The organism is Vibrio sp. Vb1554 (assembly GCF_033344235.1).
In genome coordinates this window covers 135,564-193,234 of the sequence record NZ_JAWPOJ010000007.1, presented here as the reverse complement: position 1 = coordinate 193,234, position 57,671 = coordinate 135,564, and the positions used below count along the sequence as shown (strand labels likewise).

The 57,671-nt window shown below is 43.4% G+C and carries 49 protein-coding genes, 1 tRNA gene and 1 pseudogene (1 of these 51 only partly in view); 21 read left to right on the top strand and 30 right to left on the bottom strand.

From position 1 onward, the window contains the following. A protein-coding gene (locus R8N28_RS08670; RefSeq protein WP_262635304.1) for an NADPH-dependent 2,4-dienoyl-CoA reductase crosses the window boundary here: on the top strand, positions 1 to 1,361 show its 3' portion. It extends 652 nt beyond the left edge of the window; the window shows 1,361 of its 2,013 coding nt (coding positions 653-2,013); its start codon lies off the left edge, out of view; the stop codon is at positions 1,359 to 1,361. A gap of 59 nt (positions 1,362 to 1,420) precedes the next feature. Here the strand turns inward: R8N28_RS08670 and R8N28_RS08665 are convergent, their stop codons facing one another. After that, positions 1,421 to 2,737, bottom strand: a complete 1,317-nt coding sequence (locus R8N28_RS08665) for an MFS transporter (protein WP_053304183.1) — start codon at positions 2,735 to 2,737, stop codon at positions 1,421 to 1,423. Between the two features lie 173 nt (positions 2,738 to 2,910). Between R8N28_RS08665 and R8N28_RS08660 the strand changes: the two genes are divergently transcribed. Next, positions 2,911 to 3,459, top strand: coding sequence for an NAD(P)H nitroreductase (locus R8N28_RS08660; RefSeq protein ID WP_005380711.1), 549 nt, complete (start codon positions 2,911 to 2,913; stop codon positions 3,457 to 3,459). Positions 3,460 to 3,562: 103 nt separating this feature from the next. Then, the gene (locus R8N28_RS08655) at positions 3,563 to 5,530 is read left to right on the top strand and encodes a DNA topoisomerase III (protein ID WP_053304184.1); all 1,968 of its coding nucleotides are present in this window, start codon (positions 3,563 to 3,565) and stop codon (positions 5,528 to 5,530) included. Positions 5,531 to 5,574: 44 nt separating this feature from the next. On the opposite strand, the gene R8N28_RS08650 is transcribed toward R8N28_RS08655, so the two are convergent. Both R8N28_RS08650 and R8N28_RS08645 read right to left on the bottom strand, forming a co-directional pair. After that, on the bottom strand, positions 5,575 to 5,781 hold the full coding sequence (locus R8N28_RS08650; RefSeq protein WP_005380717.1) for a hypothetical protein: 207 nt from the start codon (positions 5,779 to 5,781) through the stop codon (positions 5,575 to 5,577). Between the two features lie 183 nt (positions 5,782 to 5,964). Then, the gene (locus R8N28_RS08645) at positions 5,965 to 6,654 is read right to left on the bottom strand and encodes an SDR family oxidoreductase (protein ID WP_005384911.1); all 690 of its coding nucleotides are present in this window, start codon (positions 6,652 to 6,654) and stop codon (positions 5,965 to 5,967) included. Positions 6,655 to 6,925: 271 nt separating this feature from the next. Between R8N28_RS08645 and R8N28_RS08640 the strand changes: the two genes are divergently transcribed. Further along, complete coding sequence (locus R8N28_RS08640; protein WP_053304185.1) at positions 6,926 to 7,849, top strand: histone deacetylase; 924 nt, start codon at positions 6,926 to 6,928, stop codon at positions 7,847 to 7,849. A 194-nt stretch (positions 7,850 to 8,043) separates the two neighbouring features. Here R8N28_RS08640 and R8N28_RS08635 read toward each other — a convergent pair. From R8N28_RS08635 to R8N28_RS08625, 3 genes are all read right to left on the bottom strand, one after another. After that, a tRNA-Ser gene (locus R8N28_RS08635) sits at positions 8,044 to 8,134 on the bottom strand. Between the two features lie 155 nt (positions 8,135 to 8,289). Then, positions 8,290 to 10,098, bottom strand: a complete 1,809-nt coding sequence (locus R8N28_RS08630; RefSeq protein ID WP_065274726.1) for a DUF3413 domain-containing protein — start codon at positions 10,096 to 10,098, stop codon at positions 8,290 to 8,292. 22 nt (positions 10,099 to 10,120) lie between these two features. Then, positions 10,121 to 10,348, bottom strand: a complete 228-nt coding sequence (locus R8N28_RS08625) for a YejL family protein (protein WP_005380722.1) — start codon at positions 10,346 to 10,348, stop codon at positions 10,121 to 10,123. An 85-nt stretch (positions 10,349 to 10,433) separates the two neighbouring features. Here R8N28_RS08625 and yejK point away from each other — a divergent pair, with 85 nt between their 5' ends. The 3 genes from yejK to R8N28_RS08610 all read left to right on the top strand — a co-directional run bounded on the left by yejK (position 10,434) and on the right by R8N28_RS08610 (position 14,111). Next, entirely contained in the window at positions 10,434 to 11,432 is a 999-nt protein-coding gene (gene yejK, locus R8N28_RS08620) for a nucleoid-associated protein YejK (RefSeq protein WP_005380723.1), read from the top strand. An 82-nt stretch (positions 11,433 to 11,514) separates the two neighbouring features. Next, the gene (locus tag R8N28_RS08615) at positions 11,515 to 12,843 is read left to right on the top strand and encodes an Hpt domain-containing protein (RefSeq protein ID WP_082240159.1); all 1,329 of its coding nucleotides are present in this window, start codon (positions 11,515 to 11,517) and stop codon (positions 12,841 to 12,843) included. 104 nt (positions 12,844 to 12,947) lie between these two features. After that, complete coding sequence (locus R8N28_RS08610) at positions 12,948 to 14,111, top strand: chemotaxis protein (protein WP_065274725.1); 1,164 nt, start codon at positions 12,948 to 12,950, stop codon at positions 14,109 to 14,111. A 90-nt stretch (positions 14,112 to 14,201) separates the two neighbouring features. Here the strand turns inward: R8N28_RS08610 and nhaC are convergent, their stop codons facing one another. After that, positions 14,202 to 15,635 carry a Na+/H+ antiporter NhaC gene (gene nhaC, locus R8N28_RS08605; RefSeq protein WP_005380726.1) on the bottom strand — a complete coding sequence of 478 codons (1,434 nt, stop codon included), beginning with the start codon at positions 15,633 to 15,635 and terminating at the stop codon, positions 14,202 to 14,204. A 431-nt stretch (positions 15,636 to 16,066) separates the two neighbouring features. Between nhaC and asd the strand changes: the two genes are divergently transcribed. After that, on the top strand, positions 16,067 to 17,182 hold the full coding sequence (gene asd, locus R8N28_RS08600; protein WP_005380727.1) for an aspartate-semialdehyde dehydrogenase: 1,116 nt from the start codon (positions 16,067 to 16,069) through the stop codon (positions 17,180 to 17,182). Positions 17,183 to 17,239: 57 nt separating this feature from the next. Here the strand turns inward: asd and R8N28_RS08595 are convergent, their stop codons facing one another. After that, complete coding sequence (locus R8N28_RS08595) at positions 17,240 to 18,103, bottom strand: ion transporter (protein ID WP_005380728.1); 864 nt, start codon at positions 18,101 to 18,103, stop codon at positions 17,240 to 17,242. Between the two features lie 35 nt (positions 18,104 to 18,138). Continuing rightward, complete coding sequence (locus R8N28_RS08590; RefSeq protein WP_065274724.1) at positions 18,139 to 18,777, bottom strand: YchE family NAAT transporter; 639 nt, start codon at positions 18,775 to 18,777, stop codon at positions 18,139 to 18,141. A gap of 650 nt (positions 18,778 to 19,427) precedes the next feature. Between R8N28_RS08590 and adhE the strand changes: the two genes are divergently transcribed. Further along, positions 19,428 to 22,130: a bifunctional acetaldehyde-CoA/alcohol dehydrogenase gene (gene adhE, locus R8N28_RS08585; RefSeq protein WP_005380731.1), complete on the top strand. Its 2,703-nt coding sequence runs from the start codon at positions 19,428 to 19,430 to the stop codon at positions 22,128 to 22,130. A 144-nt stretch (positions 22,131 to 22,274) separates the two neighbouring features. Here adhE and R8N28_RS08580 read toward each other — a convergent pair whose 3' ends face one another. The 3 genes from R8N28_RS08580 to sodB all read right to left on the bottom strand — a co-directional run bounded on the left by R8N28_RS08580 (position 22,275) and on the right by sodB (position 24,395). Beyond that, positions 22,275 to 23,018: an SDR family oxidoreductase gene (locus tag R8N28_RS08580; RefSeq protein WP_065274723.1), complete on the bottom strand. Its 744-nt coding sequence runs from the start codon at positions 23,016 to 23,018 to the stop codon at positions 22,275 to 22,277. 134 nt (positions 23,019 to 23,152) lie between these two features. Further along, positions 23,153 to 23,656 (bottom strand): VC2046/SO_2500 family protein, encoded by a 504-nt coding sequence (locus R8N28_RS08575; RefSeq protein WP_033907342.1) that lies wholly within the window; start codon positions 23,654 to 23,656, stop codon positions 23,153 to 23,155. Between the two features lie 154 nt (positions 23,657 to 23,810). After that, entirely contained in the window at positions 23,811 to 24,395 is a 585-nt protein-coding gene (sodB, locus tag R8N28_RS08570; protein WP_005396533.1) for a superoxide dismutase [Fe], read from the bottom strand. Positions 24,396 to 24,679: 284 nt separating this feature from the next. Here sodB and R8N28_RS08565 point away from each other — a divergent pair, with 284 nt between their 5' ends. The 4 genes from R8N28_RS08565 (at position 24,680) to R8N28_RS08550 (ending at position 27,540) form a co-directional block, all read left to right on the top strand. Then, on the top strand, positions 24,680 to 25,012 hold the full coding sequence (locus R8N28_RS08565) for a Grx4 family monothiol glutaredoxin (RefSeq protein WP_065274722.1): 333 nt from the start codon (positions 24,680 to 24,682) through the stop codon (positions 25,010 to 25,012). 417 nt (positions 25,013 to 25,429) lie between these two features. Next, on the top strand, positions 25,430 to 26,005 hold the full coding sequence (locus tag R8N28_RS08560) for a hypothetical protein (protein ID WP_065274721.1): 576 nt from the start codon (positions 25,430 to 25,432) through the stop codon (positions 26,003 to 26,005). Between the two features lie 193 nt (positions 26,006 to 26,198). Then, positions 26,199 to 26,774 (top strand): hypothetical protein, encoded by a 576-nt coding sequence (locus R8N28_RS08555; RefSeq protein WP_065274720.1) that lies wholly within the window; start codon positions 26,199 to 26,201, stop codon positions 26,772 to 26,774. Positions 26,775 to 26,910: 136 nt separating this feature from the next. Further along, the gene (locus R8N28_RS08550; RefSeq protein ID WP_064354203.1) at positions 26,911 to 27,540 is read left to right on the top strand and encodes a DsbA family protein; all 630 of its coding nucleotides are present in this window, start codon (positions 26,911 to 26,913) and stop codon (positions 27,538 to 27,540) included. 77 nt (positions 27,541 to 27,617) lie between these two features. Here the strand turns inward: R8N28_RS08550 and R8N28_RS08545 are convergent, their stop codons facing one another. Continuing rightward, on the bottom strand, positions 27,618 to 28,943 hold the full coding sequence (locus R8N28_RS08545; protein WP_017821192.1) for a Na+/H+ antiporter family protein: 1,326 nt from the start codon (positions 28,941 to 28,943) through the stop codon (positions 27,618 to 27,620). Between the two features lie 28 nt (positions 28,944 to 28,971). Further along, the gene (gene rnt, locus R8N28_RS08540) at positions 28,972 to 29,616 is read right to left on the bottom strand and encodes a ribonuclease T (RefSeq protein WP_005384888.1); all 645 of its coding nucleotides are present in this window, start codon (positions 29,614 to 29,616) and stop codon (positions 28,972 to 28,974) included. A gap of 341 nt (positions 29,617 to 29,957) precedes the next feature. On the opposite strand from rnt, the gene motY reads away from it, so the two are divergent. Continuing rightward, a complete protein-coding gene (gene motY, locus R8N28_RS08535; protein WP_005384887.1) occupies positions 29,958 to 30,839 on the top strand; it encodes a flagellar protein MotY in 882 nt (293 codons plus the stop codon). Positions 30,840 to 30,959: 120 nt separating this feature from the next. On the opposite strand, the gene R8N28_RS08530 is transcribed toward motY, so the two are convergent. The 3 genes from R8N28_RS08530 to R8N28_RS08520 all read right to left on the bottom strand — a co-directional run bounded on the left by R8N28_RS08530 (position 30,960) and on the right by R8N28_RS08520 (position 33,877). Then, positions 30,960 to 31,394 (bottom strand): DUF2753 domain-containing protein, encoded by a 435-nt coding sequence (locus R8N28_RS08530; protein WP_005384886.1) that lies wholly within the window; start codon positions 31,392 to 31,394, stop codon positions 30,960 to 30,962. 150 nt (positions 31,395 to 31,544) lie between these two features. Beyond that, a complete protein-coding gene (gloA, locus tag R8N28_RS08525; protein WP_017635317.1) occupies positions 31,545 to 31,961 on the bottom strand; it encodes a lactoylglutathione lyase in 417 nt (138 codons plus the stop codon). Positions 31,962 to 32,764: 803 nt separating this feature from the next. Next, positions 32,765 to 33,877: a hypothetical protein gene (locus R8N28_RS08520; protein WP_065765594.1), complete on the bottom strand. Its 1,113-nt coding sequence runs from the start codon at positions 33,875 to 33,877 to the stop codon at positions 32,765 to 32,767. Positions 33,878 to 34,102: 225 nt separating this feature from the next. Between R8N28_RS08520 and R8N28_RS08515 the strand changes: the two genes are divergently transcribed. From R8N28_RS08515 to R8N28_RS08485, 7 genes are all read left to right on the top strand, one after another. Continuing rightward, complete coding sequence (locus R8N28_RS08515) at positions 34,103 to 35,329, top strand: chromosome partitioning protein ParB (RefSeq protein WP_054395110.1); 1,227 nt, start codon at positions 34,103 to 34,105, stop codon at positions 35,327 to 35,329. Between the two features lie 288 nt (positions 35,330 to 35,617). After that, complete coding sequence (locus R8N28_RS08510; protein WP_169616053.1) at positions 35,618 to 37,135, top strand: type I restriction-modification system subunit M; 1,518 nt, start codon at positions 35,618 to 35,620, stop codon at positions 37,133 to 37,135. Beyond that, positions 37,125 to 38,360: a restriction endonuclease subunit S gene (locus R8N28_RS08505; protein ID WP_169616056.1), complete on the top strand. Its 1,236-nt coding sequence runs from the start codon at positions 37,125 to 37,127 to the stop codon at positions 38,358 to 38,360. The genes R8N28_RS08510 and R8N28_RS08505 overlap by 11 nt, the downstream gene beginning before the upstream one ends. Beyond that, complete coding sequence (locus R8N28_RS08500; RefSeq protein ID WP_169616058.1) at positions 38,360 to 39,235, top strand: GIY-YIG nuclease family protein; 876 nt, start codon at positions 38,360 to 38,362, stop codon at positions 39,233 to 39,235. Before R8N28_RS08505 ends, R8N28_RS08500 begins: the two co-directional genes overlap by 1 nt. 24 nt (positions 39,236 to 39,259) lie before the next feature. After that, positions 39,260 to 40,597, top strand: a complete 1,338-nt coding sequence (locus R8N28_RS08495; protein WP_169616060.1) for a P-loop NTPase fold protein — start codon at positions 39,260 to 39,262, stop codon at positions 40,595 to 40,597. A gap of 13 nt (positions 40,598 to 40,610) precedes the next feature. Further along, the gene (locus R8N28_RS08490; RefSeq protein WP_262635307.1) at positions 40,611 to 43,877 is read left to right on the top strand and encodes a type I restriction endonuclease subunit R; all 3,267 of its coding nucleotides are present in this window, start codon (positions 40,611 to 40,613) and stop codon (positions 43,875 to 43,877) included. Continuing rightward, positions 43,877 to 44,653 carry a M48 family metallopeptidase gene (locus tag R8N28_RS08485; RefSeq protein ID WP_262635308.1) on the top strand — a complete coding sequence of 259 codons (777 nt, stop codon included), beginning with the start codon at positions 43,877 to 43,879 and terminating at the stop codon, positions 44,651 to 44,653. The genes R8N28_RS08490 and R8N28_RS08485 overlap by 1 nt, the downstream gene beginning before the upstream one ends. A 347-nt stretch (positions 44,654 to 45,000) precedes the next feature. On the opposite strand, the gene R8N28_RS08480 is transcribed toward R8N28_RS08485, so the two are convergent. The 13 genes and pseudogenes from R8N28_RS08480 to R8N28_RS08420 form a co-directional block, all read right to left on the bottom strand. Further along, positions 45,001 to 45,534 carry a tyrosine-type recombinase/integrase gene (locus R8N28_RS08480; protein WP_065765587.1) on the bottom strand — a complete coding sequence of 178 codons (534 nt, stop codon included), beginning with the start codon at positions 45,532 to 45,534 and terminating at the stop codon, positions 45,001 to 45,003. A gap of 503 nt (positions 45,535 to 46,037) precedes the next feature. Next, positions 46,038 to 47,753, bottom strand: a complete 1,716-nt coding sequence (locus tag R8N28_RS08475) for an AAA family ATPase (protein WP_318183344.1) — start codon at positions 47,751 to 47,753, stop codon at positions 46,038 to 46,040. A gap of 8 nt (positions 47,754 to 47,761) precedes the next feature. Then, a complete protein-coding gene (locus tag R8N28_RS08470; protein ID WP_262635310.1) occupies positions 47,762 to 48,202 on the bottom strand; it encodes a hypothetical protein in 441 nt (146 codons plus the stop codon). After that, entirely contained in the window at positions 48,199 to 48,636 is a 438-nt protein-coding gene (locus R8N28_RS08465) for a VPA1267 family protein (protein ID WP_262635311.1), read from the bottom strand. Before R8N28_RS08465 ends, R8N28_RS08470 begins: the two co-directional genes overlap by 4 nt. 24 nt (positions 48,637 to 48,660) lie before the next feature. After that, on the bottom strand, positions 48,661 to 49,083 hold the full coding sequence (locus tag R8N28_RS08460; RefSeq protein WP_262635312.1) for a hypothetical protein: 423 nt from the start codon (positions 49,081 to 49,083) through the stop codon (positions 48,661 to 48,663). A gap of 9 nt (positions 49,084 to 49,092) precedes the next feature. Then, a complete protein-coding gene (locus tag R8N28_RS08455; RefSeq protein ID WP_065765583.1) occupies positions 49,093 to 51,411 on the bottom strand; it encodes a hypothetical protein in 2,319 nt (772 codons plus the stop codon). Beyond that, positions 51,408 to 53,054 carry a hypothetical protein gene (locus R8N28_RS08450; protein WP_262635313.1) on the bottom strand — a complete coding sequence of 549 codons (1,647 nt, stop codon included), beginning with the start codon at positions 53,052 to 53,054 and terminating at the stop codon, positions 51,408 to 51,410. Before R8N28_RS08450 ends, R8N28_RS08455 begins: the two co-directional genes overlap by 4 nt. Continuing rightward, positions 53,051 to 54,136, bottom strand: coding sequence for a site-specific integrase (locus R8N28_RS08445; protein WP_202817038.1), 1,086 nt, complete (start codon positions 54,134 to 54,136; stop codon positions 53,051 to 53,053). Before R8N28_RS08445 ends, R8N28_RS08450 begins: the two co-directional genes overlap by 4 nt. 351 nt (positions 54,137 to 54,487) lie before the next feature. Continuing rightward, positions 54,488 to 55,123, bottom strand: a complete 636-nt coding sequence (gene nth, locus R8N28_RS08440) for an endonuclease III (RefSeq protein WP_053306628.1) — start codon at positions 55,121 to 55,123, stop codon at positions 54,488 to 54,490. Positions 55,124 to 55,187: 64 nt separating this feature from the next. Then, positions 55,188 to 55,880, bottom strand: coding sequence for an electron transport complex subunit E (locus tag R8N28_RS08435; RefSeq protein WP_005380745.1), 693 nt, complete (start codon positions 55,878 to 55,880; stop codon positions 55,188 to 55,190). Beyond that, a complete protein-coding gene (gene rsxG / locus R8N28_RS08430) occupies positions 55,880 to 56,512 on the bottom strand; it encodes an electron transport complex subunit RsxG (RefSeq protein WP_047103464.1) in 633 nt (210 codons plus the stop codon). The genes R8N28_RS08435 and rsxG overlap by 1 nt, the downstream gene beginning before the upstream one ends. A gap of 7 nt (positions 56,513 to 56,519) precedes the next feature. Then, complete coding sequence (rsxD, locus tag R8N28_RS08425) at positions 56,520 to 57,566, bottom strand: electron transport complex subunit RsxD (protein WP_033907336.1); 1,047 nt, start codon at positions 57,564 to 57,566, stop codon at positions 56,520 to 56,522. Then, positions 57,566 to 57,671: pseudogene (locus R8N28_RS08420) on the bottom strand (electron transporter RnfC); the annotation flags it as partial. The pseudogene R8N28_RS08420 and the gene rsxD, both read right to left, overlap by 1 nt.

Below are 57,671 nucleotides of genomic sequence, written 5' to 3'. Positions count from 1 at the left end.
TTTCTATGCTGGATCTTGTCGAGCAGGGCAGCACTTTTGAAGACGTTATCGAATTGGCAAAAGCACTTGAAGAGGCTGGCGTCACGATTATTAATACGGGTATCGGTTGGCATGAGGCTCGAATTCCGACCATTGCGACTCAAGTACCACGCGGTGCGTTTACATGGGTTACGGAAAAAGTTAAACCTCACGTTTCGGTTCCTATTATCACTTGCAACCGTATAAATACGCCAGATGAAGCAGAACGCATTTTATCTTCCGGTCATGCCGACATGGTTTCGATGGCGCGCCCATTCTTGGCCGATCCTTACTTTGTTGCTAAAGCCGAACAGGAAAAAGCGCAGCTTATTAATACGTGTATTGGTTGTAATCAGGCGTGTCTAGATAACGTGTTTAAAGGTAAGCGCGCCAGTTGCTTAGTGAACCCTCTAGCGTGCTATGAAACCGAAATTGTTGTTGAACCAGCCTTTAAAAAGAAAAATATTGCAGTTGTTGGTGCTGGACCTGCGGGCTTGGCTTGTGCGACCACACTGGCTGAACGTGGCCATAAGGTTGATTTGTTCGAAAAGAACGACCGCATCGGTGGTCAGTTCCGTCTTGCGATGCAGATCCCTGGTAAGGAAGAGTTTCGAGAGACGATACGATATTTCGCTAACCGTATTGATGAAACAGGCGTGAATCTGCACTTATCGACGGAAGCGAACTATGACTTACTCACAGAATACGATGAGATAGTGATGGCATCGGGTGTTGAGCCACGTAAAGTCAATATTGATGGAATTGATAACCCAGAGAAAGTCGTCGACTATCAAACTCTCATTCGAGACAAAACGCCAGTCGGTGAGAAAGTGGCTATCGTTGGTGCTGGTGGCATTGGCGTAGATGTCGCGACCATGCTCACAGAGCCAGTTGGACAAACGTTGGATGACTGGTTGCATGAATGGGGAATCGACAAGGAGATGTCTCAGCCGGGTGGTTTATACCCTTACCCTGATGCGGTCAGCGATAAAGAAGTCTGGGTGCTTCAGCGTCGTAAAGGTCGTGTAGGTAAAGGTCCGGGTAAAACAACAGGTTGGATCCATAAACGTACCCTTGAAAAACGTGGCGTACATTTAGTCGGTGGCGTGTCTTACGATAAAATTGATGATCAAGGTTTGCACATTCATGTAGATGGAAAAGAACAATTATTGAACGCGGACAAAGTCGTCATTTGTGCGGGGCAAGAGTCTGTTCGTCCATTTGAAGATAAATGGTCTGAACTTGGAGAGAAAATTCATATCATTGGCGGAGCTGACCATGCGGGTGAACTTGATGCTGTGCGTGCGATTCGTCAAGGCGTTAAATTGGCGGTAAAACTCTAGTCTTTCAAGGTGTGTTTACTATGAAAGCTGCGCTTTGAGCGCAGCTTTTTTGTATAGAACTAGTCACTGATATCTGGCAGTTGTTTGGCCATTACCACGCCAGCAAAAGTAATAAAAGAGAACACTAACACCACAGCTGAAAGGCTCAAGAAGTTCGACATAACACCAAGAGAGCTCATTAGAAGCAGCATTATCCCAACCACTGTGTTACTCACGGCTACATAGCTCGTCCGTTTGTCACCTTCTGCGATATCAACTAAATAGGTTTTTCGTCCGACTCGTATTCCGTCGTGGGCAATACAAACACAAAAGTAAAGCAGAGGAATCACGAATAGGAAGCTTTGGCTAGCGGTGACCCATGTATCGTAAACAAATAACACAACACCAAGTAGCGCGCTCATCATTGCGCCTATGACCATCACACTGCGGCTAGAGCGATCGGACATTCTTCCCCAGAAAGGACCTGACACAAAGGAGGCTAAGCCACTCGCAAACATAAAGAGAGCTAGCACCCAGAGCTGTCCACCCAGAGATTGCTGTGCCAGCACAACGTAGTACGGTGCACTCAGCGCAGAACATAAAAATAGTGTCCGCGTGATAACGAATCGACGAAAGGTCACGTCTGTCTTAAGTAACGCGAGTTGTTTAAATGCTTCGAGGACGCCATTTCGACCACCGTCTACCTCACCGGCATACTCATTAATTCGCGCATAGACTAATGCCGCGATGAGCCATATGACGCCCGCTAAGCCTAAACTCAGACCGTAAAAGCGCTCTGTCGGCTCTACGTCCCATAACCAGGCTAGTGCCAGAAGGCTAGCGAAAAGCAGCGTAACCAGGCCAGCAGCGCTTGAAGACCAGCCGTTGACTTGACCTCGTTGGTTTTTAGGGATGGTTTTGCCCAATACATCTTTTGATGCGACGGAATTTAAACCGCGTGAGAGGCTGAAGATCACAAGACATGCAATCACACCATAACCCGCAGCTGCTCCTGTTAGAGTTAATGCGACCAATCCGATTGCAAATATGGAAAGAGCCTGCAAGATGCTGCCAATTACCCAGACCCATTTTCTTACTGGAATGCGTCGGATGTAGTGCGCGATGCTAAGTTGTGGGATAAGGGAGCCTGACTCACGAATAGGAACCAGCCAACCAATTAAGTAAACCGGAGCCCCGAGACTTTGTAGTATCCACGGCAACGTGACTTTAGGATTGATTAACGCATCGCCGACTTTCGTTAAAAACTGAGCGAGAATGATTTTAAGAAAGTTGCCGGGAACTTGATTACAAGCTGATTCAGGAATCGCCTTACAGGCACGGGCATCTTCGTCATTAACGATCTTTTCGTAAATGCTGTTTTGTTTGTCCTTGTTCATCAACCTGCCTATGTTCAACTTATTCATTTCGCGAATAAATTAACATTAAACCCAGATTGATGTTAAGTGAAGCACGTTATCAAGCCCACAGAAAACCGGTTGTTATTCGCAGGAGCAGATTGTGCTAAAGTGGCGTAAACAAAATAACAACGATATTCAATAAGGATTCTTTCATGGACGCTCTCGATCTTTTGCTCAATCGCCGATCTATCGCGAAGTTATCCGCGCCTGCTCCAGAAGGTAAAGCACTTGAGAACATCATTCGTGCTGGCCTTCGTGCGCCTGACCATGCGGGATTAACCCCTTGGCGTTTCGTTATCGCACAGGGCGATGGTTTGAAAAAACTGTCAGATATATTGGTAAAAGCGGCAGAAGCTGAAAATAGTGATGAAGCGGTGGTCGAAAAGGTAAAGAATGCCCCATTTCGCGCACCAATGGTGATCACTGTTATTGCTAAAGTAACAGAACATGAGAAAGTACCAGCACTAGAGCAACACTTATCTGCGGGATGCGCTGTACAAGCGATGCAAATGGCAGCCGTAGCGCAAGGCTTTCAAGGGTTTTGGCGCTCAGGTAAGTGGATGTTCCATCCAGAAGTTCATCAAGCATTTGGTTTAGAAGGTGACGATGAGATTGTTGGTTTCTTGTACTTAGGCACGCCTGGTTGTACACCGATGAAAGTTCCTGAGCGTGACCTTTCTCAGTTTGTTGAATTTCTATAACTGAAAACTCGAATATACTGACTGTTTATTTATACAGTTTTTCTTGATTTATTAGGGCTACATTCGATAATGTGGCCCTAATTATATTTATTTCCAAAACGTTATGTCTCGTCTGTTTATTGCTGAAAAACCAAGTTTAGGCCGTGCGATTGCCGCTGCACTGCCAAACCCTCAAAAGAAAGATCAAGGATTCATCCGCTGTGGGAACGGGGATATCGTTACTTGGTGTATCGGCCACTTACTCGAACAGGTCGAACCCGACGCTTACGATGAGCGTTACAAAAAGTGGAATATGGCAGATTTACCAATTGTTCCGCAGCAATGGCAGCTCAGACCGAGGAAAAGTGCAAGTAAGCAATTAACAGTGATTCGTAAATTGCTCAAAGAAGCTAAAGAAGTCATTCATGCAGGAGACCCAGATCGAGAGGGTCAGCTGTTAGTTGATGAAGTTCTGGACTATTGCAAGTTATCTAAAACCAAGAAGGAATCCACACAGCGTTTGCTGATTTCCGACTTGAACTTACCTGCGGTGAAACGCGCACTCAGTTCTATGCGCAGTAATCGCGAGTTTATCCCACTTTCAGTTTCTGCATTGGCTCGCTCTCGGGCTGATTGGTTGTATGGCATGAACATGTCTCGTGCTTATACCTTGCTTGGTCAAAAAGCAGGGTATCAAGGTGTTCTCTCGGTAGGGCGAGTGCAAACGCCAGTTCTTGGCTTAGTGGTGCGTCGTGATGAGGAAATCGAAAACTTTGTCCCGAAGGACTATTTTACCCTACATGCTCTGATCCCATATCAAGATGCCAATGGTACTTTTGATATTCGTGCTCGTTGGAAGCCAAGTGAGGCATGCAAGCCTTGGCAGGATGAAGAAGGGCGAGTGTTAAACCGTAAGTTAGTGGAAAACGTTGCAAACCGTATTGCAAATCAACCCGCGAAAGTGACGGAGTCGGAACAAAAGCAAACCAAGCAATCAGCACCATTACCTTATTCATTATCTGCTTTACAGATCGATGCAGCGAAGCGCTATGGTATGAGTGCGCAACAAGTACTAGATACTTGTCAGGCATTGTATGAAAAGCACAAGCTGATCACTTACCCGCGTTCAGATTGTCGCTATTTACCGATGGAACACTACTCACAAGCAGGGACGGTGACAACTGCTATTGCGAATAACGCAAAAGAGTTGCAAGTTGCCGTTCAGGGAGCAGACTTAACATTAAAGTCCAAAGCCTGGAACGATAAAAAAGTGGATGCGCACCATGCGATTATCCCTACACCGAAGCAAGCTAATGTGAATGCGCTTTCCGGCAATGAGATGAAAGTGTATCAATTGATTGCGCGCCAGTACCTCATGCAGTTCTATCCGGCGGCGGTTTACGCAGAAGCGAAATTGGTTTTCGATATCGCTGGTGGTACGTTTGTCGCGAAAGGTCGTCAGTTAGTTTCGCCGGGTTGGAAAGCGCTAATGGGCAAAACTGACAAGGAAGATGAAGGTATTGATGCCGTGCCACCGCTACCCGAAGGCACCGTGTTAACTTGTCGTGAAGGGGAAATAAAAGACCGAAAAACCGAGCCACCAAAGCATTTTACCGAGGCATCGCTGTTGCAAGCGATGACCGGGATCGCCCGTTATGTTGCGGATAAAGAACTGAAAAAAATCCTTCGTGACACTGATGGGCTAGGCACGGAAGCGACTCGCGCTGGTATTTTGGACACGCTGTTCAAACGCCAACTGCTTACGCGTCAAGGTAAGTCAATTCTCAGTTCTCCTGCGGGAAGAGGTCTCATTCATGCCTTGCCAGAAGATTCAACATACCCTGATATGACGGCTCATTGGGAGCACCAGTTACAAGGTATGGCAGAGAGAAATCAAGCATATCAGCCGTTCATGCAAGCACTGGAACAACGCATTGATAGCTTGATGGCACAAGTAAAAGCAGGCCCTATCCCTGATTCATTACGTCATCTACCCAAGGTGGAACGTCCTGCGTTTAAACGTAAAAAGCGCAGTTATTCAAAGAATAGTGGCGCGACTAAATCTCGTGCAACCAAAGGTAAGCAGGCATAGGACAAGCGCGGCGTAATTAAACTCCGCGCATGCTTGAAAATAGATTACTCGAACAGATCACCGTGGTTTTGGATCGCGCCTCTTACTTCACCTTGAGTTAACACGCGTTTGTCCAGTACCTCTTTCACCTGGTTGCCCAAGTCAACTAATGTATCTCGATTCGCTTGAGTTTGGCGTTTACCAGCACTTCTCAAGCAGTAATTTAGTTCGTGCTCTTCGCTAAAATTAACCAAATCCCTATCTGCTGCCATCGTGCTTTCTCCTTATTTGTTCTACTTTTTCCTAAGTCTGGATTGGATGTAGATAAATTCAAGTTAGATTGCGCGAATTATGCTGGTGGATCACTGATGAACATTATGTTTGCCAACCAAGTCACGATTATGAAGCCTGGCTTTGATGGTATTTGGTTTAGTGATGGTTGTGTCTTAATGCTGCTACCAAGGTAACTCAGTACCATCGTAGTTAATAAATCGACCTGAAAGTTGCGGTGTACTCAGCTCTATCACGTTCGCGAGGCCCTGTGCGGAGGTTTGCGTATCTATCAATGCATTTGGTCCGCCCATTGCCGTTTTTACCCAACCAGGGTGAAGCGCTAAAACGGTAAATCCTTCAGGTGTTAAATCATTACTTAAGCTTTTCACAACCGAGTTAAGCGCCGCTTTCGATGAGCGATAAATATAGCCGCCGCCGGACGTATTTTCGGTCATACTGCCGACTTTTGATGAGATACAAGCAATCTTTTTCATCTTGCCTTGTTGTAAGCGAGGGTAACAGTACTCAACCAGTTTTAACGGAGCAATGGTGTTTACTTCGAAGACTTTACGCCATGCTTCTACGTCAGTATTTCCAAAGCCATATCCCTTGGGGCCGTAATATCCTGCATTATTGATGAGTAAGTCGATGGCAGGGAGTTTATCGGCAAGCTTAGCGACTTGTTCGTAGTGCGTGACATCCAGTTCGTGCAAAACTAGATTGCTGAATTGTGAGGCTAGAGTTTGTAGTTCTGAACTGTTCTCTAAGGAACGGCTAGTAGCATGTACTTGGTGGCCTTGCTTCAGGTACAGCTCAGTTAAGCTAAGGCCAATGCCGCGATTTGCTCCGGTAATAAAGACGGTTTGACTCATACAAACACCTATGTTTTTTTGATTTCAGTTGAAAGTCATTGTGTTAGCTAAGCACAATAAAATCAACCAACCACCACGCACCAACAACGAGAGATGAAAATAGGGACAGAGCACAAAGAGAGCCAAACAGTGCGCCGAGAATAGCAAAGAAAGTAGAATTCATATGTATATTAAATTTAATTGATATTGAAAATCATTATCAATTAAATTGCATTTTATTCAACCCTTGAAGTTGATACTATTTCGTTACCATTGTTATTAAGAATTTCTCATGCTGCCATTTATCTACCACCCGATTTATTCTCAACTTGAGTTGCCAGAGGGGCATCGTTACCCAATTATGAAATACCAGTACCTCTATGAATCGGTATTGGTGCATATAGAGAAAGATAACTGGAAAGAGCACGCGCAGTTTTTCCAGCCCGAAGCATTAACTGTTGGGGAAGTAAAACGTGTTCATGACGAGGAATACGTCGAGTTACTTGTTAGTGGAAACATGCCAGCTGCGAAGATGCGCCGAATAGGTTTTCCTTGGAGTGAGTCTCTCATCACCAGGACGCTAACTTCAGCAGCGGGCACGGCTCTGACCGCAAAAAAGGCACTTGAGTACGGTGTGGCCATTCATTTGAGTGGTGGGTATCACCACGCACACAAAGAGTTTGGCAGTGGTTTTTGTTTATTTAATGACTTAGTGATCGCGGCCAGGCAAGCGCTCGAGGTCGAGCATGTCGATAAAGTATTGATCATTGATAGTGATGTTCACCATGGGGATGGAACAGCAACTTTATGTGACGATGAGCCAGATATCATCACGCTTTCTTTCCACTGTGATAAAAACTTTCCAGCGAGGAAGCCTCAGTCTGACCTAGATGTGCCTTTGGTGCGAGGAACAGGTGATGAGGATTTTTTAATGGCGTTTAAAGAAGTGGTCGATATGGCACTTAATCTTCATCGCCCTGATTTGGTTATCTACGATGCTGGTGTCGATATACATCAAGACGATGAGCTTGGATATTTTGATGTTTCGACGCAAGGGATTTTAGAACGTGATAGATTTTTGATGCAAACAGTGAAATCTCGAGGTATCCCTGTCGCAGCTGTCGTTGGAGGTGGATATCGAACGAATCATGCTGACCTCGTCCCAATCCATTTGCAGCTTATCAATGCCGCTAAAGAAGTCTTTATTGATGAGTAGATACAACTAGACGTAAATATCAAATTGATTCAACACTGGAACGAACGAAAAGGGCATTAATTTTTTGTGGGTTCTTTCTGAGTGTGGCGGAGTGCTTAGTTGCGTTCAAGAAGTGGTAAGTGATTTGTACAAATCTTTTTAAGTCTGGAGATGCGAAAAAGCCCGCTAATTTCTTAGCGGGCTTTTTCTAAAAGTGGCGGAGAGATAGGGATTTGAACCCTAGATACGCTATTAACGTATGCCGGTTTTCAAGACCGGTGCTTTCAACCACTCAGCCATCTCTCCGTTGTTGAGGCGAATAATATAAGGCTTTGAAAATGTTGTAAACCCCTAGTTGAACTGATTGGATGTTTACTGCGCAAATTTGTGGTTTGTGTTGTTTAAATAAACAAAAAACTCCCCCAAAAGGGGAGTTTGAATAGTATATGGATTGCTAGGTATTAATCGTTTTTAGAGTAAAAACGCTGTAACTCAGTTAAACCTTGCATCAAAACTGGCAACTTCGGTGCATCATCTCGAAGTCGTTTGTAGTTTTTGTCATACAGCTTGTAGTTGCCAAACTTATCGATCACTGTGGTTTGCGAGCTAGTAATTAAGGCAAGCTCGCGAGTATCGCCCGCCAAGATCCAGCGACGACGGCTTTCATCGAATAGGTTGCGACCACTACTGTAATCATATGGGTTGGAAGATACGCCGAGCATATCTTGCAACAGTGTAACCGAGAGGTCCAAGTGGCTTGTGCTGTGATTAAACTCGCCAGCCAGCATTCCAGGCCAATGGATCACCATCGGAACTTGTAATTGATAACGGCTGTAGTTGCTGTTTGCTCCCCAGCTGTTCGTATTGGTTTCGTTAAATTCACTACCGTGATTAGAAGTGATGATTACGATGGTGTTTGTCAGTTGTCCCGTCGTTTCTAGTTCATCAATAATACCGGCGATAGTTCTATCCGCCGACTTCACTGCATATTCATAAGCATTTTTGAATCGCTCACTTGCGGGCATTTCTTCGTCATTATTTGAAGGAATCGATTCAAAATTATCAACGGTGGTGACTTCGATGTAACTAAACCATGGCTGACTTGCTTTCTCTGCTAACCATGTATTCCAGTTTGCGATAGATTGTTTATCGGTATGAGCTTGCGTGCCATCTAGGTCTTCCGCTAAGTTCAAGTCGCGGAAAATAATTTCTGAGTAGAGATCATCTTCAAACCCACTGCCACTGAATAAACCAAAGTTGTAGCCCTGATCTTTCAGTACATCGAGCAATACTGGGGAAGCACCTTGCGCCTTGATGCTTGATGCATAACTGGTCGGTAAGCCATAGAACAAACCAAAGGCCCCGTATGTATCATTACTTGAGCTGTAATGATTACGGAAGTTCTGATTGTTTTCAGCAAACTCATAGAGGTTAGGCATCTCTTCTTGGTTAAGCGCATCCGCTCGTAAATTGTTTATGCTGATCATCAACACATTGAGCTTATTAACTCGGCGGTTAAACTCAAGCTTTTCAAGAGGGTAGTTGACTAACTCTACGTTGCCTTCGTTTTCTGCTAAACGTTTTAGGTATTCCTCACGGTCAAGTAGACCATGTTTTTCCATAAAACTCTTCGCCGTCATCGGGTAAGACAAAGGGAAGTTTGAACGCTGGCTAGTAATTGGGTTGTAAAAATACGCATCTGCCCAAATGTAAACCAAATGGCTGGTCATAAAGCTGAGGAAAAAGACGGCCGCGAGAGGGCGTCCTACGTGCTTATGAGATAGTTTGCGCTGTTTTCGCCATACCCATTCGGATAGTGCGAGTTGAATAAGGAAGATCAGCGGCATCACAACAAATAAATGTTGTAGGCCAGTGCTGAGCGCACTTTTGTCTTCGCTGAATAGTAACTCCCAGACAACGGGAGTTAAGTGCAAATTGATCGACTGATACGCTTGGGTATCAATTAATAATATGGTTTGCCCAACGGTTGCGAAAATCACTGCCACCAAACGGAACAACTTCCGCGATGGCAGGATAAACGTCAACGGGAATAGAACAAGCAAGTAAAGTGCGAAAACTAGAAAGCCAAAGTGACCAACCCAAGAAACCGCCAGATAAAACTGACCAAGTAACGTCTCGGGCCAAGGAGACTGAACAATGTAGCGTGTGCCTATCAACATCGACGCAACGATATTGAAGAATGCAAACCAGTGACCCCAACCAACTAGTCGAGATACACGTTCGCCGTATGAGTTTCCGCTGTCTACCATGTATGTGTTCTATTGTCCGTGATTAGTGTGTTTTTGGTGTTTCTAAAGAAGACATCAGCGCCTGAGCAAATTTTTCAGCAATCGCTTTGCGTTGTGAAGCAGCAACACGTTGATTTAAGACATTGGTTGCGATATTTCCGGCAATCATTAGCGTCAACTCAGGAGAAGCAGCGTGTTTTTCAAGAACTGTTGCTACTTCAGCAAGAATTTTTTCTACTTGCTCGTCAGTATATTTAGATGTAATCGGCATAAAGACTCTAATAATGATAGTAAAAGCGGCTTATGATAACCTACAATGCCCATCAACTAAAACCTTGTAGCAAGATAAAATCACTATGAGTCTTCATCTTTCAAACGTTATTCTGCATCAACTGTGCAAAAACGATCAGGACGAGCTGGTTGTAAACTTTCGTCCAGCATCATTAGAGAACGATGCATCTACAGAAAACTTAGTCGCTGAGCTTCACCGAGTATTCCATTCTAAAGCTGGTAAAGGTTTTGGCGCTTTCCAGTCAGACAGCGAATTTCAATTTTGGCTTCAAGAAATGCGCAAAGGAGAGCGAGATTTTTACGACTTCTCACAAATTAGTGCAAATCGCTTGAAAGAAGAGTTGATTAAGTACCCATTTGCGGATGAAGGTATCTTGGTTTTCGCTGAGTATCAGAGTTTAGCAACGGACTACTTGTTCATCGGTATCCTACCAATGAATCAAAGTTTAAAAGTGACCGAAGGTTTGGACATCAGTGCGACAGATTACTTAGATATCACCAAAATGGATATTGCCGCACGCATCGACCTGTCGAGCTACGAGACCGACAAGGAATCCAATCGTTATCTGCAATACATTAAAGGACGCGTTGGCCGTAAAGTGGCGGACTTCTTCCTAGATTTTCTGCAAGCGGATATTGGCTTAGATACTAAACAGCAAAACTTAGTGTTGATGCAGGCGGTGGATGATTTTTGTGCTGACTCGAAGCTAGAAAAGCAAGAAGTGAACGAGTACAAGAAACAAGTTTACGACTACTGCAATGAGCAAATTAAATCCGGTGATGAAGTTCAAATCTCAGAACTTTCCGGAGAGCTTCCTCAAAGCCAAGATGGCACGAGCTTTATGGATTTCACCAAAGAGCAAGGGTACGAACTTGAAGAGTCTTTCCCAGGTGATCGTGCGACGGTTCGCAAACTGACTAAATTTGTTGGAGCTGGTGGTGGTTTGAATATTAGCTTCGATAGTCTCTTACTTGGCGAGCGTATTTTTTATGATCCAGAGACGGATACCTTAACGATTAAAGGGACGCCTCCAAATCTAAAAGATCAGTTAAGTCGCAATTAAAATCATATCGTTAAATAAAGAGAGCAAACGGCTCTCTTTTTTTATGTGAATAAGAAACATCCATAGTATATGCTTGTAATTAATGGAGATATGCGAGGGGCAAGTGTTGCTGAAGCTAAAAGAAGGAATACGGCGGTTTGTTTGGTTCTGGTTCGTTTTGTGGTGTGTTTTAGCACTTGGCATTTGGCTGCAAGCCAAACAAACGATTCAAACGATTTCGACTGTAAATGAGTTAGGAAGTAAAGTTGAAGAAGTCAGGCACTTTTTTAACTTCGATCTGCCTTACCGTGTTAAACACGTCGACCAAATTTCACTGAAACTTCAGTTGGCTTATGCAGTTCGCTTACAGCTTGAAAGTGAGTTTTCTGAAGGGAAAATCACACCAGACATCACTCAATTGCTTTATACGACCGACCGATTTTTAGAAAGTGCTCGAGCTTTTGTAAGAAGTGACAGTGAATTGGTTTCGTTAGCAGAACAGTTACGAAGCAGCCGTGCTCGAACAGAAAACTCTGAGCAAATTCAGGCAATGTACTATCGCTTAGGTGCGCTTGTTTTTGAGTCTGTCTTTAGTGACTCTGCAACGAATAGCGATACTTACCGTGACTTAGACCGACTTTTTATTGAATCAGAGACGCTCTCTCCCGAAGAGCGAAGTGCTCTTCAGCGCCAGCTTGCTCAAACCTCAAGCGCACTATCTGCTCAGGCACAGGGCAGTTATTTATCCAATCAACTGCTTAATCCAGATTTCCCGAACCAGTTAACTTCGATAAATGATCAGTTGGAACAGAAGCTAATGACTTTTATTGTTTGGTTGTCTGTAATCAGTGGTTTGCTCCTTTTCCTCATTTCATGGGGAGCCTTCTCCCCAAAAACGAGTCAACCGATACCACTACCCAGAACCGATGATAAAAAGTCAGAGCAAGTTGGCGATGATGAAAATGGAGCTAACACTGTTCCCTCAGCTCAGTCAGAAAATTTTCAAAACGTCCAAATGAACGAAGAAAGTTGTAATGAGGTGAATTCATCACAAGTGGAAGTAGTGGAACGTGAGCCGTACATAGATATCAATAAAATGTTAGATTCTCTGTCTGGTGACGAGGGCGCTGTGCGGATGTTACTGGAGGTCTTTATTCAGGATCACTCTGGCGATGGCACTAAAATGTATCAGCTGTTAGAAGAGGATAAAGAGCAAGCGCAAAGAGCCGCACACAGTCTTAAAGGGGTCTCAGGGAGTTTAGGTGCAATGCCATTGCACTGTATTTCGGGTGATATTGAACTGTTGATTAAACAAGGGCAAAAAGTGCCGGAAGAGAAGTTGGCATGTTTAGATGATGTCCTAAAACAAACCATACTTTTTGCTAATAATGTTCTCAATAGTGAAAAGATAACAGAAGCGCTAACAGATTGATATTGCTCTGACTTAATGTCATAAGAGTTGAGGTAATAAAGGCTCGAACTATATGACTTAGTTCGCTTTATTCCTGTTCTATACAATTTGTTAAAGGTGTTTTCATGTCCGTTCGCCGAATGTCTTCAATGATGTTGATAGGGCTGGTTATGATGCTTTCAGGGTGCTCCCTGCTCGAAGTCAAGATCGAGAGTCAAACCGTCCCTCTTACCAAACAAGAGCTCAATATGCGTCTTTTGACTCGTGAGTATGCGCAGCAGTTTTTTGCTCAGGTTGAGCAAGCAGCAGACGCACTACACGAACAATATGAGCCTCATGATAAAGTTCATCAATCTTATATTTTACTTTGGAAGATAAATGCTGAAGAAGGCATCCAAGCTTCTGCATACCAAGTGTCCCCAATGGCTGCACTGATTGATACATGGACTTTCACTCTACAAATGGAACAGTTCTTTACTACCGCTTCTGGTAATGAGCTCTTTGCGTCTGATGAGGCCAAGTTAGTTTCCGTTTATTTAGCGAAAGAGGTAGATAAACTGGCTCAATCTTTATTGAAGAAAGAAGCATACATCAAGACACAAACGTTTGTTGCAGAGTTCGCCAAGCAGCATCCATTCGCTGATTTAAGCATGATTAGGACTCCGGCTTACCGTAGGTGGTTAGATGCAAACCAAATTAGCGAAGAGGAAGCCGTTACAACGCTAGGCACGATGCCAGAAGCACTTGGGGATGTCTCTGATCGTCTAAGTCTGGTATCAGAACAGACACCAAAAATTATGACGTGGAAAGCGCAGTTGTTGGCCTTGAATAGCTCTGCCAGTATCGAAAAAGTCAATGTGGCGCTCAATAGTTTGCAAGTTACCGCTGATTCGATGAGGGATTTCATCGATAACAACCCAGAGTACATGCGTTATTTGGCAGAACAAATGGCGCTGGAGTTACAACCTTTGGTTGACGATATCGATCAAAGGACGGAGGCGCGTTTATCTCAGTTGGGTGAAGAACGCCAAGCTATAGAGCTGATGGTTGCCAGAGAACGTCAAGAAATCGCACAGATCATTACCCATGAGCGCGAGAAGTTTGCTCAAGATATGGATCGAGTGTCGCAAGAGGTTGTGAATCTCGCAATGACTAAGCTGATTGCACTTGTCAAAAGTACCATCATCTACTTTATTCTGTTCATTGCCGTTATATTCTTTGCACCGCTTGGCTTGGGCTATTGGTTTGGGAAGCGTGCAGCCGTAAAAACGCCAGTAAAACAAAGCTAACGATTTGTTTTGGAAATAAAAAAAGAGCGCTTTAAAGCGCTCTTTTTTAGTATTGAATTCGGAAGGGAGGTTCTTCCTATCTCTACGAAGTTAAGCGGTTTGCTGCTTCAATTCGCCTTCAGCTTCTTCAACTGCTTCTGCTGTTGGTTCGCACTTATCAACAAACCAACCCATGTAAGAAGTGAAGATCGTTACGATGATACATACAAAACTCAGCCACATGAACGGGGCATAAGACAGTGTAGCAACACCCAAAATACTGGCCATGTAGATACCGTTGTCACTCCAAGGGACCATACCTGAGGTTAGCGTGCCGCCAAATTCTGCGTTACGAGACAAATTCTTACGTTTGTAGCCTAGACGGTCGTAGTTCTTCGCACAGATTTTTGGGGTCAGAATAAGTGAAACGTACATCGCTGAACCAAATACGTTGCCCATAAAGGCCGTACCAATTGTGCTTGTTGCCAATGAACCTGCACTTTGAACGCGTTTTTCAAACAGCTTCGCGATAGTCTCTAGCACGCCTACTTTATCTAGTAGACCACCAAAACCAAGGCCAAATACGATAACCGCTACCGACCCAAGCATTGAAGACATGCCGCCACGGTTAAGGATTGAGTCAATGAAATCTACGCCAGATGAGATTGCAAACGGAGCCCAAGCCGTGTTGAACGCGGTTAGGAAATCGACATCTTGGATCATCACTGCCCAAATAATACCTAGCAGAGAACCAAAACTGATTACTGGAAATGAAGGCATACGCATCGCTAGAAGTGACAATACGATGATCACAGGAACAAATGAGTAAGGGGTGATGTAGAACTGCTGTTCCATCGCTTTAATGACAGAGTCTACCTGGCTCATGTCAACTTGACCTGCGTAGTGGAAGCCAAATGCAGTAAACATAATGCCTGTAATAATGTAGCTAATGAGTGCTATCGGCAACATGCCTTTAATATGTTCCATCACTTCAACGTTAGACATAGATGAAGCAAGGATTACTGAATCCGATAGAGGCGACATTTTGTCACCAAAGTAACAGCCTGAAAGTACGGCACCTGCAGTGATTGGCGCAGGAACACCAAGACCTTGACCGATACCCATCATTGCAATACCTGCCGTGCCAGCCGCACCCCAAGATGTGCCAGTCGCTAGCGCAGTCAATGAACAGATGATCATGGTCGCGAGCAAAAAGATGGAAGGGTGGATTGCTTTAAGGCCGTAGTAAATAATGGTTGGAACAATACCACCAGAGATCCAAGTACCTACAAGCGCGCCAACGGCCAAAAGGATTAAAACGGCTCCAAGTCCATTGGAAATGCCATTTAGTGCTGCTTTTTCCAGATCTTTATACTGATGGCCAAGCTTTATGCCCAATATCATGACAATGAACCAACCGATGTATAGCGCTAGCTGAATCGGTAGGTCTAGCTTGGCTGTGAACGAAAATGCCAGCAGGAGAAATAAACCGAGCGAGATAAATACCTGTATCAAGCTTGGTAGGCGTGGTGTAACTTGCTTCATATGTGCCTCTGTCAATCTTGGAGCAATAGAGGAAGGCGCTCCTTGTTGTAATCGCGCATAACATACATTAACAAAAATTATATTTCGAACATTTGGTGTTTTATCTTGATGTTCGTCGGTAAAAACGTTTGCTTGTGAAATTAACTGTTAGTTTGTTTTAACTTTTTTGGTTTTAAATGTTGTGTAATGTGAAATTATTGTGCTTCATGTGTTATTTTCTCATTGAGTGGTAAGACCAATTAGGGGACTAAAGTGCTTTCCCTACTTGAAAAATGGTTAAAACCGCAAACCAAACACTAAAAAATCTCGTGTAACCCGGTTTTTCAGAGGAAAAGGTTAAAAAACGCGCTTATTTACAAAATAGGGGTTGAGATTTTGCTGTGAAAAATTAACTATGGGGTAGGTTTTTTAATACATGGAGAGTTAATACGATGAGAGTTGGTTTAGTTGGTTGGCGCGGTATGGTTGGTTCAGTCCTTATGCAGCGTATGGTTGAAGAGAAAGACTTCGACCTAATCGAACCAGTATTCTACAGTACTTCTCAAGTTGGTATTCCTGCTCCTAACTTAGGAAAAGACGCAGGCTTACTGCAAGACGCGTATGATATTGAAAGCTTAAAACAGCTTGATGCGGTAATCACCTGTCAAGGTGGTAGCTATACAGAAAAAGTTTTCCCTGCACTTCGTCAGGCTGGTTGGAAAGGCTACTGGATTGACGCGGCCTCTACGCTACGTATGGCTGAAGATTCGATCATCACACTTGATCCAGTGAACTTAAAGCAAATCCAACAAGGCATCCACGGTGGCACGAACACATTTGTCGGTGGTAACTGTACGGTTAGTTTAATGCTAATGGGGCTAGGTGGTCTATTTGAGAAAGGCCTTGTTGAGTGGACAAGCGCAATGACTTACCAAGCCGCATCTGGTGCTGGTGCGCAAAATATGCGTGAATTGATCTCGCAAATGGGCGTTATCAATGACTCTGTTAGCTCTGAACTTGCAAACCCATCAAGCTCTATCCTAGATATCGATAAGAAAGTCGCGGATACAATGCGCAGCGGCTCTTTCCCTACCGATAAGTTCGGTGTGCCACTAGCTGGTTCGTTGATCCCATGGATCGATGTGAAGCGCGATAATGGTCAGAGTAAAGAAGAGTGGAAAGCGGGCGCCGAGGCGAATAAAATTTTGGGTTCTCAAAGTTCACCTGTCCCAATTGACGGTACTTGTGTGCGTATTGGCGCGATGCGTTGTCACTCTCAAGCACTTACTATCAAGCTTAAACAAAATGTACCAATGGACGAAATCGAAGAAATCATCGCCACTCATAACGATTGGGTGAAAGTGATTCCTAACGACCGTGACATCACTGCTCAAGAGCTAACACCGGCAAAAGTTACGGGCACAATGTCTGTACCAGTGGGTCGTTTACGTAAGATGGCAATGGGTGATGATTTCCTAAATGCTTTCACTGTTGGTGACCAACTGCTTTGGGGTGCTGCGGAGCCATTGCGTCGTACTCTGCGAATTATTCTGTCTGAGAAAGCATAATCACATCAATCCTTTATTTGATGACAAAATAAAAGAGCTCCTTAGGGAGCTCTTTTTTCATGCGTCGTCTTCCGTTCGAACGACTCTTTTGTCTGGATCGGCTAGTTCACTACCACAATGTTTACAGTAAATTGCGTCAGAGTCGTGCCCTGCGTGGGAGCAGTTTGGGCATTTCACCAATACTTTGTGCGATTGCATCTCTTGGTGCAGTTCGGCCGTGAAAATACCTGTAGGTACCGCCAAAATGGAATAACCCAGTAACATGGTGAGTGATGCAAGCCCTTTACCTAGGTCTGTTTGAGGGACCAAGTCACCATACCCAACCGTTGTGATGGTCACGATCGCCCAATAAATACTTTTAGGAATGCTAGTAAATCCGTTTTCAGGTCCTTCAATGATAAAAATCAATGAGCCGAAAATCGTTACCATAATGGCGACGGAGCTAAAGAAGATAAAAATCTTTCTGCGCGCCATAAGCAGTGAACGTAAGAGGATATTGGACTCTTGGAGGTATCGGACTAACTTGAGTATGCGGAATATTCGCATCACTCGCAGCGCCCTGATCACACCCATAAACGAAGCGGATGGGAAGAAGAGTGCTAAATAAGTGGGCAAAATCGCAAGTAAATCGACGACACCATAAAAACTCTTTGCGTAGGCGGCAGGTTTGGGGGAGCAATAAAGCCTTAGAAGGTATTCAATCGTGAATAGGCCAGTAAATGTGTATTCAATAAACTTCAGCTCTTTTTCCCACTCGGCCCGAACGGAGGGTATCGAATCTAACACCAGTACGATTAACGAACTGATGATCGCGATAATGAGAGCAATATCGAACGTTTTACCAGCTTTGGTATGAGTACCAAAAATGGTGACATATAGAGTATGTTTAAGAGAGTCAGTCGTCATGACAAAGCGATCCATTGTTGAATCGCTCTATCATACAATTTTATAGAAACTCAGGCTAATCCTGGAAATAAGTTGCGTAAGCCATTCGCAATGAACTCTATGCCAAGCGCGCCCAATATCAAACCCATGATACGAGTAATGACGTTGATTCCAGTTTGACCTAAAAATCGTACGATCAATGGGGCAGAGCGGAACAATAGCCATGAACAAAGGCAGAACAAACCAATCGTAATACTAATGCCCAAGGTATCGAACATGCTTGGGTAGCGTGCACCATAAACAATAGTCGAACTGATTGCACCAGGACCTGCCATTAAAGGCATTGCAAGAGGGACCACACCAATCTGTTCACGACTGACGTATTCCGTTTTCTCTTGTTTGTTCTGCTTATCTTCCCCCAGTTTACCGCTCATCATCGAGAATGCGATGCTAAGTAATAGCAACCCGCCAGCCACACGAAACGAATCCAGAGAAATACTGAACATGTCTAACAGTAACTGACCAGCAAAAAGCGAAATGATCAGGATGATCGCAACAGCCACATTTGCTGTTGTTGCCGTATTGCGCTTTTCGTCTGGTGTCATATGCCCGGTTAGTGACACAAACACAGGCATGATACCAACAGGGTTTACTGCGGCGACCAAACCGAGAAAAAACTGCAAGAAGATAGCAAGTTCAAAAGTTTGCATGTTGCGTACTCATCAAAGTTCACATTAGTGAAAAGGAGAAGGGGTAATTTGGGCGTAATGTAAGGCAAAAGTTAGGTTGTAAGAAATGAAAAAAACTAACGCATTCCCTGCCATTTAAGTGAGAAAAACTAATTCTTTAATAAACTGTATCTAATCTGGAAAGGAAATGTTACGTATAAAGTTGCTGATAAATTGCACTGTTTTACATAAACGTTAACATTCGCACATTTTTGATAAAAACCAAGGTGGTTTGTAGAGAGATGTATTCGGTTCGATATACTCTCAGTAGCACAAAGAATTGGGCCTACATGTAATTTTGTTGGTCAAAAATGAAACTTTTTTACAGATTGTTGTAGTTTCTTTTATTTATTTGTCCATTTGCTTCTTTTTTGCTCAATAAAAAATGAAAGTTAATTTATTTGTTTATCAGTGATTTATGTCATTTTGGTGTGATGAGGCACCACTTTGGTAGTATTTAGGTGGTGAGAACTGATCCAAGTCAATTTTTTTCACACTCTGAAATATTATACTCAGTCCTGAAAGCAATTTACTAAGACGTTTGTTTTCTAAGTGACTGATAAACAGTAAAAACGATAAGTAATAGCCTTAGTAAAAAGTTTTTAATATTTGTTAATTTTAGGAGATTCCCTATGCCTGTAACTAATATGGCTGAACTAGATGCAATGGTTGCTCGCGTTAAGAAAGCGCAAGAAGAGTTCGCTACTTACTCTCAAGAGCAAGTAGATAAAATCTTTCGTGCAGCATCGCTTGCAGCTAACCAGGCCCGTATCCCGCTAGCTCAACAAGCGGTAGAAGAATCTGGTATGGGTATTGTTGAAGATAAAGTAATCAAGAACCACTTCGCTTCTGAGTTTATCTACAACAAATACAAAGACGAACAAACGTGTGGCATCTTAGAAGAGGATGACAACCTAGGTACTATGACTATCGCTGAGCCTGTAGGCATCATCTGCGGTATCGTACCAACGACTAACCCAACTTCTACAGCGATCTTCAAATCTCTAATCTCTTTGAAGACTCGTAACGGTATCATCTTCTCACCACACCCACGTGCGAAAAACTCAACTAACGATGCAGCTAAACTCGTTCTAGATGCAGCAGTAGCAGCAGGCGCACCAAAAGACATCATCGGTTGGATCGACCAGCCTTCTGTTGAGCTTTCAAACGCTCTAATGAAACACGATGACATCGCGCTTATCCTTGCAACTGGTGGTCCAGGCATGGTTAAAGCCGCTTACTCTTCTGGTAAGCCAGCAATCGGTGTAGGTGCAGGTAACGTTCCTGTTGTTATCGATGAAACAGCAGACATCAAACGTGCTGTTGCTTCTATCCTTATGTCCAAGACTTTCGACAACGGTGTAGTATGTGCTTCTGAGCAGGCGGCAATCGTAGTTGATGAAGTATACGACGAAGTGAAAGAGCGTTTTGCTTCTCACAAAGCTTATGTCCTAAGCAAAGCAGAAGCTGATAAAGTTCGTAAAGTGCTTCTTATCGATGGCGCGCTAAACGCGAAAATCGTAGGTCAGCCAGCAGCAGCAATCGCTGAAATGGCAGGCGTTAAAGTTCCAGCAGACACTAAAGTTCTTGTTGGTGAAGGTCTGGGCAAAGTATCTCACGATGACGCATTCGCTCACGAGAAACTATCTCCAACTCTAGGTCTATTCCGTGCTGACAACTTCGAAGACGCGGTTGCTCAAGCGGTAACTATGGTTGAGATTGGTGGTATCGGCCACACATCTGGTCTTTACACTAACCAAGATACTAACGCTGACCGTATCCGTTACTTCGGTGACAAGATGAAGACAGCTCGTATCCTAATCAACATCCCGACTACTCACGGCGGTATCGGTGACTTGTACAACTTCAACGTTGCGCCATCTCTAACGCTAGGTTGTGGTTCTTGGGGTGGTAACTCTATCTCTGAGAACGTAGGTCCTAAACACCTAATCAACAAGAAAACTGTAGCGAAGCGAGCTGAAAACATGTTGTGGCATAAACTACCTAAGTCAATCTACTTCCGTCGTGGTAGCCTTCCAATCGCACTGGGCGACCTAGAAGGTAAGAAACGTGCATTCCTAGTAACTGACCGTTTCCTATTCAACAACGGTTACGCAGATGACGTAGTAAGCCTACTAAAAGCTCAAGGCATGGAAGTTCAAACATTCTTCGATGTTGAAGCTGACCCAACACTGTCTGTAGTAGAAAAAGGTGCGGCTCAAATGGCTAGCTACCAACCTGACGTTATCCTAGCGCTAGGCGGTGGTTCACCAATGGATGCAGCGAAAATCATGTGGGTAATGTACGAACACCCAGAAACTCACTTTGAAGAACTAGCAATGCGCTTTATGGACATCCGTAAACGTATCTACAAGTTCCCTAAAATGGGTAAAAAAGCTGAGCTTGTATGTATCACTACAACTTCAGGTACTGGCTCAGAAGTTACTCCATTCGCGGTTGTTACTGACGACAAGACTGGTGCGAAATACCCACTAGCTGACTACGAAATCACGCCAAACATGGCAATCGTTGATGCGAACCTAGTAATGAACATGCCTAAGTCTCTAACAGCATTTGGTGGTTACGATGCAGTAACTCACGCTCTAGAAGCTTACGTATCAGTTCTTGCTAACGAATACTCAGATGGCCAAGCTCTTCAAGCACTTAAGATGCTAAAAGAGTACCTACCATCAAGCTATGCGAACGGTGCAAATGACCCAATCGCTCGTGAGAAAGTACACAACGCAGCTACTATCGCTGGTGTTGCATTTGCGAACGCATTCCTAGGTGTTTGTCACTCAATGGCTCACAAACTGGGTGCTGAGTTCCACTTGCCACACGGCCTAGCTAACGCACTACTTATCTCTAACGTGGTACGTTACAACGCGAACGACAATCCAACTAAACAAACTGCGTTCTCTCAATACGACCGTCCACAAGCACGTCGTCGTTACGCTGAAGTTGCTGACCACCTAGGCCTAAGCCAAGAAGGTGACCGTACTGCTCAGAAGATTGAACGTCTACTAGCATGGTTGGATGAACTAAAAGTGAACCTAGACATCCCAATGTCTATCCAAGCGGCAGGTGTTGCTGAATCAGATTTCGTAGCGAAACTGGATGAGCTAGCGGTAGAAGCGTTCGATGACCAATGTACTGGTGCGAACCCACGTTACCCTCTAATCAGCGAACTTAAAGATGTGTTGATGGCTTCTTACTACGGTAAAGCATTTGTTGAAGGCGAAACTTTCGAAGGTACAACTGTTATCAAGAAGAAAGCAGACCAAGAAGCAGCAAAAGCAGCACCTAAAGCAAAGAAAGAAAAAGCTGACGCGTAATTAAAAAATCGAGTGAGCAAGGTTTTCGCTAGCACGGAACCTTAATCGGGAAAAGGTTAAAGCCCCAGTCAAATGACTGGGGCTTTTTTTTATTTTGGTGCAGGAGTTACATCTGGCTTGGGAAAACAGAGTTGCTGTGTATGCTTACACTTCGGTCGCAACTACTCGGCCACTGAAGTATTCATTCGCGACGATGTATGCTGTGTTGCGGACTAGTTCGTCTTGGATCTCAGCCCAGTGCCTCTCGTTGAGCTCTTCTTTTGTATGATTTACCGAGGGAATAACGCCGCCCACTCGAATGTTGAATGGTGTGAGTTCTTTTGCCCAGCTGTAAGTAAAACCTGACACCAACGCCGCCATGCTTTCAACTCCCGTAAAGTCTTCATGGTTGTCATGAGAAATGACGTTAACAATGACGCCTTTCTTGTTTCTGGCTCGAAAGCGCTCTGCTCCTACTTGGCCGTAGGTATAAAGGAAGCGTGCCGCAGACGACAAGTGATCAATGTAAGTACTCATCGGTTCTGGCGCCATTAAGCCAGGCATAGGGGAGCTGGTCCAGCAATTAACAATCACATCTGGTGTCGCACGTAGCTGTGATTCTATCTGGTCAAACAATAAGTTAATGGACGTTGTGTTATCACTACACACATTCATCGCATACACTTTGTCAGTGAAAGCGCTGATTTGCTCATAGCTCGCTCTCAAAGCGCTAGAATTTTGGTCACAAAGAATCAACGTTGCTCCAAGGTGAGCAAAGTGATTTGCACAGGTTCTTCCTATAACCGAACCTGCAGACGTGACGAGAATAATTGATTCTTTGATATCCATAGCACCTTCACTGTATCCATATGTGAAAAACAATACACCAGTGGTTTGTGCTAATAGCATGGTTGAAATTCGTTGGGTTCAGTGTGAAAGGCTTCAAACTAACGCTTTCGAGTGAGGACTATTGTGCGGTAATTTGTAAGACGTCACATTTCTGACGTGTAGGTATTGCAAGCTATTGGATAAAAAGCGGATCTCTATGCTTTAGCTTGAATTTGATGCTGACGTTGAGCCGTCACTAGCTGATTATATAGCCCAGCATCTGGGATCAGTTGTTTGTTTCGTTCGCCCAATCTGCGTCGCTCATGACCAGATAGGTTGTGATAAACCTCCTCTGGTAGGTTGAATGTGTCTTCAGGCAGGTAAGTCAGCGCATCTGGTTTTAGGTAATGGCTCAGCTTTGCGGAAGGCAATCCTGCATCGTGAAACTGTTTCGCTTGTTCAGCTGCGAGTTCATAGCTGCTGCTATCAGAACGAAGAGCTTGAGGTTGCGATAAACCCAATTGTTGGCGAAGAATACTGTCACTGGTGATGACTTCCTGGACCTCTTCAACCGGGACCACATCGCGAACATCATTAGAGAACATAGACAGAATCAGCGAGAAATCCGCACGACGACCTTCGTGTACGGCATGGTTAATACCATTACCGAACTGAAGTTCGTTGATAATTGCAGCTTTGTCTAACGTATGAATTTGCATGATGTTCCTCGATCGATGCTCTTTTAACGGCGTGGATAAGAAGAACTTTAGTAAAAGAGGGAATTATTTAAAGGTGCTAGGGAAGGCGAAACAAAAAAGCCCGCTAAATAGCGAGCTTTTGAATAAGACTAAATTGAACTTAGGGGGAAGTATATTACTTCGCTAGGTTCTCAGCTACGAAGTCCCAGTTTACTAGAGCCCAGAAGCCGTTCATGTAATCAGGACGTACGTTGCGGTAATCGATGTAGTACGCGTGTTCCCATAGGTCAACAGTTAGAAGTGGTGTTGTACCTTCTTCTGTTAGAGGAGTAGCAGCGTTAGAAGTGTTAACGATCTCTAGAGAGCCGTCAGCTTTCTTAACAAGCCAAGTCCATGAAGAACCGAAGTTGTTGATTGCTGAATCAGTAAACTTCGCTTTGAATTCTTCAAAAGAACCGAATGCTGCGTTGATTGCGTCTGCAACTGCGCCAGTTGGCTCGCCGCCCGCATTTGGAGCAAGACAGTGCCAGTAGAACGTGTGGTTCCAGATTTGCGCTGCGTTGTTGAATACGCCACCAGTAGAAGTCTTGATGATCTCTTCTAGAGTTTTGCCTTCGAACTCAGTACCAGGGATAAGACCGTTAAGCTTAACAACGTAAGTGTTGTGGTGCTTACCGTGGTGGTAGTCTAGAGTCTCTGCTGAGATGTGTGGTTCTAGTGCGTCTTTCGCGTAAGGAAGAGCTGGTAGTTCAAATGCCATTACTCGATTCTCCATTGATTTGAAAGGATGACCTTTCGATTGCTTCCAGTGTTTTTTATAGCTATGTCGCCTTTAAGGCTGACTTGCTAAGTATTTTAGCAAGTTTTTACTTTATTAAAACCCCGATATGAAAATATTTTAAGAGGTTAGCAGTGGTGAAGTGCTGCATTGCTCGCCAATGAGCAACCTAAAATTAAGCCTTATTAATTATATGGTTTTTATTCTGTCGTTATTGAGTAGAATGTGGCAAATAAATAAAGTTCAAACCCATGAATGAGGAAGCGATGGAAACTATCGACAAAATCAAACAGCAGATCTCTGAAAACTCAATCCTGCTGTACATGAAAGGATCACCGAAACTACCTAGCTGTGGTTTCTCTTCTCAAGCGTCACAGGCACTAATGGCATGTGGTGAGAAGTTCGCTTACGTAGACATTCTGCAAAACCCAGATATCCGTGCTGAGTTACCAAAGTACGCGCAATGGCCAACTTTCCCTCAACTATGGGTTGAAGGTGAGCTTATCGGCGGTTGTGACATTATTCTAGAAATGTTCCAAAAAGGTGAACTGCAGCCTCTAATCAAAGAAGCAGCGCGCGCTGAAGATCAAGCTGAGTAATTCGTATATACTCACATTTAGCGATAGAATACGAAGGAGCCGTACTGGCTCCTTTTTCTTTTTAGGTTAGTGGAATGAACATAAAGCTTTGTTCTGACTGCCTATCTCGTAAACCTCGCGAAGCCATGTAAATTCCGCCTAGTGTATACAAAAACTTCAATATGCATTTTAATGCATTTTGGCGCGTAATTACGATGTATGCCGCCATCTATTTCGTAAAGTCGTTTTCAAACATCATTGCTTACAGGTCTTGACAAGGGAGTTGCTACAAATGGTATTTGGTTAAGGAATTACACTAAAGGCAATTTAAGTCCCCCAGAATTTTGAGGCCAACTTATTTCGGTACAAAATGCACTCGAAGAGTAAGCCCCATCATAAATCGGCATTGGACGCTAAAAATCAAGTTTTGGAAGGATTATGACAGTTTACAAGATAATAGATAATTTAAGAGAATTTCAAACGATCTGCTCTGGTCCCGATGAAATCGCTAGCCAGTTAGGTGACTTCGACTATTTTGAGAGGATCTTGTTACAGGCAATTAAAAATCAATCTCTGCAAGATATTTGGAAGCCTGTGGAGGTAAAGTTTCAAGATGTATTTAAGCACAATTCTCTATTGCCTGATATTAGTTTGTGGGCGCGAACATATCTTGTTTTATCTCCGAGGGCATATGAAATATTGAATGATTATCTAACTGAACACGGAGAGTTTTTACCTGCTAACTACCAAGGTGGGCAATGGTATTTATATGCATCACTGACTTTTGGACAAGAAAACAAGAGAAAGTGCGTAGAAAAAATTGCATATGGGAGCCGAGATGAGTTAGATACCCTTGTTTTTATTGACGATGATGTTAAAGACAAAATGGTTTTCAAGTCTCGGCTAGAAGGAGCGGGCACCTTGTACTGTACAGATAAGTTTAAGGCTTTGTGTGAACAAAATCAGCTCAATGGCATCATGTTTTCTTCTAATTTGACAGACCCATTTAATTAGTGATTTTTATTAATATGAAAATACTATTTCTCTGATACTGGGGTTTGGAAGCACTGTAATGGTCGACGAGAAAATTAGCTTTCTCCTCTAAAACGCAGCTTTTTTAGGCCTGTTTCCTTCATGAAGAATGATTTGAAAAGTAACTTACCCATAGGTAGCACCTGGTAGTAAAACATGAGGAGTTGATAGATTAATGACGGTTTATAAAATTTTCGACTGTCACAATGAATATAAAATCGTGAGCACTACGCCTAGTTCTGTAGCTAGGCAGTTAGGTGACATTGATTTAATAGAAAAAATCGTTGTGCAGCCATTAGAAAACTTTTCTTTCAAAAGTATATGGGGTGAAGTAGATATTGAGTTTGAAGATGTTCTCAAGAAAGACTCATTACTTCCTGATATCAGTTTATGGTTACGGGTTTTCTTAGTGCTTTCCCCTAAAGCTTATGCATCTTTAAAAGAGCCATTGAGCAAAGTAGGCGAGTTCTTATCGATTCGTTATAAAGGAGAGGAATGGTACCTGTATACACCGTTGGAGTTTGGGCAAGAAGATGAAGATAAGTGCGTCCAAAAAATTGAATATGGCAGCTTAGCAGGTGTAGAGGTGTTAGTATTTAATGAAAGCGACGTTGCAGAAAAGGTTGTTTTCAAGTCAAAGATGCTAGGAGCGAGCTTTCTGTATTGTACTGAACATTTTAAGAGTTTGTGCGAACAAAATGAGCTAGGTGGGCTAGAGTTCTCAGCTGACAGACTTGTTTATCTAACCTAAGATCTACAATGAAACTTAACACGCCTCGTATAGACTGGCTTTAGAGCGAATTATTAAGATAAAGCAGTTTTTCAACTTATGAGACTGTATAATTACTCTGAGATTTTGAAGTGATTTTAAAGGTTTAATTATTAAAGTGGATATAAAGCTTTACTACGTGCATGACCCAATGTGCAGTTGGTGTTGGGGTTACAAACCAACGCTGGATAAACTAAAACAGCAACTGCCAGGTGTGATTCAGTTTGAGTATGTGGTTGGTGGTCTTGCGCCAGATACTAATTTACCGATGCCGCCCGAGATGCAACAAAAACTCGAAGGTATTTGGAAGCAGATTGAGCGCCAGTTAGGCACTAAGTTTAACTACGATTTCTGGAAGCTTTGTACACCAGTAAGAAGCACTTACCAATCTTGTCGTGCGGTTATTGCAGCGGGCTTTCAAGATTCTTATGAGCAGATGCTAGAAGCGATTCAGCATGCCTATTACTTACGTGCGATGCCTCCTCATGAAGAAGCCACTCACTTGCAATTAGCGAGAGAAATTGGCTTGAATGTTCAGCAATTCAAGAATGACATGGATGGCTCTTTCTTAGAAGGTGTGTTCGAAGATCAATTGAGCCTTGCAAAGAGCCTAGGTGTGAACTCTTACCCTAGCTTGGTTCTAAAAATTAACGACGCTTATTTTCCGATTGCCGTCGATTACCTGTCGACAGAACCAACCTTGAAGCTGATTCGTGAGCGTATTATTGACAATATGCCAGCGCAATAACCACAGTTATGAATAACAAAAAGCCGCTCATTGAGCGGCTTTTTCGTAACTAATGTATATCCATCCAAACAATAGTATTAAAGCACCATTGCTGCAATCCAACCAAAGATGATTAGAGGGATATTGTAATGGATAAAGGTTGGAACGACTGTTTCCCAAATGTGCTCATGTTGACCGTCGGCATTTAGACCAGATGTAGGGCCTAATGTAGAGTCAGAAGCTGGAGAGCCTGCATCACCTAACGCAGCTGCAGTACCTACCAGTGCAATCGTTGCCATCGGCGAGAAACCGAATGCTAGCGCAAGAGGCACATAGATAGTTGCAAGGATTGGAATCGTAGAGAACGATGAACCAATGCCCATTGTTACTAATAGACCAACGATCAGCATCAGTAGTGCAGCTAGAGGCTTATTGTCACCGATGCTGGTTGATAGCGATTGTACTAGTGTTTCAACACCGCCAGTTTGCTTCATTACTGCTGCAAAACCTGCCGCTGCGATCATGATGAAGCCAATCATTGCCATCATGTGTACACCTTTAGTGAACACGTCGTGCGTCTCTTTCCATGCGATAACGCCGCCGAAAGTGAACACCATAAAGCCAGCTAGAGCACCGATAATCATTGAACCCGTGTAAAGCTGAACACCCAAAGCAGCGACAATACCAAGTGCCGCAACTAAGATGTGCTTTTTATTAATGACGTGATCGGTTTCGTCAACGACAGTCAACTCAGTTTCTTTGTAGACACGCGGTTTACGATAGCTAACAAAGATAGCCAGTAATAGACCAAACAGCATACCTGCACCTGGCAGTAACATGGCGGTTGGGACTTGGCTTGCAACCACATTCTCCAAACCGTTGTCATGTAGGTTCTTTAACAGAATGTTGTTTAAGAAAATACCGCCGAAACCAACAGGCAAGATCATGTAAGGTGTGATCAAACCGAAGGTAAGAACACACGCGACCAAACGTCGGTCGAGTTTAAGTTTCGCGAATACGCCCAAAAGAGGTGGAATCAAAATTGGAATAAAGGCGATATGGACCGGAATTACGTTCTGAGATGACATAGTGACAAGAACGAGCGCGACTAACACCGCGTACTTTAACCCGGTAGTTGACGCCGAGTTTTCTTTACCATTTAAGCGCTTGATAACACTTTTGGCCAGTAGATCCGTGATGCCTGATTTCGAGATGGCAACAGCGAAAGTACCTAACATGGCGTAGCTTAGCGCAATAGTTGCACCGCCACCTAGACCACTTTCAAATGCGGCAACCGTATCCCCAAGGCTCATGCCTGCGACTAGGCCGCCTACGATGGCACTAAACGTGAGGGCAACCACCACGTTTACGCGCATCAATGCTAACACGAGCATGACGCACACTGATATAACGACAGGATTCATACTTTTCCTAATATGTTGTGTTTACTTATTATTCTTCGTCGACAAGCGGCCAACCGCCGAGGGCCTTCCATTTGTTGACAATACCGCAGAATAATTCTGCTGTTTTTTGTGTATCGTAAAGCGCAGAGTGTGCTTCACGGTTATCAAATTCCATCCCGGCTGTTTTGCATGCTTTAGCGAGAACTGTTTGGCCATAAGCAAGGCCACTTAATGTAGCCGTATCAAAAGTAGCAAAGGGATGAAAAGGGACTCTTTTTAGTTTACAGCGTTCATTTGCTGCATTTACAAAACCCAAGTCGAATGCTGCGTTATGAGCAACCATAATTGCACGTGAGCAATCTGCGGCTTTTTGTTCTTTGCGAATAAGCTTATAAATTTCCTTTAGCGCCTCTTGCTCAGAAACAGCACCACGAAGAGGGCTGAAAGGGTCACGAATACCATTGAATTCAAGCGCTTCTTTTTCTAAGTTAGCGCCTTCAAATGGTTCCACATGAAAATGAATGGTGGAGGCCGGATGCAACACGCCATGTTCGTCCATTTTCAACGTAACGGCACAGATTTCTAAAAGTGCATCAGTTTGAGCATTGAAACCAGCGGTCTCAACGTCTACTACCACAGGGAAATAACCACGAAAGCGTTTTTTCAAGGTTAGAGCTTCATTTTCTAGTGTCATGTTGGCTTATTTTTGTGTGACGAAGGCTGCATTATTGCAGATTATACCGATGAGAAAAACCGCAATTTAAGAGAAAACCGGAATTCTATTTTGCATCCAATCAATAAGTTTGTATTGCATATTATGTAGACGTTTATTCGCCATACTTTGCATCATGTAAACCGATAAAACATGAGGAAGTAAAACGCTAAGTGGCGGTTAAGGTGATTGTAACACGGTGGCTCACATTAATGGCAGTGTGACAGGTAATCCTATATTGGCGAGATTTTTGCATGCCGGTTGAAGTGGTTTTATTGATGCAAATTGACGGCAACAGACTGCCGTTTAAGAGACAGTATTAGATGAAGAAATGGCTGATTACCAGTGGTGTTGTATTTTCGTTGTTTAGCACAAGCAGCTTCGCTTTGATGGGCAAACGTTATGCTGCGACTCCACAGCAATCTCAATGGGAAATGGTGGTCAATACACCATTAGAATGTCAGCTTGTACACCCCATTCCAAGCTTTGGAGATGCGGTATTTTCATCTCGTGCGAATAAAAAAATCAATTTAGACTTTGAGTTAAAAATGCGTCGCCCGATGGGAGAAACACGTAACGTCAGTCTCATTTCTATGCCGCCACCTTGGCGACCAGGTGAACACGCCGATCGAATTACAAACCTAAAGTTTTTTAAACAGTTTGATGGTTATGTCGGAGGGCAAACAGCATGGGGCATTTTGTCTGAGCTGGAAAAAGGCCGTTATCCGACTTTTAGCTACCAAGATTGGCAGAGCCGAGATCAGAGAATTGAAGTCGCATTGTCATCAGTACTATTTCAAAACAAGTACAACGCGTTTAGCGACTGTATTTCCAACTTATTGAAATACAGTTTCGAGGACATTGCTTTTACGATTTTGCACTACGAAAGACAAGGTGATCAGTTAACCAAGGCTTCTAAAAAGCGTTTATCACAAATTGCAGATTATATCCGACATAATCAAGATATCGATCTCGTGCTGGTGGCGACGTACACAGATTCAACCGATGGTAAAAGTGCGAGTCAAAGTTTATCAGAGCGACGTGCAGAGTCACTTCGTGATTACTTTCAGTCTCTAGGGCTACCGGAAGATCGAATTCAAGTGCAAGGGTACGGCAAGCGTCGTCCTATTGCAGATAACGGTTCGCCAATAGGAAAAGACAAAAACCGCCGAGTCGTGATATCTCTAGGGCGAACCCAAGTGTGATGCTTATAAAAACGCCGAAGCTGAAAGCTTCGGCGTTTTTGATTTACTGACGTTGTTAATAATATTTTAGTGGTATTTTGCCAAGCACCTTTCGGTGATTCCTACTGTATAATTTGAATGTTAGTTTAAGCGGAATTTGGCAATGACTTCGCAATTGGTTGCGGTATCTATTTTTTCAACCTGTTTGGCAATAGCCGGATTAGGGTGACGCTTCATAAAGTCTATCAACGCCTTAGTACAGCATCCTATCGAGTCGATAAAGCTTGCACACTCTTTATTTGGGCATTGTGGGATAAGTGTTAAGACTTTCTCAGAGGCCAGTTGAAGGTATTTGAGTTCATAGTCAGTATCTCCAGCCCAACGCCAGAACTGAGCTAAGTTATGACAAGAAATCACAGAAATTAATAATCGCTCGTCCGCCTCAATTTCCACACATTCGCTGATATCTTCACTCAGGCTTAGGGCTTGCTGGTAATGAAGAATGCTGCGAACAGGGTCATCTAGTTGAAGTGCCGTATCGGCTAGAAGTGTGTGTTTTTCCCATTCACTGATCATTATCGTAATCCCGCATATCGAAGTTGCGGATAAATCTAAACGATAACTATTATCAAGTAAAGGGTTTTGTTTATAAAAGGACAGGCAGATCGCAGACCTGCCTGTAATCGGAGTTCAACTTGCAGTACAAGTGATTATTAGAAGTGCCGCTTAGCCTTCAAGACCTGATGAAGCTTGCTTGTTTTGAATAAGCTCAATCATATAACCATCTGGGTCTTTTACGAATGCAATGTGCGTGCTTCCGCCTTTTACTGGACCTGGCTCACGCGTCACATTACCGCCCGCCGCTTTGATAGCGTCGCAAGTTGTGTAGATATCATCAACACCAATGGCGATATGACCAAAAGCAGTACCTAGGTCATACTCAGTTTTACCCCAGTTGTAAGTCAGTTCGATCACTGCACCTTGGGATTCGTCACCATAACCAAGAAACGCTAGCGTGTATTCGTACTCTTTATTTTCGTTAGTACGAAGCAGCTGCATGCCCATAACTTCAGTGTAAAACTTGATGGATTTGTCTAGATCACCTACGCGAAGCATAGTGTGGAGAATTCGACCGTTTGACATTTTTTGCTCCTAGCTTTGATTTACAAATAGCATTAGCTATCTGGGTATACTTTCTCTTTATACGACTCTTATATCCACCAAAAAAAGCTCTTGATAAGTGTGTGAGTGAGTGAATGCCCAGCATTGGCGGGTTTTGAGGGTGAATGGTTCACTTATAAATCATTACAAAAAATAGTTGTTTTGTAATGATGAGCTAATTATGGCTTCAAATTACCATGAATCATGCCAGAAATCCTTTACAAAAAGATAGTGCCAAACAACTAAATTAGCTAATGAGTACTGAAAAGGAAATTGTGGGATGCTTGTGTCGAGAGCTTCTCCCATTCGATGAAAGTTGAAGCACTCCAAAGTTGACCATGACCAGAAACGAGATGTGTCATTGAGCCGCTCTACTTGTTAGCATCTATATAGAAATGACAAACCAACGATATGATTGAGTTAGGTAGTGAACGCAATCCATACTTACTGAATTTTAAGAAGGAGCCTAAAGTGGAGGAATTTGTTCGGTATATTGATAAGCTAAACTCTGAAGACAGAATGAACTTGTTTCATGTAGTAAATGCCAGCCTTGGTGAAAAAGGGTGTGAGCTAACTCTATCCATCAAATCGTCAGAACTAGCGTTATCTAGCGATTGGTTGATTTCGTGCAAGGACTGCTTGAAGGTGAACATAGATAGAACAAAGATGCCTGCCCATGAGATCACTATCAAATATGGGATAATACTAATCGGAAGCTCTTATATAACAGGCTCTTATTTTAAAGCTGTAAAACTACACACATCCCACATGTGATTGGTCAGCTCTTACACTGCTAGCAATGAGAGAAAATACTCGGATAGCCCTATCCGAAACTGTCGAGTCGAATTCGCCGCATTTTTGTAAATACTGCCTTTAGCATCCAACTCCATTACCGAGCACCTTTTCCAGTGTGAAGCGTTCTTGCTGTAGTCTAGCTGGCCTAGCTCTTTACCTGCGGTACTTAATTCGGTTAGTGACGCGCCATTGTTCACTAAGTGATGGATTGTGAGGCCTATTGCTTGCCAAACTTGAGGAGATAAATGGTAACCAGAGCGATTATGCACAAACGCTTCCTTCAATGGTTCAAGCCAAGCTGCTAAGAAGGTGGCAATATTACTTACATAACCTTCTGACAATATAGATGAAAGACTATCGCCACTCGATAAAGTAACGTCTTTCGACATCTTACTGTACTCTTGTGTTCCTACCCCAGCCACGGCACCAACAATTAATTTGAACAATATATACTGTGTGGTGATGCAGCTCTCTGATACTTTCACATGCTTAGAATTAAAGTTAACACCACCATAACGTTCAATATTCGCTTCTTTTATTAGCTGATTTATATAATCTTTTAGTGGGAAGTCATCATTCGGTAGTAAGTTTCTTCCTTCACTCAGATGAGGCAGGTTCAAGGATGAGTCAAAAATGCTGCTTTTTTTAAACAGGTCGATAGCATGACTGGCTTCCAAGCCCTTCTCGTCATCAAATACAACTCGTATCTCCACGTTTTCCATAGCTAGGCGCTGCCTAAGCTCGCTCTTCTGATTAGCCTCTTTAACACTTAGCCTTGAGCTAAACAAAAACGTTTTTAAGCCCAGAATCTTACAGATTGCTACCAGCACTAAAACGTTCCCCACAATATGAGTATCCAAGGGGTTGTAACTCAGTGTGGGCAGAGAACGAGCTGCATGATGAAGGTGTGGCTTTCCGATAACCGCGAATGTTAGTGACAACGGCATGCATACCGATTTATCAAACAGGATACTCTCTAGCTCAGCTTGAATTTCTAGAACCTTGTCAGCGTTTTTAGCATTAACAGCGGCATCGGCTGCCCATTTTAATTCGGGCAATAAGTTTCCTACCGAAAAAAAAGCGGCGACTTCAAACACAGGCATAGTTGCAATTAGTGTTTTTTGCGTTCGTCCTTCCGAAGAGAGCAATATCCCACTGATTTTTTTATCCGAAAGTATCAAGTTTTTTCATCCAGTTATCTGAAAAGCGCAGTCTAAAACAAAATTAAAATTTGATCCGACATGCATGTCGGATCAATAATGGTAATTATCTAAGGTAGGTGAATGCCTAGTCATTATATTGCCACAAGTAATACAGAGAGGTCGCAAATGGTAGATAGCAAAGCAAAAATTGATGAAATATCAGATCAGGAATTAGAAACATCGATAGTTGACTCGTTGGTAGATAGATATGATGACAAAGAAAGCTCTAGTTATTTAGCAAGTTCTAAAAAACTTTTAGCTAATTCCAGCTCTGTTCTATCGTCCGAACAACTAAAAGATATTTTTAAGTCCAACGCACGCTACTACTCCGGGGTAAAACAAGTAGAAACGAGTCTAAAACACACGGTCATTTACATCACACCCCAGTTAGCCAGAGACATGTTGAAGTTTTCTCGGCGCGGAGCCATAAATGACAACAATAAAAATAGAAAATTGAGCAAGGCAAAGATCAGGAAATACGCGGAGGCTATGGCGAAAGGCCAATGGTGCCTGACTGGTGAACCACTCATTTTCTCTGATGAGGGAGAAATTTTGAACGGACATCATCGTCTAGAAGCATCCTATGAATCAGGGGCTGGATTTATTGCGCCCGTAACCTATGGAGTCACTGACGATCTGTCCTTCGCGCATATCGATGTAGGCAACCTGAGATCTAGATCTCAGGTTTTAGAAATGGCGGGGGTTAAGGTCAATGCGAACGTACTGTCACGAGTAGCGATGTTAGCGAAGGCATTTGAGAAAACTTCTAACCCTTATGCGTTTAGGGGAACTCAAGGAACCTCATTTCAACCCGCTGAGATTCTGGCATATGTGGAAGAAAATGAAGAGCTAGCGTTATCGGTGCATTTTGTTGCAACTGTAGTAAAGCGCCATCGACTGGAGAGCCAAGTCTCTGAGGCAATTTACGCATTTGCACACTACCTGATTACGCAAAAACTCAAAGAAACTTCACTTAATGATACTTTGCCTATGACACCAGAAACTTATCTTACTCGTATCATTTCATCATTGGGTTTAGAGTCGGAGGATGACATCGAGTATCAGGTACGGAACTATCTTCAGTCACTTGTTCATGAGTCCACCTCGTACTCACTGTTGTGCAAATTATCTTCAATTTTCAAGGGGTGGAACATGAATATTGGTATTGCTGTTACAGGAAACAAAATTAGCGTGCGAAGGGTTGCACGATACAAAAAAGATGCGGATGGAAACAAAATCCAACTTCCTGCTGCTGGTAATATTAATGAGGCCTTTACTATTCCTTGCTTACCTAAAGGAAGGACGCCAAAAAACATTCAAAAACAAGGTAATGTTCAGCTCAAGAGCGCTTGATAAAAGTAAGGGGTGAGCATGTCCGCTCACCTCTGCTTCCCATTCTTTCCTCTACCTTTGAACCATGCGTTTATCCAACCACAACACCGCCACCTAAAGTACGAATATTGCCAAGGAAAAATACGTGTTCGTTACGTATTTTTCCTCTTCTTTAGTGATAGAATTACAGCAACAAACATAAATAACAATGAAACTCCTTTTTTGCTAAGTCACTGAATCTTTGATTGTAAACATTAGCTAATGTTGGTTTCGATTTGATATTCACCATTATTCAAGAGCAAGTAGTAAATGCCCCATACTAATATTAGTCAAGATGCAATAAACAAAGCCGTCTGGGCTGCCTGTGATACTTTCCGAGGCACCGTTGATCCGTCGATTTACAAAGACTTTATCCTAACCATGTTGTTCTTAAAGTACATTTCCGATGTACATAGAGATAAAGTAGCCGAACTAACGGTTGAATACGGAGATGAACCAGAGCTGATCGCTGCAATGATGGAGAGCCAGTCTTTTAAAGTCCCAACTGGCGCAACTTTTTGGGATTTGTATGAAGCTCGCCATGAAGCAGGTAACGGATCACGTATTGACCAAGCTCTGCACGCTATCGAAGAAGCAAACGGCACCAAGCTAAAGAATGTATTTCAAGACATCAGCTTTAACACCGACAAACTTGGTGATGAAAAACAAAAGAACGAAATTCTTCGCCACTTACTGGAAGATTTTGGTAAAGAGACGTTAAACCTTCGCCCAAGCCGTGTTGGCTCATTAGATGTGATAGGTAATGCCTACGAGTATCTAATCAAACACTTCGCTGCAAGTAGTGGCAAATCGGCTGGCGAGTTCTATACCCCACCAGAAGTGTCTGATTTACTCTCTATCATCCTTGAACCACAACAAGGTGACACCATTTGTGACCCTGCATGTGGTTCTGGCTCACTATTGATGAAGTGTGGTAAGCAAGTTCAAAAGAACTTTGGCGGTTCTAAGCAATACGCTTTATTTGGTCAAGAAGCCATTGGTTCAACTTGGTCGTTGGCGAAGATGAACATGTTCCTGCATGGTGAAGATAACCACCGCATCGAGTGGGGAGACACAATTCGTAACCCTAAGCTACAAGATCAAGAAGGTGGATTACTGCACTTTGATGTGGTCACCGCCAACCCTCCATTTTCCTTAGATAAATGGGGGTACGACATTGCGAGCAATGACCACTTTGGTCGTTTCCGACGCGGTCTTCCTCCAAAAACCAAAGGTGACTATGCGTTTATCTCGCACATGATTGAGACGTTAAAACCACAGACTGGTCGTATGGGCGTCGTTGTACCTCACGGAGTGCTATTCCGAGCATCTTCAGAAGGTAAAATTCGTAAACAACTGATTGAAGAAAACTTGCTAGATGCCGTGATTGGTTTACCTGAGAAACTGTTCTTTGGTACAGGCATCCCAGCGGCCATCCTGATCTTCAAAAAGCAGAAAAACGATAACAAGGTACTATTTATTGATGCCTCTCGTGAGTTCAAATCAGGTAAAAACCAGAACCAGCTAACTCCTGAGAACATTCAAAAGATTGTTGATACCTATAAAGCTCGTGAAACCACCGACAAATACTCATACCTAGCAACGCTCGAAGAGATTGTTGAGAACGACTACAACCTCAATATTCCTCGTTACGTTGACACGTTTGAGGAAGAAGAAGAGATTGATTTAGTTGCGGTACGAACTGAACGTTTAGCATTGCAGAATGAGCTGGCTGATTTAGAAGCTGAAATGGCTGGTTACCTAGAGGAGTTGGGTTATGGTGCCTAACGGTTGGTCAATTAAAACACTAGAAGATCTTGCTGCTGTAGAACGAGGGAAGTTTTCAGCACGTCCCCGTAATGATCCGAAATATTATGGTGGCAAGATACCTTTCGTTCAAACTGGTGATATTGCATCAGCTAAAACTTATCTTTCTTCATTTAGCCAAACCCTGAATGAAGGTGGTTTAAAAGTAAGCCGTCTATTTCCTAAAAATTCAATACTAATCACCATTGCAGCTAATATCGGAGATACGGCAATCACCTCATTTGAAGTGGCGTGTCCCGATAGTCTGGTGGGAATACAGCCAAAGCAAGATGTAGATTGCTTTTGGCTCAACTCTTTTTTAGAAACTTGTAAAGATGAGTTAGATGGAAAGGCGACTCAAAACGCCCAGAAAAACATCAACCTTCAAGTTCTAAAGCCTTTAGAGATTTTAACTCCTCCATACGAAGAGCAACGCAAGATCGCCCAAATCCTATCAACATGGGATAAAGCGATTGCCACCACAGAAAAGCTAATTGATACCAGCAAGCAGCAGAAAAAAGCTTTAATGCAGCAGCTTTTGACGGGTAGAAAGCGTTTGGTTAATTCTGAAACGGGTAAGGCGTTTGAGGGGGAGTGGGAAGAGGTTAAGCTAAGCCATTTCTTTGACCGTGTTACTGAGAAGAATAAGGGGCAAAGTACCAATGTTGTGACCATTTCTGCCCAGCATGGTTTGATTCGCCAAGAAGAGTTCTTCAAGAAGTCAGTTGCCTCTGAAACTTTAGACAACTATTTCATCTTACGGAAGGGGCAGTTCGCATACAACAAGAGTTACTCTAATGGGTATCCTATGGGTGCGATTAAGCGACTTAACCGATATGAAGATGCCGTAGTAACAAGCTTGTACATTTGCTTTGAACTTAAAAATGAAAAGTTGGCTTCAAGCTGCTTTATGGAGCAGTACTTCGAGTCTGGGTTGCTCAATCGTGGACTAACAAAAGTTGCAGCCGAGGGGGGGCGTGCTCATGGTCTTCTAAATGTTAAGCCTTCTGATTTTATGGCTTTATCTATCATGGTTCCAAAATTCGACGAACAACAAAAAATCGCTTCCGTCCTTACTGCTGCCGATAAAGAAATAGAAGTACTAGAAGCCAAGCTTGCTCACTTCAAGCAAGAGAAAAAGGCGCTGATGCAGCAGTTGTTGACGGGTAAGCGTCGCGTGAAAATTGAAGAAATGGAAGTCGCATAATGAATAAGAGACCTCGCACCATCCAGATTTTTCTACCAAGTGGTGACCCTTCTGGTATTCGCATTGCCGAACAAACCACTTCAATCATTCGTTTGATTGAAGTGCCGCGAAGTGAAATGGCCGAGTTTGTTAAAATGCCAGAATCAAAGCAAGTTGGTTTGTACTTTCTTGTTTCTGGTGACAACAAGGAAGAATGTTATATCGGTCAATCTGGTGATGTAGGGTCTCGGTTAATGCAGCATCATAAAGATGAGAAAAAAGATTGGGAACGAGCCTTAGTTTTGATTTCTCTTACCAATAATTTGACTCAGACCCATGTGCTGTATCTGGAATCTCTTTCAATTGAAAAAGCAAAATCCTGCCAGCGTTATGACCTACTCAATGGAAATGGTGGGCAAAAACCTCATACTCCTATACCTCTCAAAGCAGATTGCGACGAAATCCATGATATTGGTAGCCTGCTTTTGGCTACATTAGGTTACCCGATTTTCGAACCGCTTACAGAACCAGCAATGACAAAGGCCGAACAGACCTTTACATGTAATCGCGCAGGTGTTGATGCGAAAGGCATCTATACCAGTGAAGGAATGGTTGTCTTGAAAGGCTCGTCCGCACCGATGACGACAAAAAGAAAAACCGATCAACGCTTTTACGATAAGCGTGATGCATTACTCGCCAAAGGTATCGTGATAACTGATGGTCAACGTTTTGTCTTTCAACGCGACTACCTATTCAGAACACCAAGCGGTGCATCCATGTTCCTGTTGCTCGCCACTTCTAATGGCTGGGTAGATTGGAAAACAGATAAAGGTGTCACCTTGCATGATTATCAAGGGCGAACGCTTGAATCAGCCAGTGAACAAACGATGAATTAAAACTAAAAACAAAGGCTAGGCTTTATGAACATCACATTTAATGAGCGAGATGAATTTCAACGTAAACAAATTGCAGAGAAAGCCATTCAACTACTAAGAGCAGACATAGATATCTCACCTATGGTGATTGATGGTAGTTGGGGAACGGGGAAAACGGAGTTCTGCCATAAGTTAATTAACCTTATGGCTGAAGATGAGACACATCACTTAATATATGTAGATGCCTTCCAAGCGGATCATGCTGATGAGCCTCTCTTAACTGTACTAGCAGAAGTTATTAATATTCTACCTTCAGAAGAAGCTCAAGAAAGCTTTATTCAGAAAGCCATACCTGCGGCAAGATACGGTTTGAAGACTCTAGCAAAAGCTGGCGTAGCGCATCTACTTCGCCAAGATGCCGCCGATGTAGTTGACGACTTCGACAAAGAAATTCAGCAAGCAGCCAATAAGGCCATTGATGCATCGGTAGAGTCGGTACTGAAAGATCACGTAAAGGCATCTGAAAGCCTAAAAGCGCTTCAAGAGACACTGCAAGAGATAGCTCAGGAAAAACCTATTATACTGTTTGTCGATGAACTAGATCGCTGTAGACCAGACTTCGCAGTTAACATGTTGGAGATCATCAAGCATACATTCAACGTTGAAGGTGTACAGTTTGTATTAGTAACCAATACTCAACAGCTTAGGTCTTCTATCAATCACTGTTATGGCAAGGCTGTTGATGCGCAAAGGTACTTGGATAAATTTCTCAAGTACTCCTTCAGCTTACCTCAAACACAAGGGCTTAACACACACCAAGAAACCGCTGTGTCATTGAGCCATTACAAAAATTTAGTTAGAACCAGCGATGTACTCAATATATTAAACTTACACGAGTGCGGTTCAGTTCGAGTCATAGAACAAATAATAAAAATCAATAACTTATCGTTAAGGGAAGTTGAAACCCTTGTGCGTCACCTAGAGGTATATGCAATACTCTCTCAGCAAGGGTATCTGGGTAATCGAGCAGTATTCGGCTACAAAGTTCTTACTGTTCTCGCCATTGCAATCTATTCAATAAGACCGACGTTAGGCAATTCCATTCTATCTCAAACATTTGATGCAAAAGATGTTGGAAGTATTTTAGGTAAAACAGAATTATCCGTAATCAATGAGCGGACTCACCCAGACGAGATGGAACTTTTGTGCTATCTGATATGCTCAAATAATTGTAAAAACTCAGATCTCTTTACTCCTGAAGAAGAAAATAAAACGTCATGGGAGCATGTTGCCGGAGAATACTTTAGAGGAAGTTACTTCAGACCACATGAGGGCTATGTATCGATTTGCAAAGAAGCATTAAGAGTAATGTCTCTTCACTAAAGGTGCTGAAAATATGAACTCTAATTTACCTAATTTTCGCGAAGAACAAAGTGCAAAAATCCCAGCCCTTACGTTACTTACCAATCTTGGATACAAGTTCATTCCTCCGAGTGAATGCCTAGTCAAACGTGGTAGCCTTTCAACGGTCATCCTACCGGATATCCTGCGTAGCGTACTTCGTCATAAAACTTACTCGTTTATGGGGAAAGAGCATACGTTATCGGAAGCTGCTATCGATAAAATCATTCACGAGCTGGCTAACCCAGCCATGAATGAAGGGTTAAAAGCCGCCAACGAAAAAATTTATGATGCTTTAACTTATGGCATCGGTGTTACAGAGTTTATTGATGGCAAAAAAGCCAATCCAACCATCAATGTGATTGATTGGCAAACTCCAGATAATAATCAATTTCACTATACTGAAGAACTGATCGTAGAAAACGCTCATGGCACCGCAAATCGTATTCCTGATATCGTCTGCTTTGTGAATGGCTTGCCTTGGGTAGTCATAGAAGCCAAGCGCCCAGACTCATCTCATGAGGGTAAGCCAACGTTAGCTGAAGGTATTTCTCAAAACATTCGCAACCAAAAAGTGGATGAGATCCCACATCTTTTCGCTTATAGCCAATTATTACTGTCAGTGAATGGGCACGATGGCTTATACGGAACATGTGGCACCCCTGAAAAATTCTGGGCTAAGTGGAAAGAAGAAGAGATCACTGAAGCGACCTTTGAGCGCTTGAAGAATATTCCACTTACTCAAGATGAATTGGATCTTATCTTTAATCACCGTCCTGCTAAGGTTCAAGATGAATACCTTTCGCTTATCGCAGGCGGTAAGCTTGTAGTCACCGATCAAGACCGTCTATTGGTGTCGTTATTGCGCCACGACCGTTTACTCGAAATGACTCAGCTATTTACTTTGTTTGATAAGAAAGTTGGTAAAATTGTTGCTCGTTATCAGCAAGTTTTTGGTATTAAAGCCTTGATTGAACGGGTAACTTCTTTTGATGAAAAAGGTGCTCGCAACGGCGGCGTGATTTGGCACACTACTGGCTCTGGCAAATCTTTTACCATGGTGTTCTTATCTAAGGCTCTGATTTGGATAAAAGAGCTAGCTAAGTGCCGTGTTGTGGTCGTAACCGACCGTGTCGATTTGGAAGATCAGCTCTCTAAAACATTTGCCTCTGGAGGGGCACTATCTGAAAAAGATCGTGAATCAGCAAAGGCAACCACAGGCCGACGCCTAGCCGAGCAAATAGGTAAAGGAAACGAGCGGATTATATTCTCTATTATCAACAAATTCGGCACAGCGATTGAGTTGCCTGAGTGTTATAACGATAGCCCAGACATTATCGTTCTGGTTGATGAAGGTCATCGTAGCCAAAACGGTGAGAATAACATTCGCATGCAACAAGCTTTACCTAAAGCAGCTTATGTTGGTTTTACGGGTACACCACTGTTGCAAGATGATAAGACCGAGAATAAGTTCGGTAAGATCATTCACTCTTACACGATGCAGCAAGCAGTGGAAGATAAAACTGTTACTCCACTGTTATATGAAGAGCGTATTCCAGATCTCAGTACCAATGACAAAGCAATTGATGCATGGTTTGACCGCATTACCGATAAGCTCTCAGAAAAACAGCGTACCGATTTGAAAAGAAAATTTTCTCAGAAAGGTCAAATTTATCAGACAGAAGGACGCATAGAGCTTATTGCGCATGATATCTCTGATCACTTCCAAAACTTTAAGAACCAAGGTCTGAAAGGGCAACTTGCGTGTGACTCGAAAGCTTCAGCTATTCAGTATAAGAAGCTGTTAGATCAAATTGGCAAGGTAACCTCTGTGGTTGCCATGTCGCCACCGGATACCCGTGAGGGGCATGATACGATAGATGGTGAGAGCAAAGACATCGTACAAAATTGGTGGAAGGAAAATGTAGGCAACCAAGACGAGAAAGCTTACACCCAGCACATTATCGATGAGTTTGGTAAAGACGATGGCCCAGACATCATGATAGTAGTGGACAAGCTACTCACTGGGTTTGATGAGCCGAAAAACACCGTGCTTTATATCGATAAACCACTTAAGCAGCATAACTTGATTCAAGCCATTGCCCGAGTAAACCGCCTGCATCAAAAGAAGCAGTTTGGCTATCTGATTGATTATCGAGGCATCTTGAAAGAGTTAGATGCATCTATTGCGAGTTATCAGGAACTAGAGGAACGCATCAAAGGTGGTTTTGATATCGATGATCTGAAAGGTCTCTACAGCCGCATGGATACCGAGTACAAGAAGCTTCCGGGTTTCTACAGTGATCTGTGGGCGATTTTTGAAGGCGTACAAAATAGGCAAGACGGTCAGGCGCTACGCCAAGCACTTGCACCTAAGATTGATACCATTGATGGTCAGCTAACTGATACTAACCAAAAGAAACGTGAAGACTTTTATTCAGCTCTCACCGCATTCTCAAACTGCCTGAAAGTGGCTTTGCAGTCTGCAACTTATTTCGAAGATAAGAGCTTTGACGACAGGCGCGAACTCTACAAAAAGACGCTGAAATCCATGTCTGAACTGCGTAAGCAAGTACGTGAAGATGCAGAAGAGACTGTCGACTACGATGAGTATGCAGAGAATATTCGCACCATGCTGGATAAGCACATTGGTGGTGTCGAAATTCAAGAGTCAAAAGGCGCGTACCTTGTCGGCAATATGGGTAAGAACGTTAAGCCAGAAGAGTTGACGGACGATGAAGCACGCAACAAGAAGGATGCTATCACTGGTCGTGTCACTAAAATGATTGAACAGGACTTGGCAGACGACCCATATGCTCAAGAATACTTTTCAAAGCTACTTAAACAAGCGATTCAGCAAGCTAAAGATATGTTCGATGCGCCTGTAAAACAGTACCTTCTATTTGCCGACTTTGAAGAGCAAGTAAAGGAACGCAATATCGATGGTATACCCACCGACCGCTTCGCTGAACTCGACCCTAAGGTTAAGCGACATGTTCAGGCGTACTTTGGGCTGTTCTTAAAACACTTGTCAGATGTAACGAGCCTCAGTGAAGAAGATCGCTTCAACTATGCGATGCAAATTGATGAGGTAGTAACGGCTTCGGTTGCGGAGTTCTCAATTAACCCACAAGAAATTGAGAACCAAATTCGCCGTAAGTTGTTGCCTGTTTTATTTAAAGCCATTGGCATGGATACAGCCAAGCTCATCATCGCTGACGTTATCCAAATTACTCGCCTTGGCGTTGCAGGTCATCACTAATGACGGCAGTTGTATCTACTGAGCACAACAAAGAGGAATACAGCTTTGTCTATGGGGATGAAGCTGTCACTTACGAAGTTGTGCGAAAGGCTCACCCTGAAGGTAAGAAAAGGAAAATTACCATCAAGGTTCATCCTAACTGTGATGTCATCATTTCTGCGCCAGAAGATGCCGAGCGTAGCGATATTCATGAAGCTGTTATGAGGCGTGCTAAATGGATTTATGACGCACTGAAAGAGTTTCGTAGTCATTTGGAGTACGTGCAGCCAAAGCACTATATCAGCGGTGAGATGCAGTTTTACCTTGGTCGGCGCTATGTCCTTAAAATCGTAGAGGACGCTGAAGCTTTGCCAACTGTAAAAATGACTCGCGGCAAGCTACTTGTTACCTTGACTCGGTTTAACAACGACAAGACAGCCATGGTTAAAGCTTTAGTGCGCAACTGGTACAAGGTTCGCGCTGAACGCATTTTCCATGAACGTTTGTCTGAGCTACTGCCTCAAGCTACATGGGTTGACGGAATACCTAGCTTTCGAGTTTTACCCATGAGCAAACAATGGGGAAGCTGCTCTGCTAAGGGCACTTTGATGCTCAACCCACACCTAATCAAAGCACCTAAAGAGTGTATTGATTACGTGATATTGCATGAGCTTTGCCACATCGCTGAGCACAACCATAGTGACAGGTTCTGGCGGTTGCTAACCAGCGTAATGCCTAACTGGAAAGAAGTGAAAAGCCGTTTGGATGGAATGGCGGAGTTGTATTTGAATGAGTGAGGACAACTTCCCAACTTTTGCAATATCAGCTACACAATAACAAGTTTGTCAGCGCTGTTGACCACCATTGACCACGCATGGTCAATGGTGGTCAATACTCAAAGGTTTAGTCTGTAAGGCTGCGGACTCGATAAAGAGATCGCCTCTATTTTTCGAGTTGAATCTAACTTTCTTCAGCCCCAATTTATTCAGGTTGAGTACGTACTCAAACTAACTGAATCAGACTTTACAAAGAAAAAATGGAAAATTTAGCCTAACTTACTGGTGCAGACCGTAATCTCTACCTTTTTGGAGCTATAGCGTTCAGCCTTGTTTTCTGATTTATGAAGAAGAGTCAGGTGTTGCTCCTATCTTAAATAGGAATACTTACTGACGTAATAAGAGCTACTCAACGCTTCTGCAAGCTCAGAAGAAGTATATGTTTTGAGAGAATTAATAATGTGTATCTGACGCATCATATGAGTAGTAAGTGGTACATTTAATATCTTGCCTACATCCTTGAAAGCGAAGTCTACTGACTGTTTTATTAAGGATTTATTAGCTTTGTACCAACGAGGATACGACTGAAATAAGTACTCTGAATCTGGGTGTTCCTTTTTTATCGAGTTAATAATCTCTTTCGCTTCAGGTGGTAAAAATATTTCATGTCTTTGTGTTGTTCTTTTTTTGCTCGATTTTACAAATAGTTTATCGCCTGAAATATCCTCTAACTTGATACCCAACATATCATTGAGACGGAGACCAGTGATAATCCCAAATTTCCAAACATTTTGCATTTGCCTACCATGACGCTCCTTCAGCAGCGATGGAATCTTCCTAAGTGCTTCTTCGCTGACTACTGACTCTAGAATAGGTTGATTTGAAAATTTTATGTATTTCATGCTAACTCCTGTTAAATCAAATAATAACTTTAAATATTACCGCTCTAACAAATCAGATTTATTTTCTGAATGTATCCGGTATGGTTTATGAGAAAGCCACACCATTACGATTAGTAGAAAGTATGAGTATATTAGACGATGGATTAATTTCAAATTATTGTTTAATAAAGAAAAAATACCATGAATTACATTAGTGCATACGATTATTAATAGAAGATATCTAAGTAACGCTATTTATAACATGTAGCGTATCTAAAAGGAGCTTGTCATTAGACTTATAGATAAATACGTTCTCATTTTTATATTCATAGTGTCATATCAATAACAATGTCGATACCTCTGGACGCTATAGTCCCCATAAATATCATAGAGTTGATATCATACGGTCTCTGTTTGCAAGACTGCTAGAAAGAGCTATTTTGTTGGCAGGAATAGCTCTCTATCGTGGTATACAGTGTTTCGTATTAATTCAGGCTGCACGGGTATAGATGAGTTTGAAGTAACTACCTCATCAGCTCTTTCAGGTAACTGTTTCGCTTATGAGAGTGACTAGGTGTTTCGGTGAAACGCCTCATATCATCGCTACTGCCAACAATATGAATTTCACTTTCTGCCCTCGTAATTGCCGTATAGAGCCAAGCTCTATCAAGTATCCTGCCTTTTTGCAGGGCAATGATGATACGCGGGAATTGTGAACCTTGAGCTTTGTGCAAGGTGATTGCATAGCCCAGCTCCATGCAATCTAGGACAGATTGCGTCACCTCGACCTTCTTACCAGTATCAAGTTCCACTTCACCATAGCTTTCGCCAGTGGATTTTACGCTGATAAGTGTACCAAGAGAGCCATTTTGGACGCCTATCTCATAATGATTTTGTGTGAATAGAACCGCATCATTCAAGCGAAGTGGCAAAAAGAATTTATCTCCATTGATTTGGAATTCCAGAGCATCTTTGTTCGGGTTGACGGCTTCTTGTATTAGCTGATTGATGTCCTTAACAAGTGCTTTAGTTGGAGCCATTACACGACTATTTTCAGGGTACTGCTGGTAAAGCTCGCAACAGACTTTGGCTATGTCTTCTTTACTGGTTTCGTGAAAGTATATAGAACCCATGCTTAATTGGTCAGGTATCACACCTTGATTGATGAGCTTGGAGTATTCAGGAATACCCGTTGCACCTTCTTGTCTCTTGACGATATCTAGCATGGTGTTGGCGACCGTTTTTGCTTCAACGATATCTGCTAGCACTTTGCCGCAGCCAATCGGTGGGAGTTGATCAGGATCGCCAGTGAATATCAATCGTACTGAGGGGTGAATGTGATTGACAAGGCGATACATGGTAGGTAAATCAATCATGCTTGCCTCATCAATCACCAGTAGGTGATTTGGTTTATCTACACTGGGTTCAATAGGGTTTTCACGCAGCAATCTGGCAATGGTTGAGGTAACAAAACCGATGGACTCATGAAGCCTCATTGCAGCACGACCACTGAGCGCGACGGCGTGAATTTCAAAACCCATTTGATGGTAAGCCCTGATAGCCGTTCTAAGTACCGTTGTCTTACCTGTTCCTGCACCGCCTGTAATACAGCTTACCGAATTGTCTAGACACGTTGTTACGGCTTCAATTTGCTTTGAGGTTAATTCATAAGGAAGTTCTGAAACAGCAGAGCAGTAGGCGGCATTGGCATTTTCGTCATACAGGTTATTGCACTTAACCAGTGTTTTGAGCCGCTTTGCAACAACACTCTCCATTAGAAGTTGCGCCGTTGGATGGTAGGCTCCTGTGTCGGGATTTAAAATGTACTGGGCTTTATCATGACCTGATTGGAACGCCTGAGTGACCAGTGTTTTGTCTTTCAGCAGCTTGTTGAGATACGGGCGCACATTCGCATGAGTGGTGTAGGTGTGACCTTTTTCAATTTCCTTTCGAATCGCCATTTCCAGAGCAGCGCTCAGCCTCCTTGGATCAGCCTGTGTCAAATTGCTCTTAAAATCCGTTGCCTTAATAATGTCTTCAACGGCACCGAATGAAAGACCAAAGCCAATGAGGGTGTAAGGGTTACTCTTGATAATATCGATGGAGGTTTCTCCATGATGTTTGAGCAGCCGTTGCTGCACACTGGCGGGGATGTGGTGCTCACTCATCCAGTTACAATGTGCTAAATTTTTGTATTTGGCATATCCCTGAAATAGCGCATCGATAGATTCTGCACTCAAAATCGATGTCAAGCGCTCTCTGGATTCAGGCGTATCATTTTCAATGTAGTATGGAAATCTTTACCTAAGAGCTGCCAGAGCGCTCTAGCTTTGCCTTCGCCAATGCCTTTGAAGCCACTTTCTCTGGCGATAAAACTTATCAGTTGTTCCCCCGTTTCAGGTAAGGTGCATTCAACATAATTAGGTGACTCATATGTGTGCTGCTGCATAACGTAATCACCTGTTTTAACATCTTTTATTGAGCGAAAACCCCTAACTGACCAATGCTGTCCGAGTGCGGGAGGTACAGGGATGCTATCAGGATCGACTTTGATGGTGACGTAGTACTTACCACTATTGGTTTTGTAGGAGTCTTTTGCCAGCGGTACACCACTAAATATCACACATCTCTTAGCACTATAGGGGATGCTGGTCACGCGCATCTGATCTTCATGTATTGCTGTATTCATCGTGGCGTTAACCCCATCTCAGATAGAGTTTCCGATAGCTCACCAAAGCGCTCTAGTCGTTGTTCTAACTCGCTAACTTTAGCTTTCAATTCAATGTTCTCAGCTTCCAATGAAGATACCCGCTTTGAATCGAGCAGCTTACGATTCGCTGTATTATCGTAGGCTTTGGGTTTATCTGCATTATTTTTGGCAGCATCGGTCAACGGTGGCAGGACTCCCTTACCGCGCAGTTCATCTTCTAATGCTTCGAGTGCTTTTTTGAGGTCGGGATTTTGGTATAACGCCGATTTTCCACAACCGATCCCCTGTGCCACTTCTATTCGGTTAAGCTGACCTCTAAAAACGATTTGTTTTAAGTCATCGTCCGTCTGTGTGGCTTCCCAGATCTTAAATGCCTTAAGATTTTCCTGCGCTTTCTGCCGACCATTTGCCATGCTTTTTATCCCTCTTTGTGATGTTTACTTAGTGCTGCTTTCAACGTCTCGTAAGGTCTTTTGAAACACATCCATGACACTTGGGTTGGCTTTGCCAATGCTGGATAACTTTTGAATGAAAGCTTGAAGTTTGCCAATCTCTGAGTGTGCTACCGCAAGCTGCGCTTCGAGTTGGATCACCTTCTCCGCTAATTCCACATCTTTCTGTAAGTAAGAGAGCAGTTCCTTATTGTCAGACGGAACAGGTTTCCCTCTTAACACTTGCTTTTGTTTCTTGTATTCGTGCTTGATATTGGCGTACTTGTCGAGCGTTTGTCTAGTGGTGGTAATACCTAGGCTGGATTCAATTTTTGTGACTAACAAGTCCCACGTTAATTTACCATCCCAACTTCGAATGAGGGCTTGTATAGAAATTTGTTGTTCAGTTTCGAGTGATTTAAGTGCCATGTCGCCTCCCTAAAGTGAACCCAGAAAGCCTAAGAAATTATTCGTGGCTTCATCTTGGTTTTTAGCGTTTTTTGCCTCAAGCGCAGCTTGAAGGGCTTGATCGGCATCAGGTAGCACCAATTTGTGCTCTTTCACGGTTTTTGTCTCTAAATTGCTGATTCTTATGCTGTTTGAACGAGCGAGTAAACGCACCATGCTGCCTTTTTCGATGGTGTCATCGGACAGCACTTCAATGAGGTGCTTTAACATGCAGGTGTTGCGATAATGAGTTTTGTACCACATCTGCATGCTTTCACTGGTGACAAAGTTGATGGCTTCCTGAACCCTTTCCAAGTTATGCGTCTGTACCTTTAAATCTTTCATAAGTAGTGCAATAGCCTCATCATCGTGAGCGATATGGCAAGACGATGAGCACAGTGCACATTGTGTTTCAAACTCCGACATGTAAGCACACGGTGAGAGGGCGAGGTTCTGAGTGCAAAATCCTGTTTCATGGGCAAAAGTTGGTGTTTCATTATCGATCGCCTCATTGTATTGGTTCATTGCTCTAATACGAAGACTGACCTTCTTTTTAACGTCGCTTTCTAGCTCATTGGAGTAAGAGATGTCCCCAATCACCGAGGCATTCTCGGCGTCCGTGGTATGGATATAAGTCAGGGTTTGCTCTGTGCTCTTTCTACCTGATAGCAGGGTGATGAGGTGATGAGGTAGACCTTTTTTCTCAAGATAATCATTTTGCCAATGACGCAGTTGGTGCGGCTTGAGTGCAAAGTCGGAAGCAAACCCATGACGCTCAAAAAGAGTTAGCCTATTTTTTTTGCGTTTAATTAAATCATCAGCAAAGAAGCTACTGAGCGAGCTTATCGGCACCAAAAGAAACGGGTGTGTTACTCTGCAGCCCATCTGCTTTTTTGTATACATAAACAAGGCGTGCTCTACATCGACAGACTTCGTTTGTTGCTTATTGTAGCCGTTGAGTTGAGCTTGATTTATCTCGATGGTGTGATTTTGAAAGGTTGCCACGGTCAGCGCTTGTTGACCTGCGGTATAATTTTGGTTTTGTGATTGAGCCATGAAATCACATCCTGTCAGAGCCTGAGCGTAAGGGCAGTGAGGCTTAAACACCAGTGTATCGAACGGCTCAAGCAGGGCGATGGGTTTGATGAACTTTGGGTGATGCGGTTTATAGGTTCTGTCGATTGCCCCTTTGGTGTCAGGGGTAACTCGCACACATTTGTCACTGCCGTCGAAAAAACCAAGCAGCAAACCAAGGTGTAACAGATTGGTTGGTTTGCTCAAATCAGGCTTGAGCAGGGCGATGTTCTCATCGCTCGGCGTAAAGTCACCCAGTACTTTTTTCAGTGGGCGATTTGGCTGTCGATAGAACCGGGCCAGCGCTCTAGCAGGCTCCGTCGCTAGGATGGTGTAGTGCAAGGCTCGGTCGACACTCTCAGCCATTTCGGCATTGATGTGATTTTGATTGTCCTTGTATCCCTTTGAGCCTCGCCAGTTGAGATAATGCACCGTTTGTTCTTGTCCATCGACAACTTGCGTATGGCGCTGTATGCGTTGTATTGTCAGAAGCACTTGCTCTGCGCCCACGCGGTTGGGCGATGCCATACCAAGTGCTGCCATAGTGCAGCTAAAGCTGTCTCGCTGAATTTGTGTTGAAGCGATAAGCGGTTGCCATGCCTTAATGTTATTTTTGTCATCACCTTGATAGGGCGGGATGACATCATGAAAGACAGCGCCGAGTGCCAATAGCGCTTTTTCCGAAGGCAGTTTGCCTTTCTCCGCCGCCAGTGCATCATCACCGCTTTTATTTCGAATTGTTTCATTGGTGCTATTTATGTAGGGCTGGCAGCTTTTGGGTAGCATTTTATGACGGTGCAGCCAGTTGATGAAAGCCGCTAGGGTGCCAGGGTATTTCAGCGAGTCGATGGCGTGTTGAATTTTATCAATTGAGGCAGAGGTGACATTCTCATTCAAGCGGCAAAGGAAGTACCTTGCCGTTGTGATTTTCAATCTCTTGTAGCGTATGCTTACGTTTTCCTTTAATACGTCAAGCGTATAGGCAAACAATAAATCGTGTGTGTCAGACGCTAAGCGATCTTCTTCGGTGAAGCGTGTGCCTATGTTTGGCGCGTTTTTATTTAAATTACAAAAGAGTATGTTAAGGGTTTTACCGTCACTGTCGGAGAATCGAACTGCAATATCATCCCATGATGCCTGCTCCCCTTGAGCATTGGTGAAGCCCAGCAATGGCTGCGCCTTCTTTTTGGCAACGTAAGCATGCTGGTTTTCAATGTAGCGATTTATCGTTCTCATTTCTGCGTTCCTAGTTTCAGGCTTTTTCGCTCTTCACACAGCGCTATCGTCACTCGGATATAAATGATGATGGTTTGCAGCCGTTTCACCGTGGCGGGGTGCCCTGATTGACTGTTAATCGCCAGTTTACGCTCCGCCTTATCCAAATACGGTTGATGGTTGGCGGTTTCTAGCGGTCGAAAATTTTCGCACGGGTAACACCCCATTGGCGCGGCACCTTTTGACTGACAACTCTCACAATTGGCGGGGTTAAGTTTGTGTCCCATTTCCTCATCAAAAGGACTTTTAACCGCAAAGTCGGGGTGTTGCTGTAACTCTTTCACAGATGCGCTATCAAAGCGCTGTATGATACTGTTCCCCGCAAATGCTTGGTCAATTTTAACCCGCTCAGGCGCTTTTAAATCCAAATAAGGTTCGATAGCCTGCACGGTGACACCTGTAATGACAGCAACTTGTGCAGGGCTTAATCCCATCCAAGCCGCAAGGGTTAACTGGGTATGACGCCAGCGATTATTTTTAAAGGCAAGCGGCTGATGGGCGATGCGGTCACTTTTAATGTCGAGCTTTTCATTGAAGAGGTAAGCAATGCTGCTTCTAAGAGCTTCAGAAGTGAGATGAAAGGCTTCTGATGTGTCGCTCACGGAGCAAAAGAGGCTCTCTTTCGTCTCAAACCTTGCTGAAAATAAGCTTTGGTCTGGAAACAGGGGCAGTTGCTGCATCAGTGCTTTAGTGTCACTCTCGGAAAGCGTAATGTTGCACTGGCTCAAGCTGGTACATAGATAAGTTTCATACGCTTGGTAATATTGAAGCAGCAATTCAGACAGGTTTGGATCGAGTCGATGTGAGCGTGATTCGGCATTGCTTCTAAATTCCCCGTTTTTTCCTCTAAAAGTTCGCAGGTGCAATTGCTCAACATCAGAAAAGTGATGCTGTGTTAGAGGTTGCCAATCACGATTGCGTTCCTTGTGTGAGGTAAACGCCTGACCTACCCGTAAAAGGTCACACCATTTGAGTTGAACTAATTGTGTGGGTCTTCTTACGATAGCAACCATCAACTGACAAGCCAGCACATTTCTCAGACGAGTAAAGTACTGTGTGGCGGTAAATTCATTATCGAGCGCATGGAGCGTTTCGATCCGCAGTGCTTCTAGAAGGTTATCACGCTCGATTTCACTGTATGCACCTGTGGTTTCATCAAGGATACCCTTAAAACTATTGTTTTTCACTAAGTCTTCCTGCATAACAAGGTCATAGAGCGGAGTCAAGATATGACTACGGTACTCAGGGCTTTTCTGACAGAATGCGTATAGCGCATCGCTTACATTCTTTTTGTAGTCCGTGAGCGTTAGCCACCACGCTTCAAACGTCGCTGGCTCTAAATACTGGCAAAGTTTTTTTAAGATGCTGCTATGACCTTGTAGAGTGCCGAAAGCATAATGTTTGGCTGCATGGGCAATCGCCAGCCGAAGATCGAGAAAAACGTCACTGTCAAACGTGTTCATCCATTCAAGATAAAGGGTTTTCTTGTAACCGATCACCCACTCATCGGAAAAGAGGTCAAACTCATAGCCCTTCGTTTTGGACTGAAAGGTGCTTGTTCCTTCATAACTATTTTTTAAGTTCTTTAATTCAAGGGGGGTCATTGGTCACCTCTCAGGTTGGGCACGGACTGGCTCTGGTTCTTAGATGAGATTTCTGCCACTGTGACGGCTAATTGGAACTCGTTGTAGACGGAGGCCATTTTTGAATCTTCCACCCAACCCATCGCATATTTACGAAGATCTTCGATTTTATCTGCTGAAAATCCTTTTTCTTTGGCTTTATCTTCAAAGACTTCATTCCATTTATGACGAAGTAAATGGGGGTGCAGTGCTATCCCAATCGCGTCCCCAAAGGCCTTAATCACCTTGTGAATGGCGTTGTAGGACATTGGTTTTCCGATGGTTTCCCCTTTTTCCGAGATGAAGACAAAATCATGTTCATGAGCGTTTGGGGTACTGTTGCGTACGGTTTCAATGTAGAGCTTAATGAGCTTCATTAAGTCACGAGAGATGGAAACAGAGAGGGCTTTTGTTTTGTTCGCGGCGGGAAGCCGTCTTGTGTCCGTTGGATCATTAGGTGTTCGGGTTAGTCGGAATCTAGGGTTATCCCAGTTATCCACCAAATCACTCACCTTCAATTTCAATACTGCACCCACACGAACGCCAGTATCAATCAAAATTTGGGCGATGATCTGATTTCGGAGCTTGCTCAACTTGAATGGATTATTTGGAGAACGTTCTTGAATAATTTCTAATAAATCAAAGAACTTATCCGCTGGAATCACAGCTTCAAAGGGATCTTTAACAACCGTATTGTCTTTTCTAGAGTTAGATATCACCGAGCTTATGTAGAGTTTAAATTTATTAAATTGAGCATCCGTACTTATTTGCTGTTCAGTGTCAGCTCTATCGTAGTGATGACAAACATAGAGGAATTCAACGTAGGCTTTCAGGCGATTGAGGCGTTGATTAAACGTATGCGCTTTCACTTCTGGCTGACTACTGGATGTTGCATGTATCGCATCCCTGATCCGTTTATCGGTAAGGCTCACTACCGTGCTGTCTTTGTTATCATCTTCTTTATCCACATAGAATTTACACGCACGAATGTAGTCATCAATTTCCTCAATCGATAAAAACGAGCCACATGCCACACGCTCAACAAGGTCAATACCGTTCTCCATGAAGAAGCAATATAGAAACTTCAACTCATAGGCATATTTATTTCTGGTGTAGAATGATGGCGACCGTTTAGAAGTACGTGCTCTCTTCTTGGAAAGTGGAGAGTTATGATTGCCGTTTAGGTAAGCATTCAGGTACAAGCAGCATGGCAAGCAGTCGTTCCTAACCACGACGGGAAACGAAGCACCATTTATGTCCTTATATATTTTAACCTTAATATAATTTTTCGAAACATTCATTACATAACCCAACATTACTTACACATAAATACACTATTGTAGGTCTTTAGAGTTTTGTAAAGATAAAAAAACAGATTCCATAAGGAATCTGTCATGCATATTACGTCGGATGCTTTACTTTTTTTTTGGTGGAGAGTATTCGCACAAATCTTCGATAATACAGCTACCGCAGCGAGGCTTTCTTGCTACGCACGTATAACGACCATGAAGAATGAGCCAGTGGTGCACATCGAGTTTGAACTCTTTTGGCACAACTTTTAATAGCTTCTGCTCGACATCATCAACCGTTTTTCCCATCGCAAATTTAGTGCGATTCGACACGCGATAAATGTGCGTATCGACGGCAATAGTTGGCCAACCAAAAGCGGTGTTGAGCACGACGTTTGCGGTCTTGCGACCTACGCCTGGTAGCGCTTCTAACGCGGCACGATCTTCAGGAACTTCACCATTGTGTTTTTCCAACAAGATCTTACAAGTCTTGATTGTGTTTTCTGCCTTTGAGTTAAACAAACCGATGGTCTTTATGTATTCTTTTAAGCCATCGACTCCCAAATCAAGAATGCTTTGAGGTGTATTCGCTACAGGGAAAAGCTTGTCGGTGGCTTTATTGACGCTTACATCGGTTGCTTGAGCTGATAGTAATACAGCGATTAGCAGCTCAAAAGGGGAGCTCCAGTTAAGCTCAGTTTGAGGATTCGGATTGTTTTCTCGTAATCGCTCAAGAATCTCGATTCTTTTTATTTTGTTCATTGCTGACTTCCAATACCGTCTCTGCGGTTTATGAAAAAGGCTCCTATGACAGAGCCTTATCTTGTTATGCGTTAGTGACGCGAGCACGTTCTATGGTTGGTTTTTCTTCTTTTGGTTGACGTGCCTGAATTGAATTATCTATGACATTTTTGAGCGCTATCAACAGCCCAACACCGATAAATGCACCAGGTGGGAGAAGCGCTAACAGGAAGCTATTGTCAAATTGGAAAACTTGAATCCGTAGAGCTGAAGCCCAGTCTCCTAGGAGAAGGTCTGCTCCGTCGAATAGTGTGCCATTACCAATCAATTCGCGCATGGCACCTAAAACAACCAAGACGCTCGTCATACCAAGGCCCATCCACAAACCATCTAGCGCAGCGGGTGCAACATCATTTTTTGACGCGTAAGCTTCTGCTCGGCCAATAATAATGCAGTTCGTTACAATCAGAGGAATAAAGATACCTAGAGACAGGTACAAACCGTACGCATAGGCATTCATTAACAACTGAACGCAGGTAACGAGTGAGGCAATGATCATAACGAATACAGGTATACGGATCTCTTTTGGCACATAGTTACGAATAAGAGAAACTGTTACGTTGGATCCAACTAGCACGAGTAAGGTTGCAATACCAAGACCTAATGCATTGGTTATCGTGGAAGAAACCGCTAGCAGTGGACATAAGCCCAGCAGTTGTACGAGAGCGGGGTTGTTACTCCACATACCGTTTTTCATCAGTAATTTATTCTCATTCATTACTGCTCTCCTTCACAGCCTAACGGCTGGTTAAGAATGTCTTCACGAGATTGGTTTACGTAGTTAACGGTATTTCGCACCACTTTTACGACGGCTCTTGGCGTGATCGTTGCACCAGTAAATTGATCGAAATCGCCGCCATCTTTACGAACTTTCCACGAATTCCAATTGTTTTCCGTGACTTGTTTTCCTGTAAAGCTCAGGATCCAGTCGGTGACACGAAGATCGATTTTATCGCCCAGACCAGGGGTTTCTTGGTGGTTTAGGACGCGTGTCCCCAAAATATTGCCCTGATTATCAATCCCAGTAATCACTTTTATCTCACCATTGTAGCCATCTGGCGCGATAGATTCTATTGCGATTGCTGTTGGTTCACCATTCTTCGTGGCGAGGTAGGCTGGCATCGCACGTAATGTCCCCAGATCTGGAGACGTGACCATTGTACAAGCTTGCGTGAGTGCGTTGTCATGCATGTTTTCTGGAATGACTTGATTCAAAACAGAAAGTAATTGTTTTTGCTCTTGTACCTTGATTTGGTCTTTTGTTAGGTACTGAGTAAGGGCGACTAATCCGGTTGTTGCACATGCAAATATCGCGAGTGTCAGACCATTTTTTCTAATAGCGGTTAACATGTTTACCTCAGTGACCGTAAGTTCTAGGTTTGGTGTAGTAATCGATCAGTGGCACACACATATTTGCAAGCAACACTGCAAATGCAACACCATCTGGGAAACCGCCCCAACTGCGAATGATAAAAACCAAAGCACCAATAAGCGCACCGAAGATTAAACGTCCTTTGACGGTGGTAGACGCCGAAACGGGATCGGTTGCAATAAAGAATGCGCCAAGCATGGTTGCACCAGATAACAAGTGTAAAATTGGCGACGCAGTTTCCCCTGGCGTCAGCAACGTGAACACTAGGCTAAACAGAGTCAGACTCGCAAGGAAACCTGCTGGAATATACCATTGGATGATACGCTTTTTGATCATGACTATGCCGCCAAGAAGGTAAGCAAGGTTTACCCATTGCCAACCAATACCACCTAAGCCATCAAATATCGGCTGCGACATTACTTCGCTTGGAGTGGCACCTGTAAGAATGCCAGTCTTAAATGCATCAAGTGGTGTCGCCATTGTCACACCGTCAACACCTGAGCGAACTTGCTGAAGTGATAAGCCGTCGTAATCATAGCCCGTAAAAATTAAAGAGAGTGTATCTGCAAAATTTACATGATCAGGTATGAGTGATGTCGGTGCACTCCAACTCGTCATTTGTACTGGGAAAGAGATCAACAAGACCACATAAGCGACCATTGCAGGGTTGAATAAGTTTTGTCCAAGGCCACCATAGAGGTGTTTAGCGATTACTATCGCAAAAATAAGCCCGATCACCATAATCCACCACGGAGACCATGGTGGTATAGCAACGGCTAACAACCAAGCGGTAACTATTGCACTGTTATCACGTAGCGCTCTCATTGGTGAGCGTTTACGACAGATCATGACTAAGGCTTCAAGGGATACAGCGACTGCAATGGCAAAAATCAGCTGAATCAGCGTACCCCAGCCAAAGAAGTAGGTTTGAGCTACTAAACCTGGAAGTGCACAAAGTGCCACCCATTTCATTAAGTCTGGCGTATTACGACGACTGTGGGTATGCGGTGAACTGGCAATAAAAAACGACACTACTCGTTCTCCTCAGTATTATTTTTATTAGCTTCTTGTTGCGCTTTGCGTGCCTTCGCGCGCGCAATTGCTGCGGCAACCGCGGCTTTCTTCGGATCCACTTCT

Coding starts and splice junctions, on each gene's coding strand:
- R8N28_RS08665 (WP_053304183.1), bottom strand. CDS start 2,737: ATGAACAAGGACAAACAAAACAGCATTTACGAAAAGATCGTTAATGAC.
- R8N28_RS08660 (WP_005380711.1), top strand. CDS start 2,911: ATGGACGCTCTCGATCTTTTGCTCAATCGCCGATCTATCGCGAAGTTA.
- R8N28_RS08655 (WP_053304184.1), top strand. CDS start 3,563: ATGTCTCGTCTGTTTATTGCTGAAAAACCAAGTTTAGGCCGTGCGATT.
- R8N28_RS08650 (WP_005380717.1), bottom strand. CDS start 5,781: ATGGCAGCAGATAGGGATTTGGTTAATTTTAGCGAAGAGCACGAACTA.
- R8N28_RS08645 (WP_005384911.1), bottom strand. CDS start 6,654: ATGAGTCAAACCGTCTTTATTACCGGAGCAAATCGCGGCATTGGCCTT.
- R8N28_RS08640 (WP_053304185.1), top strand. CDS start 6,926: ATGCTGCCATTTATCTACCACCCGATTTATTCTCAACTTGAGTTGCCA.
- R8N28_RS08630 (WP_065274726.1), bottom strand. CDS start 10,098: ATGGTAGACAGCGGAAACTCATACGGCGAACGTGTATCTCGACTAGTT.
- R8N28_RS08625 (WP_005380722.1), bottom strand. CDS start 10,348: ATGCCGATTACATCTAAATATACTGACGAGCAAGTAGAAAAAATTCTT.
- yejK (WP_005380723.1), top strand. CDS start 10,434: ATGAGTCTTCATCTTTCAAACGTTATTCTGCATCAACTGTGCAAAAAC.
- R8N28_RS08615 (WP_082240159.1), top strand. CDS start 11,515: ATGGAGATATGCGAGGGGCAAGTGTTGCTGAAGCTAAAAGAAGGAATA.
- R8N28_RS08610 (WP_065274725.1), top strand. CDS start 12,948: ATGTCCGTTCGCCGAATGTCTTCAATGATGTTGATAGGGCTGGTTATG.
- nhaC (WP_005380726.1), bottom strand. CDS start 15,635: ATGAAGCAAGTTACACCACGCCTACCAAGCTTGATACAGGTATTTATC.
- asd (WP_005380727.1), top strand. CDS start 16,067: ATGAGAGTTGGTTTAGTTGGTTGGCGCGGTATGGTTGGTTCAGTCCTT.
- R8N28_RS08595 (WP_005380728.1), bottom strand. CDS start 18,103: ATGGATCGCTTTGTCATGACGACTGACTCTCTTAAACATACTCTATAT.
- R8N28_RS08590 (WP_065274724.1), bottom strand. CDS start 18,777: ATGCAAACTTTTGAACTTGCTATCTTCTTGCAGTTTTTTCTCGGTTTG.
- adhE (WP_005380731.1), top strand. CDS start 19,428: ATGCCTGTAACTAATATGGCTGAACTAGATGCAATGGTTGCTCGCGTT.
- R8N28_RS08580 (WP_065274723.1), bottom strand. CDS start 23,018: ATGCTATTAGCACAAACCACTGGTGTATTGTTTTTCACATATGGATAC.
- R8N28_RS08575 (WP_033907342.1), bottom strand. CDS start 23,656: ATGCAAATTCATACGTTAGACAAAGCTGCAATTATCAACGAACTTCAG.
- sodB (WP_005396533.1), bottom strand. CDS start 24,395: ATGGCATTTGAACTACCAGCTCTTCCTTACGCGAAAGACGCACTAGAA.
- R8N28_RS08565 (WP_065274722.1), top strand. CDS start 24,680: ATGGAAACTATCGACAAAATCAAACAGCAGATCTCTGAAAACTCAATC.
- R8N28_RS08560 (WP_065274721.1), top strand. CDS start 25,430: ATGACAGTTTACAAGATAATAGATAATTTAAGAGAATTTCAAACGATC.
- R8N28_RS08555 (WP_065274720.1), top strand. CDS start 26,199: ATGACGGTTTATAAAATTTTCGACTGTCACAATGAATATAAAATCGTG.
- R8N28_RS08545 (WP_017821192.1), bottom strand. CDS start 28,943: ATGAATCCTGTCGTTATATCAGTGTGCGTCATGCTCGTGTTAGCATTG.
- rnt (WP_005384888.1), bottom strand. CDS start 29,616: ATGACACTAGAAAATGAAGCTCTAACCTTGAAAAAACGCTTTCGTGGT.
- motY (WP_005384887.1), top strand. CDS start 29,958: ATGAAGAAATGGCTGATTACCAGTGGTGTTGTATTTTCGTTGTTTAGC.
- R8N28_RS08530 (WP_005384886.1), bottom strand. CDS start 31,394: ATGATCAGTGAATGGGAAAAACACACACTTCTAGCCGATACGGCACTT.
- gloA (WP_017635317.1), bottom strand. CDS start 31,961: ATGTCAAACGGTCGAATTCTCCACACTATGCTTCGCGTAGGTGATCTA.
- R8N28_RS08520 (WP_065765594.1), bottom strand. CDS start 33,877: ATGCCTGTGTTTGAAGTCGCCGCTTTTTTTTCGGTAGGAAACTTATTG.
- R8N28_RS08515 (WP_054395110.1), top strand. CDS start 34,103: ATGGTAGATAGCAAAGCAAAAATTGATGAAATATCAGATCAGGAATTA.
- R8N28_RS08510 (WP_169616053.1), top strand. CDS start 35,618: ATGCCCCATACTAATATTAGTCAAGATGCAATAAACAAAGCCGTCTGG.
- R8N28_RS08505 (WP_169616056.1), top strand. CDS start 37,125: ATGGTGCCTAACGGTTGGTCAATTAAAACACTAGAAGATCTTGCTGCT.
- R8N28_RS08500 (WP_169616058.1), top strand. CDS start 38,360: ATGAATAAGAGACCTCGCACCATCCAGATTTTTCTACCAAGTGGTGAC.
- R8N28_RS08495 (WP_169616060.1), top strand. CDS start 39,260: ATGAACATCACATTTAATGAGCGAGATGAATTTCAACGTAAACAAATT.
- R8N28_RS08490 (WP_262635307.1), top strand. CDS start 40,611: ATGAACTCTAATTTACCTAATTTTCGCGAAGAACAAAGTGCAAAAATC.
- R8N28_RS08485 (WP_262635308.1), top strand. CDS start 43,877: ATGACGGCAGTTGTATCTACTGAGCACAACAAAGAGGAATACAGCTTT.
- R8N28_RS08480 (WP_065765587.1), bottom strand. CDS start 45,534: ATGAAATACATAAAATTTTCAAATCAACCTATTCTAGAGTCAGTAGTC.
- R8N28_RS08470 (WP_262635310.1), bottom strand. CDS start 48,202: ATGAATACAGCAATACATGAAGATCAGATGCGCGTGACCAGCATCCCC.
- R8N28_RS08465 (WP_262635311.1), bottom strand. CDS start 48,636: ATGGCAAATGGTCGGCAGAAAGCGCAGGAAAATCTTAAGGCATTTAAG.
- R8N28_RS08460 (WP_262635312.1), bottom strand. CDS start 49,083: ATGGCACTTAAATCACTCGAAACTGAACAACAAATTTCTATACAAGCC.
- R8N28_RS08455 (WP_065765583.1), bottom strand. CDS start 51,411: ATGAGAACGATAAATCGCTACATTGAAAACCAGCATGCTTACGTTGCC.
- R8N28_RS08450 (WP_262635313.1), bottom strand. CDS start 53,054: ATGACCCCCCTTGAATTAAAGAACTTAAAAAATAGTTATGAAGGAACA.
- R8N28_RS08445 (WP_202817038.1), bottom strand. CDS start 54,136: ATGGAGAACGGTATTGACCTTGTTGAGCGTGTGGCATGTGGCTCGTTT.
- nth (WP_053306628.1), bottom strand. CDS start 55,123: ATGAACAAAATAAAAAGAATCGAGATTCTTGAGCGATTACGAGAAAAC.
- R8N28_RS08435 (WP_005380745.1), bottom strand. CDS start 55,880: ATGAATGAGAATAAATTACTGATGAAAAACGGTATGTGGAGTAACAAC.
- rsxG (WP_047103464.1), bottom strand. CDS start 56,512: ATGTTAACCGCTATTAGAAAAAATGGTCTGACACTCGCGATATTTGCA.